General features: G+C 41.0%; 50 protein-coding genes, 1 rRNA gene, 1 other RNA gene and 1 pseudogene (1 of these 53 running past the window's edge). 47 read left to right on the top strand and 6 right to left on the bottom strand.

Annotation, left to right across the window (positions count from 1 at the left end; translation table 11 throughout):
- From infB to QM351_RS09485, 12 genes and pseudogenes are all read left to right on the top strand, one after another.
- Window positions 1–1,296, top strand: a pseudogene (gene infB / locus QM351_RS09540) (translation initiation factor IF-2); its annotated part reaches 906 nt to the left of the window's first position; the annotation flags it as partial.
- A 73-nt stretch (window positions 1,297–1,369) separates the two neighbouring features.
- Window positions 1,370–1,720: a 30S ribosome-binding factor RbfA gene (gene rbfA / locus QM351_RS09535; RefSeq protein ID WP_003003976.1), complete on the top strand. Its 351-nt coding sequence runs from the start codon at window positions 1,370–1,372 to the stop codon at window positions 1,718–1,720.
- Window positions 1,721–1,899: 179 nt separating this feature from the next.
- Window positions 1,900–3,531 (top strand): Na/Pi cotransporter family protein, encoded by a 1,632-nt coding sequence (locus QM351_RS09530; protein WP_414327257.1) that lies wholly within the window; start codon window positions 1,900–1,902, stop codon window positions 3,529–3,531.
- 152 nt (window positions 3,532–3,683) lie between these two features.
- Window positions 3,684–4,841, top strand: a complete 1,158-nt coding sequence (gene nagA / locus QM351_RS09525) for an N-acetylglucosamine-6-phosphate deacetylase (protein WP_414327256.1) — start codon at window positions 3,684–3,686, stop codon at window positions 4,839–4,841.
- Between the two features lie 172 nt (window positions 4,842–5,013).
- Complete coding sequence (locus QM351_RS09520) at window positions 5,014–5,232, top strand: hypothetical protein (protein ID WP_414327255.1); 219 nt, start codon at window positions 5,014–5,016, stop codon at window positions 5,230–5,232.
- On the top strand, window positions 5,229–6,071 hold the full coding sequence (locus tag QM351_RS09515; protein WP_414327254.1) for an aldo/keto reductase: 843 nt from the start codon (window positions 5,229–5,231) through the stop codon (window positions 6,069–6,071). The genes QM351_RS09520 and QM351_RS09515 overlap by 4 nt, the downstream gene beginning before the upstream one ends.
- Window positions 6,072–6,339: 268 nt before the next feature.
- Complete coding sequence (locus tag QM351_RS09510; protein WP_315376902.1) at window positions 6,340–10,770, top strand: S8 family serine peptidase; 4,431 nt, start codon at window positions 6,340–6,342, stop codon at window positions 10,768–10,770.
- A 328-nt stretch (window positions 10,771–11,098) separates the two neighbouring features.
- On the top strand, window positions 11,099–11,470 hold the full coding sequence (locus QM351_RS09505; RefSeq protein WP_023920269.1) for a GFA family protein: 372 nt from the start codon (window positions 11,099–11,101) through the stop codon (window positions 11,468–11,470).
- Between the two features lie 35 nt (window positions 11,471–11,505).
- Window positions 11,506–12,423, top strand: coding sequence for a glycine--tRNA ligase subunit alpha (gene glyQ / locus QM351_RS09500; protein ID WP_151190970.1), 918 nt, complete (start codon window positions 11,506–11,508; stop codon window positions 12,421–12,423).
- A 207-nt stretch (window positions 12,424–12,630) separates the two neighbouring features.
- On the top strand, window positions 12,631–14,667 hold the full coding sequence (glyS, locus tag QM351_RS09495) for a glycine--tRNA ligase subunit beta (protein WP_414327253.1): 2,037 nt from the start codon (window positions 12,631–12,633) through the stop codon (window positions 14,665–14,667).
- A 33-nt stretch (window positions 14,668–14,700) separates the two neighbouring features.
- Window positions 14,701–14,958 carry a DUF896 family protein gene (locus tag QM351_RS09490; RefSeq protein WP_003012632.1) on the top strand — a complete coding sequence of 86 codons (258 nt, stop codon included), beginning with the start codon at window positions 14,701–14,703 and terminating at the stop codon, window positions 14,956–14,958.
- Between the two features lie 164 nt (window positions 14,959–15,122).
- Entirely contained in the window at window positions 15,123–16,505 is a 1,383-nt protein-coding gene (locus tag QM351_RS09485) for an amino acid permease (protein ID WP_371496394.1), read from the top strand.
- 259 nt (window positions 16,506–16,764) lie between these two features.
- Here the strand turns inward: QM351_RS09485 and QM351_RS09480 are convergent, their stop codons facing one another.
- Window positions 16,765–16,944, bottom strand: coding sequence for a hypothetical protein (locus QM351_RS09480; RefSeq protein WP_042759811.1), 180 nt, complete (start codon window positions 16,942–16,944; stop codon window positions 16,765–16,767).
- A gap of 150 nt (window positions 16,945–17,094) precedes the next feature.
- On the opposite strand from QM351_RS09480, the gene rsmH reads away from it, so the two are divergent.
- The 13 genes from rsmH to pepC all read left to right on the top strand — a co-directional run bounded on the left by rsmH (window position 17,095) and on the right by pepC (window position 30,742).
- The gene (gene rsmH / locus QM351_RS09475) at window positions 17,095–18,045 is read left to right on the top strand and encodes a 16S rRNA (cytosine(1402)-N(4))-methyltransferase RsmH (protein ID WP_003010377.1); all 951 of its coding nucleotides are present in this window, start codon (window positions 17,095–17,097) and stop codon (window positions 18,043–18,045) included.
- Window positions 18,046–18,056: 11 nt separating this feature from the next.
- Window positions 18,057–18,392 (top strand): cell division protein FtsL, encoded by a 336-nt coding sequence (gene ftsL / locus QM351_RS09470; RefSeq protein ID WP_003010374.1) that lies wholly within the window; start codon window positions 18,057–18,059, stop codon window positions 18,390–18,392.
- Window positions 18,385–20,667: a penicillin-binding protein PBP2X gene (pbp2X, locus tag QM351_RS09465; protein WP_414327252.1), complete on the top strand. Its 2,283-nt coding sequence runs from the start codon at window positions 18,385–18,387 to the stop codon at window positions 20,665–20,667. Before ftsL ends, pbp2X begins: the two co-directional genes overlap by 8 nt.
- Window position 20,668: 1 nt before the next feature.
- Window positions 20,669–21,661 (top strand): phospho-N-acetylmuramoyl-pentapeptide-transferase, encoded by a 993-nt coding sequence (mraY, locus tag QM351_RS09460; RefSeq protein WP_414327251.1) that lies wholly within the window; start codon window positions 20,669–20,671, stop codon window positions 21,659–21,661.
- A 134-nt stretch (window positions 21,662–21,795) separates the two neighbouring features.
- The gene (locus QM351_RS09455) at window positions 21,796–23,139 is read left to right on the top strand and encodes a DEAD/DEAH box helicase (protein WP_414327250.1); all 1,344 of its coding nucleotides are present in this window, start codon (window positions 21,796–21,798) and stop codon (window positions 23,137–23,139) included.
- Window positions 23,140–23,335: 196 nt separating this feature from the next.
- Entirely contained in the window at window positions 23,336–24,136 is an 801-nt protein-coding gene (locus QM351_RS09450; RefSeq protein ID WP_414327249.1) for an amino acid ABC transporter permease, read from the top strand.
- A complete protein-coding gene (locus QM351_RS09445; protein WP_414327248.1) occupies window positions 24,136–24,879 on the top strand; it encodes an amino acid ABC transporter ATP-binding protein in 744 nt (247 codons plus the stop codon). Before QM351_RS09450 ends, QM351_RS09445 begins: the two co-directional genes overlap by 1 nt.
- Window positions 24,880–24,960: 81 nt before the next feature.
- Window positions 24,961–25,188, top strand: coding sequence for a DUF4059 family protein (locus tag QM351_RS09440; RefSeq protein WP_003003995.1), 228 nt, complete (start codon window positions 24,961–24,963; stop codon window positions 25,186–25,188).
- A 58-nt stretch (window positions 25,189–25,246) separates the two neighbouring features.
- Window positions 25,247–26,158 carry a thioredoxin-disulfide reductase gene (gene trxB, locus QM351_RS09435; RefSeq protein WP_049474369.1) on the top strand — a complete coding sequence of 304 codons (912 nt, stop codon included), beginning with the start codon at window positions 25,247–25,249 and terminating at the stop codon, window positions 26,156–26,158.
- 139 nt (window positions 26,159–26,297) lie between these two features.
- A complete protein-coding gene (locus tag QM351_RS09430; RefSeq protein WP_254728505.1) occupies window positions 26,298–27,758 on the top strand; it encodes a nicotinate phosphoribosyltransferase in 1,461 nt (486 codons plus the stop codon).
- Entirely contained in the window at window positions 27,755–28,579 is an 825-nt protein-coding gene (gene nadE / locus QM351_RS09425) for an ammonia-dependent NAD(+) synthetase (protein WP_223141311.1), read from the top strand. The genes QM351_RS09430 and nadE overlap by 4 nt, the downstream gene beginning before the upstream one ends.
- A gap of 209 nt (window positions 28,580–28,788) precedes the next feature.
- On the top strand, window positions 28,789–29,340 hold the full coding sequence (locus QM351_RS09420) for a GNAT family N-acetyltransferase (RefSeq protein WP_414327247.1): 552 nt from the start codon (window positions 28,789–28,791) through the stop codon (window positions 29,338–29,340).
- Between the two features lie 67 nt (window positions 29,341–29,407).
- Window positions 29,408–30,742, top strand: a complete 1,335-nt coding sequence (pepC, locus tag QM351_RS09415; RefSeq protein ID WP_414327246.1) for an aminopeptidase C — start codon at window positions 29,408–29,410, stop codon at window positions 30,740–30,742.
- A 172-nt stretch (window positions 30,743–30,914) separates the two neighbouring features.
- Here pepC and pbp1a read toward each other — a convergent pair whose 3' ends face one another.
- Both pbp1a and recU read right to left on the bottom strand, forming a co-directional pair.
- On the bottom strand, window positions 30,915–33,029 hold the full coding sequence (gene pbp1a, locus QM351_RS09410; RefSeq protein WP_070659666.1) for a penicillin-binding protein PBP1A: 2,115 nt from the start codon (window positions 33,027–33,029) through the stop codon (window positions 30,915–30,917).
- Window positions 33,030–33,623, bottom strand: a complete 594-nt coding sequence (gene recU / locus QM351_RS09405) for a Holliday junction resolvase RecU (protein ID WP_003010355.1) — start codon at window positions 33,621–33,623, stop codon at window positions 33,030–33,032. It abuts the gene before it with no gap.
- A gap of 64 nt (window positions 33,624–33,687) precedes the next feature.
- Between recU and QM351_RS09400 the strand changes: the two genes are divergently transcribed.
- The 5 genes from QM351_RS09400 to QM351_RS09380 all read left to right on the top strand — a co-directional run bounded on the left by QM351_RS09400 (window position 33,688) and on the right by QM351_RS09380 (window position 37,668).
- Window positions 33,688–34,215 (top strand): DUF1273 domain-containing protein, encoded by a 528-nt coding sequence (locus QM351_RS09400; protein ID WP_247920049.1) that lies wholly within the window; start codon window positions 33,688–33,690, stop codon window positions 34,213–34,215.
- Between the two features lie 69 nt (window positions 34,216–34,284).
- Window positions 34,285–34,626 (top strand): cell division regulator GpsB, encoded by a 342-nt coding sequence (gene gpsB, locus QM351_RS09395; protein ID WP_003010351.1) that lies wholly within the window; start codon window positions 34,285–34,287, stop codon window positions 34,624–34,626.
- Window positions 34,627–34,642: 16 nt separating this feature from the next.
- Window positions 34,643–35,008, top strand: an RNA gene (gene rnpB / locus QM351_RS09390) — RNase P RNA component class B.
- A 66-nt stretch (window positions 35,009–35,074) separates the two neighbouring features.
- On the top strand, window positions 35,075–36,232 hold the full coding sequence (locus QM351_RS09385; RefSeq protein WP_414327245.1) for a THUMP domain-containing class I SAM-dependent RNA methyltransferase: 1,158 nt from the start codon (window positions 35,075–35,077) through the stop codon (window positions 36,230–36,232).
- Between the two features lie 11 nt (window positions 36,233–36,243).
- On the top strand, window positions 36,244–37,668 hold the full coding sequence (locus QM351_RS09380; RefSeq protein WP_414327244.1) for a cell division site-positioning protein MapZ family protein: 1,425 nt from the start codon (window positions 36,244–36,246) through the stop codon (window positions 37,666–37,668).
- A 229-nt stretch (window positions 37,669–37,897) separates the two neighbouring features.
- Here the strand turns inward: QM351_RS09380 and QM351_RS09375 are convergent, their stop codons facing one another.
- Window positions 37,898–38,380, bottom strand: a complete 483-nt coding sequence (locus tag QM351_RS09375; RefSeq protein WP_024054576.1) for an S-ribosylhomocysteine lyase — start codon at window positions 38,378–38,380, stop codon at window positions 37,898–37,900.
- A gap of 234 nt (window positions 38,381–38,614) precedes the next feature.
- Here QM351_RS09375 and QM351_RS09370 point away from each other — a divergent pair, with 234 nt between their 5' ends.
- The 13 genes from QM351_RS09370 to QM351_RS09310 all read left to right on the top strand — a co-directional run bounded on the left by QM351_RS09370 (window position 38,615) and on the right by QM351_RS09310 (window position 52,917).
- Window positions 38,615–40,222 carry a ribonuclease Y gene (locus QM351_RS09370; protein WP_049492366.1) on the top strand — a complete coding sequence of 536 codons (1,608 nt, stop codon included), beginning with the start codon at window positions 38,615–38,617 and terminating at the stop codon, window positions 40,220–40,222.
- A 106-nt stretch (window positions 40,223–40,328) separates the two neighbouring features.
- Window positions 40,329–40,961 (top strand): guanylate kinase, encoded by a 633-nt coding sequence (gmk, locus tag QM351_RS09365; RefSeq protein ID WP_003003905.1) that lies wholly within the window; start codon window positions 40,329–40,331, stop codon window positions 40,959–40,961.
- A gap of 25 nt (window positions 40,962–40,986) precedes the next feature.
- Window positions 40,987–41,301 (top strand): DNA-directed RNA polymerase subunit omega, encoded by a 315-nt coding sequence (rpoZ, locus tag QM351_RS09360; protein WP_003010339.1) that lies wholly within the window; start codon window positions 40,987–40,989, stop codon window positions 41,299–41,301.
- 63 nt (window positions 41,302–41,364) lie between these two features.
- Complete coding sequence (locus tag QM351_RS09355; protein WP_414327243.1) at window positions 41,365–43,773, top strand: primosomal protein N'; 2,409 nt, start codon at window positions 41,365–41,367, stop codon at window positions 43,771–43,773.
- A gap of 9 nt (window positions 43,774–43,782) precedes the next feature.
- Window positions 43,783–44,718 carry a methionyl-tRNA formyltransferase gene (gene fmt / locus QM351_RS09350; protein WP_315376950.1) on the top strand — a complete coding sequence of 312 codons (936 nt, stop codon included), beginning with the start codon at window positions 43,783–43,785 and terminating at the stop codon, window positions 44,716–44,718.
- Window positions 44,708–46,021, top strand: a complete 1,314-nt coding sequence (rsmB, locus tag QM351_RS09345) for a 16S rRNA (cytosine(967)-C(5))-methyltransferase RsmB (RefSeq protein WP_315376952.1) — start codon at window positions 44,708–44,710, stop codon at window positions 46,019–46,021. The genes fmt and rsmB overlap by 11 nt, the downstream gene beginning before the upstream one ends.
- Before the next feature lie 21 nt (window positions 46,022–46,042).
- Window positions 46,043–46,783, top strand: a complete 741-nt coding sequence (locus QM351_RS09340) for a Stp1/IreP family PP2C-type Ser/Thr phosphatase (RefSeq protein WP_315376954.1) — start codon at window positions 46,043–46,045, stop codon at window positions 46,781–46,783.
- The gene (gene pknB / locus QM351_RS09335) at window positions 46,780–48,648 is read left to right on the top strand and encodes a Stk1 family PASTA domain-containing Ser/Thr kinase (protein ID WP_315376956.1); all 1,869 of its coding nucleotides are present in this window, start codon (window positions 46,780–46,782) and stop codon (window positions 48,646–48,648) included. The genes QM351_RS09340 and pknB overlap by 4 nt, the downstream gene beginning before the upstream one ends.
- A 119-nt stretch (window positions 48,649–48,767) precedes the next feature.
- A complete protein-coding gene (gene liaF, locus QM351_RS09330; RefSeq protein ID WP_003003865.1) occupies window positions 48,768–49,463 on the top strand; it encodes a cell wall-active antibiotics response protein LiaF in 696 nt (231 codons plus the stop codon).
- Window positions 49,460–50,476 carry a sensor histidine kinase gene (locus QM351_RS09325; protein WP_049516138.1) on the top strand — a complete coding sequence of 339 codons (1,017 nt, stop codon included), beginning with the start codon at window positions 49,460–49,462 and terminating at the stop codon, window positions 50,474–50,476. Before liaF ends, QM351_RS09325 begins: the two co-directional genes overlap by 4 nt.
- Window positions 50,473–51,105, top strand: a complete 633-nt coding sequence (locus QM351_RS09320) for a response regulator transcription factor (protein ID WP_049492345.1) — start codon at window positions 50,473–50,475, stop codon at window positions 51,103–51,105. Before QM351_RS09325 ends, QM351_RS09320 begins: the two co-directional genes overlap by 4 nt.
- Window positions 51,106–51,149: 44 nt before the next feature.
- Entirely contained in the window at window positions 51,150–52,550 is a 1,401-nt protein-coding gene (locus QM351_RS09315) for a bifunctional Cof-type HAD-IIB family hydrolase/peptidylprolyl isomerase (RefSeq protein ID WP_414327242.1), read from the top strand.
- Between the two features lies 1 nt (window position 52,551).
- The gene (locus QM351_RS09310) at window positions 52,552–52,917 is read left to right on the top strand and encodes a S1 RNA-binding domain-containing protein (protein ID WP_023920312.1); all 366 of its coding nucleotides are present in this window, start codon (window positions 52,552–52,554) and stop codon (window positions 52,915–52,917) included.
- Between the two features lie 50 nt (window positions 52,918–52,967).
- On the opposite strand, the gene cysK is transcribed toward QM351_RS09310, so the two are convergent.
- Window positions 52,968–53,891 carry a cysteine synthase A gene (gene cysK / locus QM351_RS09305; RefSeq protein ID WP_003004014.1) on the bottom strand — a complete coding sequence of 308 codons (924 nt, stop codon included), beginning with the start codon at window positions 53,889–53,891 and terminating at the stop codon, window positions 52,968–52,970.
- Between the two features lie 123 nt (window positions 53,892–54,014).
- Window positions 54,015–54,656, bottom strand: coding sequence for a YigZ family protein (locus tag QM351_RS09300; RefSeq protein ID WP_049496186.1), 642 nt, complete (start codon window positions 54,654–54,656; stop codon window positions 54,015–54,017).
- Window positions 54,657–54,711: 55 nt separating this feature from the next.
- On the opposite strand from QM351_RS09300, the gene QM351_RS09295 reads away from it, so the two are divergent.
- From QM351_RS09295 to QM351_RS09280, 4 genes are all read left to right on the top strand, one after another.
- Window positions 54,712–56,010, top strand: coding sequence for a DEAD/DEAH box helicase (locus tag QM351_RS09295; RefSeq protein ID WP_414327241.1), 1,299 nt, complete (start codon window positions 54,712–54,714; stop codon window positions 56,008–56,010).
- Complete coding sequence (locus QM351_RS09290; RefSeq protein ID WP_315376972.1) at window positions 56,007–56,672, top strand: ComF family protein; 666 nt, start codon at window positions 56,007–56,009, stop codon at window positions 56,670–56,672. Before QM351_RS09295 ends, QM351_RS09290 begins: the two co-directional genes overlap by 4 nt.
- Before the next feature lie 81 nt (window positions 56,673–56,753).
- Window positions 56,754–57,296, top strand: coding sequence for a ribosome hibernation-promoting factor, HPF/YfiA family (gene hpf, locus QM351_RS09285; protein ID WP_049496195.1), 543 nt, complete (start codon window positions 56,754–56,756; stop codon window positions 57,294–57,296).
- 299 nt (window positions 57,297–57,595) lie between these two features.
- Window positions 57,596–57,671, top strand: a 16S ribosomal RNA gene (locus tag QM351_RS09280); the annotation flags it as partial.

Below are 57,671 nucleotides of genomic sequence, written 5' to 3'. Positions count from 1 at the left end.
CGTGGTGCATCTGTTACCGATATTACCATCTTGGTCGTAGCGGCAGATGACGGGGTGATGCCTCAAACAATCGAAGCCATCAACCACTCAAAAGCTGCCAATGTTCCAATCATTGTGGCCATTAACAAGATTGATAAACCAGGCGCTAATCCAGAGCGTGTGATCGGTGAATTGGCAGAGCATGGGGTTATGTCAACTGCCTGGGGTGGCGATTCTGAGTTTGTAGAAATCTCAGCTAAGTTTAACCAAAACATCGATGAGTTGTTGGAAACAGTCCTTCTTGTGGCTGAAATCCAAGAACTCAAGGCAGATCCAACTGTTCGTGCGATCGGTACCGTTATCGAAGCCCGTTTGGATAAAGGAAAAGGTGCGGTGGCAACCCTCCTTGTTCAACAAGGTACCTTGAATGTCCAAGACCCAATCGTTGTCGGAAATACCTTTGGACGTGTCCGTGCCATGACCAATGACCTTGGCCGTCGTGTGAAAGTAGCTGGACCATCTACTCCAGTTTCTATCACTGGTTTGAACGAAGCGCCAATGGCGGGTGACCACTTTGCGGTTTATGAAGATGAAAAATCTGCGCGTGCAGCGGGTGAAGAACGTGCCAAACGTGCGCTGATGAAACAACGTCAAGCAACCAACCGTGTCAGCCTTGAAAACCTCTTTGATACCTTGAAGGCTGGGGAAGTGAAATCTGTTAATGTTATTATCAAGGCAGATGTACAAGGTTCGGTTGAAGCCCTTGCTGCTTCCCTTCAAAAGATTGAAGTGGAAGGTGTGAAAGTGACCATTGTTCACTCAGCAGTTGGTGCTATTAATGAATCAGATGTCACTCTTGCGGAAGCATCTAATGCCTTTATCGTTGGATTTAACGTCCGCCCTACGCCACAAGCTCGTCAACAAGCTGAAGCTGATGAGGTGGAAATCCGTCTTCACTCAATCATTTACAAGGTGATCGAGGAAATGGAAGATGCCATGAAGGGAATGTTGGATCCTGAGTTTGAAGAGAAAATTATCGGGGAAGCGGTTATTCGTGAAACCTTTAAAGTCTCTAAAGTGGGGACTATCGGTGGATTTATGGTCCTCAGTGGTAAGGTCACTCGTGATTCCAAGGTTCGTGTCATTCGTGACGGTGTCGTGATCTATGACGGTGCTCTTGCAAGCTTGAAACACTTCAAAGATGATGTCAAAGAAGTGACAAATGGTCGTGAAGGTGGATTGATGATTGAAGGCTACAATGATATCAAGACAGATGATACCATCGAAGCCTACATCATGGAAGAAATTAAAAAATAAGAGGCTGACTAGGAAAAAAGAGGAGTTTTCTCTGATTTCCTAGTTTTTAAACACAAAGCAGAAAGGAGTTCCTATGGCAAGTCATTTTCGGACAGATCGAGTAGGGATGGAAATCAAGCGTGAAGTCAATGAGATTTTACAAAAGAAAGTCCGTGACCCGCGTGTTCAAGGCGTTACTATTACGGATGTTCAAATGCTAGGTGATTTGTCTATGGCCAAAGTGTATTATTCAATTATGAGTGATTTGGCTTCAGACAATCAAAAGGCTCAGACAGGCCTTGAAAAAGCAACAGGAACCATCAAGCGTGAATTAGGTCGGAATTTGAAACTGTACAAGATTCCGGATCTTACTTTTGTCAAAGACGAGTCTATCGAATACGGTAACAAGATCGATGAGATGTTACGCAATTTGAACAAGGACTAGAGAGGTTGGAAATTTTCCACCCTCTTTTTTTGGCTCTTAAAACGAGGAAAATAAAACAGATAGAAAAAAACGGTTTCGAAAAATAATAGAAATTTACAGAAATCTCTTGTGTGATTGGAAATTATCCTTTACAATAGGAGAGGAGTTTTATTTTTGATCTCATATTTGGAGGAATGATCATGTCCATTAACTGGCAGGAAATATTGTTTAACTTTTTGGGAGGGTTGGGTCTCTTTCTCTATAGTATTAAAACCATGGGAGAAGGACTGCAACAAGCTGCAGGGGACCGTCTTCGCTATTATATTGATAAATATACAAGCAATCCTTTCCTTGGAGTCTTAGTAGGGATTGTTGTGACAGCCCTCATTCAGTCTAGTACTGGGGTAACGGTGATTACCGTTGGTCTGGTCAGTGCGGGGCTCTTGACCCTGCGCCAAGCCATTGGAATCATCATGGGAGCTAATATTGGGACTACGGTCACCTCATTCATTATTGGGTTTAAACTGGGTACTTATGCCCTTCCAATTATGTTTCTTGGAACGGTCTTACTTTTCTTTACCAAGAATCGAATGGCTAATAATATTGGTCGGATTCTCTTTGGGGTTGGAGGAATTTTCTACGCTTTAAACCTGATTAGTGCGGGAATGAGCCCTTTAAAAGAATTGCCAGAATTTAGTCAGTATATGATCACCCTAGGGAAAAATCCAATTCTTGGTGTTTTAGCGGGAGCCATCATCACCGTTTTGATTCAAGCTTCTTCAGCTACCATTGGGATCCTACAAGGTTTGTATTCAGGTGGTTTCTTAGATCTTCGTGGTTCGCTTCCTATCCTTTTTGGGGATAATATTGGAACAACCTTGACGGTTATTATTGCAGCTATGGGGGCCAATGTTTCTGCCAAGCGTGTTGCAGCAACCCACGTGCTCTTTAACTTGATCGGAACAATCCTTTGTTTGATCTTGCTGACACCTTTTACAGCCATGATTGAATACTTCCAAGGCCTCTTGCATTTGTCTCCGGAAATGACGATTGCTTTTTCTCACGGTGCCTTCAACGTGACCAACACCATTATTCAATTCCCATTCATTGGAGCTTTGGCTTACTTTGTGACCAAGCTGATTCCTGGTGAGGATGAGGTTGTCAAATATGAACCGCTCTACTTGGATGAAAACTTGATCACTCAAGCGCCTTCGATTGCTCTTGGGAATGCGAAAAAAGAGTTGCTTCATTTAGGTGGGTATGCAGATAAAGCCTTTAGCCTCTCTTATGATTATATTCTTCATCAAAATGAGAAAACAGCTGAAAAGGGCCATAAGACAGAAGAAGCCATCAATACCATTGATGATGATTTGACTCGCTACTTGATTCGTTTGTCAAGTGAAGCCTTGAGTCCGAGAGAAAGTGAAGTTCTCACCAATATCTTAGATTCTTCTCGGGATTTGGAGCGGATTGGAGATCATGCGGAAGCCTTAATTAATCTAACCGATTATTTAATTCGTAAGAAAGTCGTTTTTTCAGAATCAGCCTTGGCCGAATTGGAAGATATTTACAACCAAACCCATCAATTTGTAGAGGATGCTTTGAAATCTATCGAGAACAATGATGTGAGTCTTGCAAATCAACTAGTAGCACGTCACGAGGCAATTGAAAAATTGGAGAAAAGACTTCGGAAAACTCATATTCGTCGGTTGAACCAAGGTGAATGTACGCCACAAGCCGGAGTGAACTTTATTGATATCATTTCTCACTATACACGTGTTGCAGACCATGCCATGAATCTAGCTGAAAAAGTACAAATCGAGCAAATTTAATGAATGTCAAACAGAGTAAGTAGGAAGCTTGCTCTGTTTTTATACGATTCTATCTAAAAATAGGTCTAGACCATTTACAAATGGAAGTGAAAGCGTTATAATATGTATGAATATAAATGGAACACAGTTCCTACAATGGAAAGGACGATTTTATGTCTACATATATTAAAGCAGATCAATTTTATTACCCACATGGGGTTCGCCGTGGAGGTTATTTGGAGCTCGTCAATGGCAAGTTTGGAAAACATGTGGAAAGCTTACCAGAAGGAGCAGATGTACTGGATTATTCAGGTTACAGTATTGCTCCGGGCTTGGTGGATACCCATATTCACGGTTTTGGTGGAGTAGATGTTATGGATAATAATATCGAAGGCACTCTCCATACCATGAGTGAAGGTCTCTTGAGTACCGGGGTCACAAGCTTTTTGCCTACGACTTTGACTTCCTCTTACGAACAACTTTTGGCGGTAACTGAAAATATTGGTGCACGATACAAAGAAGCAACAGGCGCTAAGATTCGCGGTATTTATTTTGAAGGACCTTATTTTACAGAAAAATACAAGGGAGCTCAAAATCCAGCTTATATGAAAGATCCAAGTATGGAAGAATTCCGTGCTTGGCAAAAAGCGGCTAATGGTCTGTTGAATAAGATTGCCCTTGCTCCTGAGCGTGAAGGGGTAGAAGACTTTGTTCGAACCATTACAGGAGAAGGAGTGACAGTCGCCCTGGGACACTCCAATGCTACTTTTGAAGAAGCTAAAAAGGCGGTTGATGCAGGTGCGAGTGTCTGGGTGCATGCCTATAATGGTATGCGTGGTTTGACTCACCGTGAACTCGGTATGGTTGGAGCTATGTATGAGTTGCCTCATACTACAGCAGAGTTGATCTGTGATGGTCATCACGTTGATCCGCTAGCTTGTGATATCCTGATGAAACAAAAAGGAAAAGAAAATGTTGCCTTGATTACGGACTGTATGACAGCTGGGGGATTAGAAGATGGGGACTACATGCTTGGGGAGTTTCCAGTCGTGGTCGCTGAAGGGACTGCTCGCTTGAAATCAACTGGTAATCTGGCTGGCTCAATCTTGAAATTGAAAGATGGATTAAAAAATGTTGTAGAGTGGGGGATTGCCAACCCTTACGAAGCAGTGATGATGGCTAGTCTCAATCCGGCAAAATCAGTCCATATTGATGATGTTTGTGGTCAAATTCGAGAAGGTTATGATGCGGACTTCATTGTGCTTGATCAAAATTTGGATCTGGTGGCGACCTATCTCGATGGGGTCAAACGTTACCAAGCTATGAACTAGATTCAAGAATCGAAGATAGAACAAACCTCTCTAGGTCATACCTAGAGAGGTTTTTGTGATGTATTCATAGGGGGATCAGTATGTAGCATCTTTTTTTGTTTACCCATGGTAGTGCAATTTTGTGAATGCTGCCTTTTCATGCTATAATGGGAATTGAAATGTGAGGTAGTTTATGAAGGCAATTGATATACGTTTTTTATTGATGGGAATTTTTTTCTTGCTCTATGGGATTGTAAGAAAAAATATCTTTATTGTGATTGTTGGTGGGGCATTTTTACTCTATAGTTTTTATAGCAAGAAGATGGAGCCAACCAAGAAAAATATTTTTAAGCCAGAGCTCAAGCTTCGAGGGCCTAAGAAACCGAAATCGAAGAAAGGAAAGAGAAAATGAATCATTATCGTTTAAATAATGGGGTGGAGATTCCTGTATTGGGATTTGGAACTTGGAAAGCAGCGGATGGTGAAGAAGCCTATCAGGCTGTTTTAGCTGCTTTAAAAGCAGGTTACCGGCATATCGATACAGCTGCGATTTATCAAAATGAAGAGAGCGTTGGTCGGGCGATCAAGGATAGTGGTCTTAAACGCGAAGACTTGTTTATTACCACAAAACTTTGGAATACTCATCACACCTATGAAGATGCTCAAGCTGCTTTGGACGAGTCTCTTGAGAAACTGGGTTTGGACTATGTCGATCTTTATTTGATTCATTGGCCAAATCCAAAACCCCTTCGAGAAAATGATGCTTGGAAAGTGCGAAACGCTGAGGTTTGGCGAGCCATGGAAGATATGTTAGCTGCTGGTAAGGTTCGGGCTATTGGCATTAGCAATTTTCTTCCTCATCATTTGGAAGCGCTCCTTGAAACAGCTCGGGTCATCCCAGCTGTGAACCAAATTCGTCTAGCACCTGGGGTTTACCAAAGCGAAGCCATTGCTGTAAGTCGCAAGCATGGTATCTTACTAGAGGCTTGGGGACCTTTTGGCCAAGGGGAGTTGTTCCAAAATGAACAAGTAAAAGAAATGGCTGCCAAATATGGAAAGACCGTTGCTCAACTAGCCTTAGCTTGGAGTTTACAAGAAGGCTTCCTTCCATTGCCAAAATCGGTTACGCCTGAGCGGATTGCGAGTAATCTAAATTGCTTTGATTTTGAATTGGCGACAGATGATGTGGAACTCCTGCGCCATCTTCCGGTTGAAGCAGGTGCACCAGATCCGGACACCAAAGATTTTTAAAAGAGAATTTCTATTCATTAATGAAAACCGAGGACAGTTTCGTTCTCGGTTTTTAAAAACCTTTCAAATATGAAATAATTTTAAGAATCCAACAAAAACAGATGTTCTATAATATTTTCCCGGTCAACTTCAAAAATTTCCGAACGAAAATAAGTTAATAATTAGTAATATACGTAAATATTACAATTGTGTTACAATTCATTTTTGAATGAATTTTCAGATAATTTTGCGTTATAATAGTTACTATTAAAATAAAAGGGGAGTTTCTATGAATAGACAAGAGCGTTTTTCATTAAGGAAATACAAATTTGGTGTAGCCTCAGTTTTATTAGGGGCTGTTTTGGTATTTGGATCTGCACAAGCGAGTGCAGAAGAACAAACAGCGGGTCAAACGAGCGCTGGGACACAGCTTGTAGCAAACAGTCAACAGGCACCTGCTGAAGAAGAGCATTCACAAGCAACAGAAGCAAGTACAGCAGTTGCTAGTGAGAAAGTAGCAGTTGCAAATGAAGCAACAGTTGCTGAAAAGACAAGTCATACAACAGAAGCAGCTGTAGTTGAAAAAACAGAAGCTCCGAAAGAGGCAGCTGCTGTTCCAGAAACAAAACTGGAAGTAGCGGAAAAACCTGTAGAAAAATCTGTAGAAAAAGCGACAGAAGTGGCTACTGCGACAAGTTCGGAAACAACGAATCGCCATGAGGCAGCTGAAAAACCTCAAAGCATCGAAAGTGACGAGATTATTACTGTTCCACAAACCTGGAAGCAAGGCTACAAAGGGGAAGGGATGGTTGTCGCCGTCATTGATTCTGGCTTGGATGTGAACCACGAGGTTCTTCGGATTACCGATCCTTCTAAAGCTAAGTTTAAAAACCAAGAAGAAATCGAAGCTGCTAAGAAAGCAGCAGGAATTGATTATGGTAAATGGTACAACGACAAAGTTGTCTATGCTTATGACTATTTTGATGGTACTGACAATATTAAAGAGGCCGAAAGAGATTCTCACGGGATGCACGTTACAGGGATTGCGACAGGGAATCCTGATAAAGAAGCAGGAAACGGAGAAAAGATCTATGGTGTAGCACCAGAAGCTCAAGTTATGTTTATGCGTGTCTTCTCAGATCGTCAAAAAACAACGGGATCTGCTCTTTATGTAAAAGCAATTGATGATGCTGTAGCTCTTGGTGCAGATACTATCAACATGAGTCTTGGCTCTACGACTGGTTCTACGGTCAATGCGGATTCAGATATTGTGGATGCCATTAAACGAGCGCGCGCTAAAGGCGTATCTGTCTTAATCTCTGCAGGAAATAGCAATACTTTTGGGAATGGTTATTCAAGACCAGCTGCAGAAAATCCAGATTACGGCTTGGTCGGAAATCCTTCAACAGTAGAGGACTCCATCTCTGTTGCTTCTATCAACAATAAAATCATTACCACAGAAGTTTTTGAAGTCAAAGGCCTTGAAGGAAATGCAGAATTAGATAACGGGAAATTTGACTACAGTAAATCTGCAACAGATACAGACTTTGAAAAAGGCAAAGAATATGAGTATGTATCTGTTGGTCTTGGGAAAGAAGATGATTTCAAAGATCTAGATCTTACTGGTAAATTAGCGCTTATTCAACGTGGAGAAATTCCATTCACAGAAAAAATTGCTAATGCTCTCCATCATGGTGCAGTAGGGGCTTTGGTCTACAATAATGTGGAAGGATCAAACCTTGGGATGTCAATTGATGGGGATGCTAAGAAAATTCCATCAGTCTTCATTTCAAAACGCTATGGGGAAGCTCTTAAAGCTGGATCTTACAAAGTTGTCTTTAACAATACCATGGCCAACCGTCCATCTCCAGAAGCAGACCAATTGTCTGATTTTTCAAGCTGGGGTGTAACAACAGATGGTCAGTTGAAACCAGATGTCACTGCACCTGGTGGGAATATCTTCTCTTCTTTAAATGACAATACTTATGGGGATATGAGTGGTACTAGTATGGCCTCACCTCACGTAGCAGGTGTTGCAGCCTTGGTTAAAGAATACCTTGTGAAGAACCATCCAGAATTGACTCCAGAACAAGTTTCTGAAACAGTGAAAGCCTTGATCATGTCTACGGCTAAACCACACGTTAACAAAGAAACGGGTGCTTATACTTCTCCTCGTCAACAAGGAGCAGGGGTTGTTGACACAGCAGCTGCCGTTTCAACAGACTTGTATGTGACCGGTGAAAACAACTATCCAAGCGTTACTCTTGGTAACGTTGGAGATAGCTTTACCTTTGATGTGACGGTTCACAATATTTCAGATACCGATCGTACCTTGAAAATGTTGGTGAATACTGACACAGATGAAGTGAAAGATGGTAAATTTACTCTTCGCCCACGTAAATTGACTGAAACAGCTTGGCCAGAAGTGACTGTGAAAGCACATAGTTCTGAAACAGTTACGGTGAAAGTTGACACAAGTAAATTTACAGAAGAATTGAGCAAAGAAATGCCAAACGGCTATTTCCTTGAAGGATTTGTTCGCTTTGTTGATCCGGCTGATGATGGAGATGTGGTCAGCTTGCCATTTATGGGCTTCAAGGGAGAATTCCAAAACCTTCCCGCTGTTGAAAAGCCAGTCTATGATTTGGTTCGCGAAGGAAAAGATGGATTCTACTACCATATTCCAAAAGATTTGAATATCTCTTCTAGTGCGAATGTTTCTGCGCTCGTCACTCAGCAAAATGACTTCCTTCTCACTCAAGGAAAACGAGATGGTCGTCGGATTACAGTCCTTGGTATTGACGAAAATGCAGAAGGAACTCACACCCTTCAACTAGATGAAAACGGAAATGTTCGCATTGCCATTTCACCAAATGAAGATGGAAATAAAGATTTCGTCGAATACAAGACAGTTGCCCTTAGAAACATTGAAAACCTTCGTGCAAGTGTCTACGCAGCAAGTGATACGGAACATAAAAATCCATTGTGGGAAGGAACTCCATCTGACCATCGTAAGAACTTCTTCAACGGTGACCAAAAGAACCCACGCAGCTACACATTAGATAATACTGCTTGGAATGGTATTGATGCGAATGGAAATGCGGTAGCAGATGGTCTATATGATTATGTCATCCGTTACACCCCAATGGTTCCTGGAGCTGAGGAGCAATCAACGACCTTCAAGGTTCGGGTTGATACTCAAAAACCAGTGATCACATCTGGATATATCCGTTTCAAAGATGGGGCTCAACAGTTTGTAGCACGTAAAGCCAAAGATGTTGGCGATGGTGGTATCTTAACTGAAAAACTCGTCTATGTGACTCCATTTGATGATCAGGGGACAATGGTCCAAACCAGTGAAGATAAGAATAGTACACGTGCGCTTGAAAATTACCATGTGATCAAGGCCAATGCAGATGGTAGCTTCGATCTTCCTGAAAACATCGATAAGAAGAATATCTACTACTATGTAGAAGACTTTGCGGGGAATGTAGACTATGTTTCACTAGCTGATTTAGTTCGGGATCAAAATAGTGGTCGGGTTCAAATCGCAGTTCGTAACGCTAAAACGAACAAAGATTTGGATACTATGTATGTTTACCGAATCAAAGATAGCAATGGTCAATATGTGTCAGTTGACAAGACAAAAGATATTAACTTCTTGAACTTTGGTCATTACACTGCAGAAATCTTTACGTATGATCGTACAGAAGTGAAATTTGTCAGCAGCTTGACGCAAGAATTTGATTTGACAGAAGATAATAGTTTCCAAACGATCGCTTTTCTTGCCAATACTTTAGAATATGCACCAGTTAGCATCAGCTTTGATCAACCGGTTTCAAAAGCAGCTACGATCGTATTGAAAGGGGCAGATGGTGGAAACTTTGTATTGCCTGCTGAAAAATATGGAAAAAATGGCTTTGGGAAATCTGTCGCAACTGGTCAATATACCTTAGTTGCAACCCTTCCTACAGGCTATGAACTAGCTGAGGAAGCACCAGTGATCTCAGTTGTCGCAGGGCGCAATAACAATTATCGTATTGGAGTGATCTCAAAAGTGGATCTCTTGGCTGCTTTGAACAACCAAGCAGTTGTTACAAAGACAGCTCAATACTTCAATGCGAGTGCGGATAAGAAAGAAGCTTATGATCAAGCCTTGCAAGCTGCCCAAGCAGCCTTGACCAACAAGGTCAGTCAAGAGCAAGTCAACCAAGCTCTAGCTAGTCTTGAAGCTGCTAGCCAAGCCTTGGATGGGAAAGATTCAAACGTTGCGGCTTTGAAAGAAGCCATGCAAGCTTATGATGCTACGACTAAAACGGGTCGTTATGCCAATGCCAAAGAAAAAGTACGTCGAGACTACGATCGCGCTTTCCAAACAGTGGCCTTGCTTGCAGTTGATCAAACTGTGAAACAAGAACAAATCAATCAAGCACTTGCTGAGCTTAGCCGTGCGGAAGGAAAATTAAACGGGAAAGCAACTGATTTTTCAAGCCTTGAAAAATACATCAAGGAAGAATTGAAGTTCCAAGAAAAGAATGCTAAATTCATCTATGCTGGAAATGAAGAAAAAGAAGCTTACCTAGCAGCCTTCAAGGATGCACAAACCATCCTTTCAAATCCAGGAGCAAGCCAACAAGATGTAAAAGATGCTTTGACAGCCTTGAAAAATGCCAAGAAAAAACTTCATGGTAAAAAACCAAAAGCTGCAAGACGTCCATAAGAAAAATAAAATAGTTTGTTAGCCTAGAATCCATCTGAAACATTTGTTTCAGATGGATTTTTATTTACAAGTACCTAAAAATTTGCTATAATACTAGTCAAGAAAGAAGGGCTTATGGCGTTTTTCTAGCGAGCTTGGGATAGTGAAAGCCAAGTAGAGCAAAGTAGGCAAGTGGCGCTTTCTCTCAGCAAAGAGCTGAAGACAAACAGATAAAATGAAGTAATAAATTAGGGTGGAACCGCGTTTCTGACGCCCCTAGTCGCAAGGCTTGGGTGTTGAAATTCGGTTCTTTTTGAATTCGTCTAATGCCTAAGTAGAAAGGAGTACAATGCTTAAAGGATCTTGTTTATGTAAAGCAGTGACTTACACTCTAGATGAGGAATTATCGGAATTAGTTTTTTGTCATTGCTCATTTTGTCGGAAAGCAACTGCGTCTGCCTATACAGTTAATGCTAAAGTTAGCAGTAAAAACCTAGTATTGCATGGAAAAGAACAGTTGGTTACCTATAGTTCATCTCCAGGAAAACAACGCTACTACTGCCAGAACTGTCATAGTCAAATTTTCACTGTTCAAGAAAATATACCAGAAGTCTGTGCTTTGAAATTAGGTACAATAGATGAATGCGATCAGAATTTACAAACTATTCCCAAACGTCATATTTTTCAGGATCCAGCTTTTTCTTGGTTGCTTGATAAATAAACCTAAAAAGATAATATAAATTAAAGGAGTAAATAATGTCTAAAAAACTAACCTTCCAGGAAATCATCCTTACTTTGCAACAATACTGGAATGATCAGGGTTGTATGCTGATGCAGGCTTATGATAACGAAAAGGGTGCGGGAACTATGAGTCCTTACACTTTCCTTCGTGCCATTGGTCCTGAACCATGGAACGCAGCCTATGTAGAGCCATCTCGTCGTCCAGCTGATGGTCGTTATGGGGAAAACCCAAACCGTCTTTACCAACACCACCAATTCCAAGTGGTTATGAAACCTTCTCCATCAAACATCCAAGAACTTTACCTTGAGTCATTGGAAAAATTGGGCATCAATCCTTTGGAGCACGATATTCGTTTCGTTGAAGATAACTGGGAAAACCCATCAACTGGTTCAGCTGGTCTTGGTTGGGAAGTTTGGCTTGACGGTATGGAAATCACTCAGTTCACCTACTTCCAACAAGTTGGTGGATTGGCAACTGGTCCGGTAACTTCTGAGGTCACTTACGGTTTGGAACGTTTGGCTTCTTACATCCAAGAAGTAGATTCTGTTTACGATATTGAGTGGGCTCCAGGCGTTAAATACGGAGAGATCTTCCTTCAACCAGAATACGAACACTCAAAATACAGCTTTGAAGTTTCTGACCAAGATATGCTTCTTGAAAACTTCGAAAAATTTGAAAAAGAAGCAGGACGTGCCTTGGAATTGGGTCTGGTTCACCCAGCCTATGACTACGTTTTGAAATGTTCACATACCTTCAACTTGCTTGACGCTCGTGGAGCAGTATCCGTTACAGAACGTGCCGGTTATATTGCCCGCATCCGTAACTTGGCCCGTGTCGTAGCCAAAACCTTCGTCGCAGAACGTAAGAAACTCGGTTACCCACTTCTTGACGAAGCCACACGCGCTCAACTCCTAGCAGAAGAGGAAGAATAAAGAGAGTATATTAAATAGGATTTGGTTATAGAGGAATCCTACAGAACCAGTTGCCGCAGTGATAGAGGTATCGTTAGAGAAACTAACGATACCAGGCAAAATTGGAGACCTTAGGCTCCGATTTTAGTAATGAAACGACGCAGTCGGTTGCTTGCGTGCCAATCACATAAGGCAAACTGGAAAAAAGATATTTTTCGGAGAAAAAACATGACAAAAAACTTACTAGTAGAACTTGGACTTGAAGAGTTACCAGCCTACGTTGTCACACCAAGTGAAAAACAACTCGGTGAGAAAATGGCAGCCTTCTTGGATGACAATCGTCTTTCATACGAAAGCATTCAAACCTTCTCAACACCACGCCGTTTGGCCGTCCGTGTCATTGGCTTGGCTGATCAACAATCGGATTTGACTGAAGATTTTAAAGGACCTTCTAAGAAAATCGCCTTGGATGCTGATGGAAACTTCTCAAAAGCAGCGCAAGGCTTTGTCCGTGGAAAAGGCTTGACTGTAGATGACATCGAATTCCGTGAAGTTAAGGGTGAAGAATACGTTTACGTGACGAAACATGAAGCTGGAAAACCTGCTAAAGAAGTATTGGCTGGCGTTCCAGAAGTACTTGCTTCATTGACTTTCCCTGTCAGCATGCACTGGGCTAACAACACCTTTGAATACATTCGCCCAGTTCACACCTTGATCGTTCTTTTGGGCGACGAAGCGCTTGACCTTGATTTCTTGGATATCCATTCAGGTCGTGTGAGTCGTGGACATCGTTTCCTTGGACATGAAGTGGAAATTACCAATGCGGATTCTTATGAGGAAGACCTTCGTACTGTTTACGTCATTACAGACAGCAAAGAACGTGAAAACATGATTCGTGAGCAAATCAAGGCTATCGAAGCAGAACAAGGTGTTCGAGTACAAATCGAAGAAGGACTTTTGAATGAAGTCTTGAACTTGGTGGAATACCCTACAGCCTTTATGGGAAGCTTTGACACTAAATATTTGGACGTTCCAGAAGAAGTCTTGGTGACCTCAATGGAAACCCACCAACGTTACTTTGTTGTACGTGACCTTGATGGTAAGTTGAAACCAAACTTCATCTCAGTCCGTAACGGTAACGCCGAGCACTTGGAAAATGTTGTTCGAGGAAATGAAAAAGTCTTGGTGGCACGTCTCGAAGATGGTGAATTCTTCTGGCGTGAAGACCAAAAACTTAAGATTGAAGACCTCGTTGCTAAATTGGCACACGTGACCTTCCATGAAAAAATCGGTTCTCTCTCAGAACACATGGCCCGTGCTGGTGTCATTGCAGCTTCCTTGGCTGAGCAAGCTGGTTTGACTGCTGAAGAAACGGCAGCTGTCGCTCGTGCAGCTGAAATCTACAAATTTGACCTCTTGACTGGTATGGTCGGAGAGTTCGATGAATTGCAAGGAATCATGGGTGAAAAATACGCCCTCCTTGCTGGTGAGGATGCTGCGGTTGCGACAGCTATCCGTGAGCACTACCTTCCTGATTCAGCAGACGGAGCTCTTCCAGAGACTAAGGTTGGTGCCATCCTTGCGCTTGCAGATAAATTGGATATCCTCCTTTCCTTCTTCTCAGTTGGCTTGATTCCATCAGGTTCTAATGACCCTTATGCGCTTCGTCGTGCAACACAAGGAATTGTTCGTATCTTGGATGCCTTTGGTTGGCACATCCCTATGGATGAGTTGATCGACAGCCTTTACGGACTTTCATTTGCTAGTCTTTCTTATGACAATCAAGCAGAAGTGCTCAACTTCATCAAGGCGCGTGTGGACAAGATGATGGGACGTACACCAAAAGATATCAAAGAAGCTGTACTTGCTGGTTCAAATTTCGTGGTTGCGGATATGCTGGAAGCAGCAGATGCTCTCTCAGAAGCTGCTAAGACGGATGGTTACAAGGCAGCTGTTGAGTCACTCTCTCGTGCCTTCAACTTGGCTGAAAAAGCAGATGCTTCAGTAGCAGTCGATGCTAGTCTCTTTGAAAATGATCAAGAAAAGGCCCTTGCTAAGGCGATTGAAGAATTAGAATTGACAGGTTCAGCTAGTGATAAATTGGCACAGCTCTTTGCTCTTAGCCCAGTCATCGATGCCTTCTTTGACAATACCATGGTTATGGCTGAAGATGAGGCTGTAAAAAACAACCGTTTGGCCCTTCTTGCAGGTCTTGTGTCTAAAGCCAATGCTGTTGCAGCCTTTAACCAATTGAACACAAAATAAGTACCTGATGGCAGGTAGAAAGTAGGTCTTATTATGACACCTGAAAAAATTGCTCGGATCAATGAGCTTGCTAAAAAGAAAAAAACAGAAGGTTTGACGCCAGAAGAAGCAGTGGAACAAGCAAAACTTCGTGAAGAATACATTGAGGGTTATCGTCGCTCCGTTCGTCACCACATCGAAGGAATCAAAATTGTGGATGAAGAAGGAAATGATGTGACACCTGAGAAACTACGCCAAGTGCAACGGGAAAAAGGTTTGCATGGCCGTAGTCTCGATGACCCCAATTCATAATTAAAAGAGTGCTGGAAGAAACTCCAGCACTCTTTTGTACCTTCAAAATTCAGAACATTCTGGACTAGATTGACCAATTTTTTAAAACGTGGTATAGTAGATTGAGTGAAAATTGGAAGTATACTTTTCTGAAAAAGTACAGAAAAAAGAATTGGAGTAATCATATGTCAAAAAAACATCATCCTAGTCAAGAAACTGAAAATGGGATGGTTCGTGGTCTGCAAAATCGCCATGTTCAGTTGATTGCTATTGCAGGAACCATCGGAACAGGGCTCTTTCTTGGAGCTGGTCGTTCCCTTTCTTTGACAGGTCCGTCTATTATTTTAGTCTATATGCTGACTGGAGCTTTCATGTACTTCATGATGAGGGCGATTGGCGAGATGCTGTATATGGATCCAGATCAACACACCTTTATCAACTTTATTACCAAGTACTTAGGAAAGGGTTGGGGCTATTTTTCAGGATGGTCCTATTGGGTTTCCTTGGTATTTCTTGGGATGGCAGAAATTACAGCCGTTTCCAACTATGTCCAACTTTGGTTTCCAAATTGGCCAGCCTGGCAGATTCAAATCATCTTTTTAGCGCTTTTAAGTTGTGTGAATTTGATTGCTGTGAAGGTCTTTGGAGAGGTTGAATTCTGGTTTGGAATGATCAAGATTGTCACGATTTTAGCCCTGATCGCAACAGGGATCTTTATGGTGACGACGAATTTTGAAACACCAGCTGGACACGCTAGCTTAACCAATATTACCAGTGGTTTTCAAATGTTTCCAAATGGTTGGGTCAAGTTCGTCATGGCCTTCCAAATGGTCTTCTTTGCTTATCAAGCGATCGAGTTTGTTGGAATTACTACTTCTGAAACAGCTAATCCCCGCCAAGTATTGCCAAAAGCCATTAAAGAAATTCCAATCCGAATTGTAATCTTTTATGTAGGGGCTTTGTTGGCGATTATGGCTATTTTCCCTTGGCAACAGCTTCCCGTCAATAAATCACCATTTGTAACGGTCTTTCAGATGGTTGGAATCAAGTGGGCAGCAGGATTGATTAATTTTGTTGTACTGACAGCAGCTGCATCCTCCTTGAATTCCACCCTCTATTCAACAGGGCGTCACTTGTACCAGATTGCAAAAGAGACGCCAAACAGTAAAGTGATGAATCGTTTGAAGTTGAATAGCTTATCTCGTATGGGAATTCCAAGTCGCGCGATTATTTTTTCTGCGATTGTGGTTGCTGTTTCTGCCTTTATCAATGTCTTGCCAGGTGTCTCAGATGCCTTTGCCTTGATTACGGCATCTTCTTCTGGTGTTTACATTGCTATTTATATTTTGACCATGTTAGCCCATCTTAAGTACCGTAAATCAAAAGAATTTATGCCAGATGGTTTTGTCATGCCGGCCTATAAAGTGTTGAATCCATTGACCATTGTTTTCTTCCTCTTTGTATTCGTTTGTCTCTTCTTGCAAGAATCAACATACATTGGAGCGGTTGGAGCAACCATCTGGATCATTCTTTTTGGGATCTACAGCAATTGGAAACATAATAAATAAACAGCAAGAGGCTGGGACAAAAGTCCTAGCCTCTTAATTATTTTTGAATTGTCGAGCAAGACGCAGTGGTTGAGTGGGCTCTACTACGCTGATTTCATCAGCTTTTACAGCCCTACTCAACTGTGCGGAGGTGGGACGACGAAATCGAATTCTAACGAATTACCGATTTCTGTCCCACTCTCTTTACTATTTCAGAGCTCGTTTACTTCTTTTAAGGAATTACTTGGAGGAAACAAAAGAAAAACAGAGATGGAAGAAATTATTTTTCTTCCATCTCTGTTTTTTGTCCTTGAATGGCTTTTTTGAACCACCAAAGTGATCCGACTAGGATCAGGGCAGCAAGCCAAAAAATCCAAGCCTCAATAGTGGTTAGAAAAAAGTAGAGAGCGATAGCATCGACCAATAAAAGTGGGATGAGAATCTGTTTTCTTATTTTCATAAGAATATTGTATCATAAATCCTAGAGGAAACAAGTGAAATCAAGCCTTCCTAGGTATTTTGTAGGATTCGAAAAGGTCAGATAGGATTAGTTAGTGAATTTTCTTTCAGGAGTGCATCTTGGTCCCATTTGTGGTAAAATAGTAAAGATATGAGTAAAGAATTTCATCATGTAACGGTTTTGCTTCATGAAACGATCGATATGCTGGATGTTAAGCCAGATGGGATCTATGTAGACGCCACATTGGGTGGGGCAGGCCACAGCGAATATTTGTTAACAAAATTAAATGAATCAGGCCATCTCTATGCCTTTGACCAAGATCAGCATGCGATTGAGAATGCTAAGATTCGTTTGGCACCTTTCATTGAGAAAGGCATGGTGACCTTCATTAAGGATAACTTTCGTCATTTGAAGGAACGTCTAAACGAATTGGGTGTGACTGAAATTGATGGAATCTGTTATGACCTAGGTGTCTCTAGTCCTCAGTTAGATGAACGGGAACGTGGATTTTCTTACAAGAAAGATGCGCCGTTGGACATGCGGATGAATCAAGAAGCTTCCTTAACAGCCTATGAGGTCGTCAATAGCTACGATTACCATGATCTCGTACGCATCTTTTTCAAATATGGAGAGGACAAATTTTCCAAGCAAATTGCGCGGAAAATTGAGCAAGCACGAGCAATTAAACCGATTGAAACGACGACTGAATTAGCAGAGATTATTAAATCTGCTAAACCAGCTAAGGAGCTCAAGAAAAAGGGTCATCCTGCTAAACAGATCTTCCAAGCCATTCGTATCGAAGTCAATGACGAACTGGGAGCGGCGGATGAATCGATTCAGCAAGCCATGGATTTGTTGGCCCTCGATGGTCGTATTTCTGTGATTACCTTTCATTCGTTAGAGGATCGATTGACCAAACAATTGTTTAAAGAAGCTTCGACGGTTGAGGTTCCAAAGGGGCTTCCCTTTATTCCAGATGATTTGAAACCAAAGATGGAGTTAGTCAACCGGAAACCTATTTTGCCAAGTGAAGAAGAGCTTGAGGAAAATAATCGATCTCATTCAGCAAAATTACGGGTTGCTCGAAAAATACACAAGTAAGAGGAATTGATATGGCAGCAAGAGATGAGAGAACAAGAACACAGGTATTGCAAGACCACTTTCGCCGCTTCTCTAGAGTAGAAAAGGCTTTTTATGGGTCGATTGTCTTAACAGCTGTGATTTTAGCCATTAGTATCGTCTTTATGCAGACACGAATTTTACAAGTACAGAGTGAGTTGACTGATTTGAATACGGAACTAGAAGCCAAAAAGACGGAATTGGCAGATGTTCGTCAAGAGGTCAATGAATTAACACGTTATGACCGCTTATCACAGTTGGCTAGCTCCCAAGGAATGAAGCTGCAAAAAGAAAATCGAAAAACAGTGAGTGCAAGTAGTGATGAATAAATTTAAAAAATTTTTAATCGGGTATTCGATAAAGAAACGTCGCTTGCCGGATCAGAATCGAAAACAAGTTGGAAAAAATCTCAGTGTACTGGCGATTTTCCTCTTTTTTCTCTTTCTGATTAATTTTGCAATGATTATTGGGACTGACAAAAAATTCGGTGTGACCTTATCGGATCAAGCAAAAAAAGTCCATGAGCAGACGGTTATTGTTCCTGCAAAACGTGGAACGATCTATGACCGAAATGGAGCAGTAATTGCTGAAGATGCTACGACCTATAACGTTTATGCCGTTATTGATAAAAAGTACAAATCAGCAACCGGAAAAATCCTCTATGTAGAAGAGAGCCAATTTAAAAAAGTAGCAGAAATCTTTAAGCAGTACTTAGGGATGGATGAGGATTACGTCATTCAACAGTTGTCGCAAAAGAAATTGAAACAAGTTTCTTTTGGATCGAACGGAAACGGCATTACTTATAGTAATATGACGGCTATCCGTGAGGCTATGGAAGCGGCGAAGATTAAAGGGGTTTCCTTTACAACTAGTCCAAATCGGAGCTATAAAAATGGAGTTTTTGCCTCTCAATTTATAGGTCAGGCCTCTCTTCAAGAAGATAAAGAGGGAAATAAAACCTTGAAGGGGCAATCAGGGATGGAGAAATCCCTCGATCGTATTCTCGCTGGTCAAAATGGGGTTATCACCTATGACAAAGACCGAAACGGCAATATCGTTCCTGGTTCAGATAAGGTTTCTGTCAAAACAGAAGATGGAAAAGATGTCTATACGACCATTTCAGCAGAATTACAGACCTACCTTGAGACACGTATGGATGTTTTCCAAGAAAAAGTAAAAGGAAAGTATGTTAGTGCGACTCTTGTGAGTGCAAAAACTGGAGAGATCCTAGCGACAACGCAACGTCCATCCTATAATGCGGATACCAAACAAGGGTTGGATCTGAAAAACTTGAAAACCTGGAATACCATCCTTTATCAAGATCAATATGAACCGGGTTCAACCATGAAGGTCATGTTATTAGCTTCGGCGATTGATCATGGAACCTTCCCAGCCTATAATGAAGTATACTACAGTAACGAACTACAAGTAAAAGATGCGACCATCCGTGACTGGGATGTCAATATGGGACTGTCTGAAGGTCGCTATATGAATATCGCACAAGGCTTTGCTTACTCAAGTAACGTGGGGATGACCCGCTTGGAGCAAAAGATGGGAAATGCTGTCTGGATGGACTACCTAACCCGCTTTAAATTCGGTCTTCCGACCCGTTTTGGAATGGGAAATGAAGCTTACGGGGGTCTTCCAGGGGATAACTATGTCAGTCAAGCCATGTCTTCTTTTGGTCAAGGGATTTCCGTCAGTCAAACTCAAATGTTACGGGCCTTTAGTGCCATCGCTAATGATGGACAAATGTTGGAGCCGAAGTTTATTAGTGCTATTTACGATAAAAAATCAGACACAGCCCGCAAATCAAAAAAAGAAGTTGTTGGAAAACCAGTTTCAGGATCAGCTGCACAACAGACACGGAACTATATGATCACCGTCGGAACAGATCCAGAGTATGGAACCTTGTACAGTGATGGACCCATCATTCAGGTACCCGGTCAAAACGTTGCGGTGAAATCAGGGACTGCCCAAATGGCGACAGATCAAGGATACTTGCAAGGAGAAAATGATTATATCTACTCGGTTGTAGCCATGACACCTGCAGAAGATCCTGAATTCATCATGTATGTGACGGTCCAACAACCAGAAGTGAAATTCTCATTCACCAGCTGGGAAGAGCTGGTCAATCCTATTTTGGAAGATGCAGTTGCTTTAAAAGACGAATTGCATCTAACATCAGAGGCACCAACTTTGGATGATGTGACCAAAGAAACGACCTACAAAATCCCTTCAGTAGAAACTCTCTCTAAGGAGTTGAATCTGAAACAAAATCTGAGCCCAGGTGCTTATTCAGAGGAATTGCGTCGCAATTTGGTGCAACCAATTGTCCTAGGAACCGGGAAAAATATCCGCAAGATGTCTGTGGATGTAGGCTCTAAAGTCAAAGCCAATCAGCAAGTATTGTTATTGACAGAAGACTTTGATGCGGTTCCAGATATGTACGGTTGGACAAAGAAAAATGCGGACATCTTTGGAGAATGGACTGGAATTGAGATTACCTATAAAGGTAGTGGAAAGAAAGTAACCAAACAAAGTGTCAAAATGAACACCTCACTTAATAAAACTAAAAAGATTACGTTAACATTAGGAGACTAAGATGTATATTGCTACGATCCTTGTATCGTTTCTATTAACAGTGGCTGCTATTCCAGCCTTTATTCGATTTTACCATCGTGCTCATATTTCTGGGCAACAAATGCATGAAGATGTGAAACAACACAAAGCGAAAGCTGGCACTCCGACAATGGGTGGAGTTGTATTTCTCATTACAGCCGTTCTAGTTAGTTTTGTCGTTACCGTATTGACTGGAAATTTCACGCGCTCTGTTCAACTGATTCTATTTATCTTGATTCTTTATGGAATTGTTGGATTTTTGGATGACTTTTTAAAAGTTTTTCGTAAGATTAATGAAGGTCTTAACCCAAAACAAAAATTGGCCCTTCAACTTGTTGGTGGAATCATCTTCTATATTTTTTCTGAACGCCACGGTGCAGGAAGCCTTTTGAATGTTTTCGGATATGAACTTTACTTGGGCCATTTCTACATTCTCTTTGCTTTATTTTGGTTGGTTGGTTTTTCAAATGCTGTCAATTTGACAGATGGGATTGATGGATTAGCCAGCATCTCCGTTGCCATTAGCCTGAGTGCCTATTCCTTTATTGCCTATATGCAAGGGAAATGGGACATTCTCTTTGTCACCTTGAGTATGATTGGGGCCTTGCTAGGATTCTTTGTCTTCAACCACAAGCCGGCTAAAATCTTTATGGGAGATGTCGGTAGTCTAGCTCTTGGAGGGATGCTTGCAGCCTTGTCAATGGCTTTGCATGTCGAGTGGACGCTGCTCTTGATTGGTCTGGTCTATGTCATTGAAACAGGTTCAGTGATGCTACAAGTGACCTATTTCAAATGGACCAAGAAACGCTACGGGGAAGGGCGACGGATTTTCAGAATGACTCCTTTCCACCATCATTTAGAACTGGGTGGACTTTCTGGAAATGGCCAAAACTGGTCAGAATGGAAAGTGGATGCCTTTATGTGGTCCATTGCCTTGGTAACAAGTGTCATCACTCTTGTTCTTCTCTACTTATAAAAAAGACGGTGGGCTTGCCCATCGTTTTTTGCTGACTCAGAGAGACTTTGTTGGTTAGGAAAAATGACTCATAAGAGAGGCACGAAGTCAGCTTTTCTGATATAATAATAGAGATCATGAAAGGAACTGAGAAAATGAAATTTACAGAGTTTAATTTTAAGCCTTATATTCAAGAGGCACTGAAAGAAATCAATTTTAGAGAAGCAACCGAAGTACAGGAAAAACTAATTCCGATTGTCTTAGCTGGGAATGATTTGGTTGGGGAATCTAAGACAGGATCTGGAAAAACCCATACTTTCCTCTTGCCGATTTTTCAAACGTTAAATGAAGACAACGATCAGGTTGAAGCGGTCATCACGGCTCCTAGTCGGGAGTTGGCGACGCAAATTTACCAAGCTGCTCGTCAAATCGCTAGTCATTCTGAAAAAGAGATTCGAATTGTGAATTATGTTGGAGGAACGGATAAAAGCCGTCAGATTGAAAAACTGCAGGTCAAACAACCACATATCGTGATTGGAACTCCAGGCCGGATCTATGATCTGGTTGCATCGGGTGATCTGGCTATTCATAAGGCTCATACTTTTGTGGTAGATGAGGCAGATATGACGCTGGATATGGGATTTTTGTCTACCGTAGATAAGATTGCTTCAAGACTTCCGCAACAACTACAATTTTTAGTTTTTTCAGCCACCATTCCACAAAAATTACAGCCTTTCTTGAAAAAATATCTCTCAAACCCAGTCATGGAGCAAATTAAGACCAAGACGGTGATTTCAGATACCATCGATAATTGGCTGGTTTCTACCAAGGGGCGGGATAAAAATGAGCAAATTTACCAATTGACCAAGACCTTGCAACCTTATTTGGCCATGATTTTCGTCAATACAAAAACGAGAGCAGATGATCTCCATGCCTATTTAGTGGCTCAGGGATTAAAAGTGGCGAAGATTCACGGAGATATCCCACCACGTGAACGGAAACGGATCATGAATCAGGTTAAAAATCTTGATTTTGAGTATATTGTGGCCACCGATTTGGCGGCTCGTGGAATTGATATCGAAGGGGTGAGTCATGTCATCAACGATGCTATTCCACAAGATCTTTCCTTCTTCGTTCACCGTGTTGGCCGGACAGGACGCAATGGTCTACCAGGTGTCGCTATTACTCTTTATCAACCAAGTGATGATTCAGATATCCGTGAACTAGAAAAAATTGGCATTCGTTTCGTACCGAAAGTGTTGAAAAATGGGGTTATTGAAGATACTTATGATCGGGACAGACGGGCCAATCGTGAGAAAAAGCAAGAGAAACTCGACATCGAAATGATTGGTCTGGTGAAGAAGAAAAAGAAAAAAATCAAACCAGGCTACAAGAAAAAAATCAAATGGGCAGTTGATGAAAAGCGGAGAAAAGCTAAGCGAGCTGAAAACCGTGCGCGTGGTCGGGCGGAACGTAAGGCCAAACGCCAAACTTTCTAACTCCTTCTTTCAAATGTTCAGAAGAAAACATAGATTTTCTTTATGAACTCCATAAAGAAAAACTATTAGGAACTTGTCTAAAATTATGATAGACTAAATTTGAGTAGTCTATCATTTTTCTATTTCTGTAGCAATTTTTGGAATTCCGATAGTGAATGTGATAGAATGTTTATGTTCGAGAAAGGAAGTAACAAAAATGTTTACAACTAATCTTTTAGCTGCCAACTGGTATGCTGACTTTTTAAAACACGTTCCAGATAGCAAGCTGTTTAGTTTGAGAGCCGTATTGGATGCATTTCCGGCTGTCATAGGGAAATTGCCTGTGACGATTTTATTAGCCCTAGGAGGCGCATTTTTTGGGATTATTTTTGCCATGATTTTTGCTCTGGTCAAAATTAATCGTGTACGAATTCTTTACCCGATTCAAGCTGTTTTTGTCAGTTTTTTACGGGGGACTCCTTTGTTGGTTCAGTTGATGTTGACCTATTATGGGATTCCTCTTATTTTAAAAGCGATCAATCAGTCTTATGGAACAGCTTTTAATATTAATGCTATTCCAGCTGAGTTATTTGCAATTGTGGCTCTTGCCTTTAATGAGGCAGCTTATGCGAGTGAGACCATCCGGGCAGCCATTTTATCAGTGGATCCTGGTGAAATTGAGGCAGCGCGTAGTCTTGGGATGACCAACCGCCAAGTTTATCGCCGGGTTATTATTCCCAATGCAGCAGTCGTTGCAACCCCGACCTTAATCAACTCTCTCATTGGCTTAACCAAGGGGACCTCGCTCGCCTTTAGTGCCAGTGTGGTTGAAATTTTTGCTCAAGCACGGATTATTGGGGGGAGCGATTTGAAGTACTTTGAACGCTTTATCACGGTATCGATTGTTTACTGGATTGTGAACATTCTCATTGAAATACTAGGCCGTCACATTGAACGTCGACTGGATATTGAGACTCCCGTAGCAATTGATTTACCAGATCAGGAGGTCCGGATCTAATGATTTATATTTCAGAATTATCAAAGACATTTTCAGGTCAAAAGGTTTTAAATAATCTAAGTTTGGAAATTCAAAAAGGGGAAGTCGTGGCCCTAATCGGGTCTTCGGGAGCTGGTAAATCAACCTTCTTACGCAGTTTAAACTATTTGGAAGCACCAGATAGTGGTAGAATTAAGATTGATGATTTCGAAGTTGATTTTGAGCACATTACCCAAGATCAAATCTTAACCTTAAGAAGAAAATTGGCCATGGTGTTCCAACAGTTTAATTTGTTTGGTAGAAAAACAGCCCTTGAAAATGTGAAAGAAGGGCTCATTGTTGTGAAGGGCCTATCCGATCAAGAAGCAACGAAAATTGCTCGAGAAGAACTGGCCAAAGTCGGCTTATCAGATCGTGCAAATCACTATCCTCGTCACCTTTCAGGTGGACAAAAACAACGGGTAGCTTTGGCGCGTGCCTTGGCCATGAAACCAGAAGTTCTTTTGCTGGATGAACCGACTTCAGCCTTGGATCCAGAATTGGTTGGAGAAGTTGAAAAATCCATTGCCAATGCGGCAAAATCAGGACAAACCATGGTACTGGTCAGCCATGATATGTCTTTTGTAGCGCAAGTAGCAGATAAGGTATTATTTTTGGATAAAGGACGGATTATTGAATCTGGAACACCAGAGGAAATCATGCAACATCCAAAAGAAGAACGGACAAAAGAATTCTTTGCTAGTTACAAACGGACCTATGTTTGATATAATAGAGGAGAGGTAAGACTCAGCTGGCGATGCTAGCTGGGTTTGTTTTCTGAAAATGTAAAAATATTTGGAGTCGTGATGTTAAATAAATTATTGTCCTTATATTTACAAAGTTTAGTGACGACAACGATTTTAGTTGGGATCGCTTCTTGTATTTGGATTGGCTACCGTGCCCTTAAGAAGAAAGATAAAACAGCCAAGCAACGACAAGCCCATTTGTATGATATCCTCTTAATTGATATCATGACGATTCCTATTTTAACCTTTGCGGTCATAGGGATTTTGTTTATCTTTCAAGCACGATAATTGCAAAAAGACCATGTTAGAATTATAATGGTTACAACAAAACGGAAAGAGGTTGAGTATGTTTGATACAGTGATTATTGGAGCAGGTCCTGCAGGGATGACTGCTGCCCTTTATGCAGCACGAAGCAATTTAAAGGTCGCATTGATTGAGAGAGGAATTCCAGGCGGTCAAATGAACAATACGTCTGACATTGAAAACTATCCTGGCTATGCGAATATTAGTGGCCCAGACTTGGCTGAAAAAATGTTTGAGCCTTTAGAGAATCTTGGTGTGGAACATTTGTTTGGACAGGTAGAGCGCATCGAAGACCACGGAGCAACCAAAAAGATTGTCACAGATGATGGGGAATTTGAAGCTAAAACCGTGGTGATTGCAACAGGGTCTAACCACCGTTCATTGAATGTCCCTGGTGAAGAGGAGCTAAATAGTAGAGGGGTTTCCTACTGTGCTGTTTGTGATGGAGCTTTCTTTAGAGATGAGGATCTCTTGGTCGTTGGTGGTGGTGATTCTGCGGTAGAAGAAGCTGTCTTTTTGACTCAGTTTGCAAAAACAGTGACCATTGCCCATCGTCGTGATCAATTGCGTGCTCAAAAAGTTCTTCAAGATCGTGCCTTTGCCAATGATAAAATTCACTTTGCTTGGAATACGGTTGTTGAAGAAATTAAGGGTGAACAAAAAGTAACGTCTGTCCTTTTAAAAGATGTGAAGACAGGAGAGGTTAGAGAGCAAGCCTTCGGTGGTGTCTTTATCTATGTCGGTTTAGATCCTGTCAGTGATTTTGCGACAGAACTTGGTATTTTAGATGAAAATGGCTGGGTGGTCACGGATGATCATATGAGAACCACAGTCCCAGGTATTTTTGCGGTTGGCGATGTTCGTCAAAAAGATTTGCGTCAAGTGACGACAGCAGTCGGAGACGGTGCGATTGCTGGCCAAGAAGTTTATAAATATATCACAGAAAACTTTTAATCCAAAAAAATCTGAGCTTCCTGTCTCAGATTTTTTTCATGCTTTCCTTTCAGTATTCAATAGAGCTGAAATGTGCTATAATGGTACTAATTTTATGGTAGGAATTCATAGAACAAATCTATAAAAAAGAGGTATACATATGTATCCAGATGACAGTTTAACCTTGCATACTGATTTATACCAAATCAACATGATGCAAGTCTATTTTGATCAAGGTATCCACAATAAACATGCCGTATTTGAAGTGTATTTTCGTCAACAGCCTTTTAAAAACGGCTACGCAGTATTTGCTGGCTTAGAGAGAATTGTAAAATACTTGGAAAACTTGAGTTTTTCTGAGAGCGATATTGCCTATTTAGAGTCACTTGGTTATCATGGGGCCTTCTTGGAATATCTCCGTGATCTCAAGTTGGAATTGACGGTACGATCGGCTCAAGAAGGAGACTTAGTCTTTGCCAATGAACCAATCGTTCAGGTAGAGGGCCCTCTGGCTCAGTGTCAATTGGTGGAAACAGCCATTTTGAATATCGTCAACTTTCAAACCTTGATAGCCACAAAAGCTGCTCGTATTCGTTCAGTCATTGAAGATGAGCCTTTGATGGAATTTGGAACACGTCGTGCGCAAGAAATGGATGCTGCCATTTGGGGAACTCGTGCGGCAGTCATCGGAGGGGCCAATGGAACTAGTAATGTTCGGGCAGGAAAACTCTTTGGAATCCCAGTTTTAGGAACTCATGCCCATTCTCTTGTACAGGTATATGGAAATGACTATCAAGCCTTTAAGGCGTATGCGGAAACCCATAAAGATTGTGTCTTCCTCGTCGATACCTATGATACGCTTCGTATTGGGGTACCAGCAGCTATTCAGGTAGCGCGTGAAATGGGAGATAAGATCAATTTCCTAGGCGTCCGGATTGACTCAGGAGATATTGCCTATATTTCTAAAAAGGTTCGCCAGCAATTAGATGAGGCTGGGTTTACAAATGCTAAAATCTACGCTTCTAATGACTTGGATGAAAATACCATCCTCAACTTAAAAATGCAAAAAGCAAAAATTGATGTTTGGGGTGTAGGAACCAAGTTAATTACAGCTTACGATCAACCAGCACTTGGGGCGGTATACAAAATTGTCTCTGTTGAAAACGATGCAGGAGAGATGATCAATACCATCAAGCTTTCCAATAATGCGGAGAAAGTTTCTACTCCTGGTAAAAAGCAAGTCTGGCGGATTACGAGCCGTGAAAAAGGTAAATCAGAAGGGGACTACATCACTTATGATGGAGTAGATGTTTCACAACTGACTGAACTTAAAATGTTCCATCCGACTTATACCTACATTAATAAAACGGTCCGAAACTTTGAGGCCATTCCTCTTTTAGTGGATATTTTTAAAGAGGGTCAATTGGTTTATCAACTGCCAACATTGTCAGAAATTCAAGAATATGCTCGTAAAAATTACGATCAATTATGGGATGAATATAAGCGCGTCCTCAATCCACAGCATTACCCAGTTGACTTGGCCAAAGATATTTGGCAGGATAAGATGGATCTGATCGAGGAAATGCGTAACAAGGCTAATGGAGAAGGAGAAGCAAAATGAGTTTGCAAGAAGAGATTATCCAACAATTGGGTGTCAAGCCTAGCATTGATCCTCAGGAAGAGATTCGCCGCTCGGTTGATTTCTTAAAAAGATATCTAAAAAAACATCCCTTCTTGAAAACATTTGTATTAGGGATCTCAGGAGGACAAGATTCGACTCTTGCTGGGCGATTAGCTCAATTAGCCATGGAAGAAATGCGCGCAGAGACTGGAGATACCGCTTACCAATTTATTGCCGTTCGTCTTCCTTATGGGGTACAGGCAGATGAAGCAGATGCTCAAAAAGCCTTGGCCTTCATCCAGCCAGATGTCAGCCTAGTCGTTAACATCAAGGAATCGGTTGATGCAATGGAACGTGCTGTCGAAGCAACAGGAACGGATATCTCCGACTTCAACAAGGGCAATATCAAGGCACGTAGCCGCATGATTGCTCAGTATGCTTTAGCAGGTGCGCGGAGTGGAGCCGTTATTGGGACGGACCATGCAGCGGAAAACATTACAGGTTTCTTCACAAAATTTGGAGATGGTGGTGCAGATATTTTACCCCTTTTCCGTTTGAACAAGCGCCAAGGAAAACAATTGCTTAAAACCTTGGGAGCTGATCCTGCTCTCTATGAGAAAATCCCAACTGCAGATTTGGAAGAAGAAAAACCAGGTGTTGCTGATGAAGTAGCGCTGGGTGTCACCTATAATGAAATCGATGATTATCTAGAAGGCAAACAAGTGAGCCCAGAAGCTCAAGCAACTATTGAAAAATGGTGGTACAAAGGCCAACACAAACGCCACTTGCCAATCACAGTATTTGATCATTTCTGGGAGTAAAAAGGTCCAGTAGACCTTTTTAGCCCAGGTCTTAACATAGGAGAACGAGGTAGGAAACGGTAACTCGTGGAGTTCGATTTCGTAGTCTGACTATATAATATTGTGAAAAGCATTAAAAAGAAGGGCGGTTTCATCCGTCCTTTTCTTCTAGATTAAAGTAAAAAACTTGCAGAATTCAAGTTGCATGAAAAAATGAAGGGAGACAACATATGAATCATCTTGGTAGTCTTGTCATGAAGACAGAACAGTTATACTTGAGGCCTTTCGTTTTGGAAGATGCACCAGCGATGTATGAAAATTGGGCTTCTGATCCTGAAAATCTGAAATATGTTACCTGGGATGCCCATACATCTTCTGAGAGGACCAAAGAATCAATCAAAAGATGGGTCGAACAGTATCAAAAACCAGATACTTATAAATGGGCGATCTGTTTCAAAACGTCACCGGATCAGGTAATTGGAGATATTAGTGTGGTTTCTCAAGACCAGGAAAGTCAATCTTGCGAGCTGGGTTATATCCTTGGCAAGAAATTCTGGGGGAAGGGATTCATGACAGAAGCGCTCACAGCTGTGTTAGATTTCTTATTGAACGAAGTCGGATTTAAAGAAATCAAAGCCACTTATGTTAGTTTAAATCCTGCTTCAGGGAAAGTCATGGAAAAGGCCGGAATGCAGTATGTAGAAACCATCCCTAAAGCCATTCAACGCAAAGGATACTGCGGGGATAAAATTATTTATTCCATACAGAACCCCTCTCTATAGGGTGATTTTTACTTGAAGATTCTGCTCAAAGGATTATAATAGTAGATAACGAAAAAAGGAGATTGCTATGTCAGAATTAACTAAAGAATTTACAGACCAGCTCTATGCCAATTATGAAGCAAACGTGAAATATGCGGCTCTTGAAAATGCTGTTACCCATAATGGGATTCATGCATCGCTTGAAACGCGCAAGAGTGCAGTAGAACATACACCAGTCTTTTCACTTGATTTGACCAAGGACAAGGTTACAAACCAAAAAGCATCTGGGCGTTGTTGGATGTTTGCGGCTTTAAATACCTTCCGTCACAAGATGATCTCAAGCTTCCAATTGGAAGATTTTGAGTTGTCTCAAGCACATACTTTCTTTTGGGATAAGTATGAAAAAGCAAACTGGTTTTTGGAGCAAGTGATCGCTACAGCAGACCAAGAATTAACCAGCCGTAAGGTGGCTTTTCTCCTACAAACCCCTCAACAAGATGGCGGTCAATGGGATATGGTGGTATCCCTCTTTGAGAAATACGGAGTGGTTCCAAAATCAGTTTATCCAGAATCGATTTCTTCAAGCAATAGCCGGGAATTGAACACCTACCTCAATAAATTTTTGCGTCAAGATGCGCAAATCTTGCGTGACTTGATTCACTCAGGCGCAGATAGTGAGGCGGTTGCGACTAAGAAACAAGCGCTGTTGCAAGGAATTTTTAACTTCTTGGCTATGTCTTTAGGATTGCCTCCACGTGAATTTGACTTTTCATACCGCGATAAGGACAACCAATTCCATAGCGAAAGTGGCTTAACTCCGCAAAGTTTCTACAAAAAATATGTAGACCTTCAATTAGACGATTACGTTTCTATTATCAATGCCCCAACTGCAGATAAGCCATATGGAAAATCTTACACAGTTGAGATGCTGGGGAATGTTGTTGGTAGCCGTCCAGTCCGCTATCTAAACGTTCCAATGGATCGATTGAAAGAACTAGCCATTGCTCAAATGAAAGCAGGAGAAACTGTCTGGTTCGGTTCAGATGTAGGCCAAGTCAGCAACCGTAAAGCGGGAATCTTGGCAACCGATGTCTACGATTTTGAAGCAGGCATGGATATTCATTTGACACAAGACAAGGCGGGTCGCCTGGACTATGCAGAAAGCCTCATGACACACGCTATGGTCTTGACAGGAGTTGATTTAGACGAAGCAGGTCAGTCTCGTAAATGGAAGGTTGAAAATTCATGGGGAGACAAGGTCGGTACAGATGGTTACTTTGTGGCCTCTGATGCATGGATGGATGAATATACCTACCAAATCGTGGTTCGAAAAGAATTCTTAACCTCAGACGAATTAGCAGCCTATGAAGCAGAACCAATTGTCCTAGCACCGTGGGATCCAATGGGGGCTTTAGCAAAATAATGATATAAAAAAGAGCCGGAAGGCTCTTTTCTATATGCTCAAAAATAGCTGGGAAATTAATCTAAATAAACCAGCTTTATTCGTTCTGGCATCTAAAACAAGAAACAGAAGGTTCTGATGTTTCAATCATTTTTTTAAAAAAGCCGGGCAAAAGCCCGACTTCTCTGTTATATTATTCGTTATGATTGTTAGATTCTTGTGAAGAAGGCTCAGATGGTTTAGATTGATTTTCTTCGTTCGAAGAGCTAGACGATGGTTCTTCATACGAATACTGATCAGTGGAATAACTTGGCTCATAGTAGTAGTTATTGTAGTTGTTCTTACCATTGTTTAAGTAGAGATAAGAACCACTTCGATACAGTCCACTTGGTTGCGTCCAATCCGTATGACCAGAGTTATTATTATTAGCAAGATAGAGCATCATTTGACGGTAGACATCCGTTGCGACCTGTATTCCATTATCCAATACTGGTGTAAAGCGATTGGAATAACCTGTCCATACTGCCATGGCATATTCAGGAGTGTAGCCTACAAACAATTCATCCGGTGTTACAATATTTGAATAAGCATTTTTTGTCAATTTACCGATTTCGTTATCAGCATAGTTTGATGTACCTGTCTTACCAGCTTGGTAGATTCCCGAAATGGCAGCATTTGTACCGGTACCAGACAAGAGAACTGTCTTCATCATATCTGTCATCATGTAGGCAGTTGTTGCTTTCATTGCACGAGTTCCTTCGGACTCAAATTCCTTGGTTGTGCCATCACTAAAGACAACCCGACTAACATAGGATGGTTTGTAATAGGTACCGCCATTGGCAAAAGCAGCATAGGCAGCTGCCATTTTCTCACTGCTGGCTCCGTATTTGTTGCTAGAATCGCTAGTGTTACTCGAGATAGCGTTGGCGTAAACCATTTCTGGGTAATCGATCCCTAATCCATTGAGGAATTTCTTAGCTTGTTTAAGACCAACTTTTTCCAGGGCCTTCACCGCAGGCACGTTACGAGATTGTTGAATTGCGTAGGTAATGGACATGCTACCATAGTATGAACGGTCCCAGTTGTAGACAGGCGTTGATGAATGAGGGAAGTTGTATGGCGCATCTGTTGTAGTAGCTGCTGTAGAGGTATATTCCTCATGTTCAAGAGCTGGTGCGTAATCTGTGATTGGTTTCATTGTTGAACCCCAGTCACGGTTCGTTTCAACCGCTTGGTTTGTACCAAAGGAAACATTGCTGGATTGGTGACGAGAACCCAGCTGAGCAATGACTTTACCAGTATTGACATCAATAACGGTAGAAGCTACTTGCATTTCATCATCCGGGTAATTGACATATTCATCTGTATTGTAGATATCCCATAGTTTCTTTTGAGCTTCTGTATCCACGTTTGTATAGACAACCATTCCGGTTGTCAACAAATTGTAGCCCGTTTCTTCTTCGACTTGCTCGATCACTTCTTTTAGGTAATTATCCATATAGGCTGGGTAACTGCTTGAAGAACTGAGACTTTGCAGACCATCTGTAACAGGTGTATTGACCGCTGCTTCGTATTGTTTGTTAGAAATGGTCTTCATATCGAGCATTTCTTTTAATACTAAGTTTCGGCGCTGTTGCGCTGCTTCAGGATGGGAGTATGGATCGTATTGGTTTGGTGCTTGGGGCATCCCCGCAAGGAGTGCCAATTGAGGGAGCGAAAGATCTTTTAGATCTTTTCCGTAATAACTTTTCGCAGCTGTCTGCATTCCGTAGTTCCCATTCGCCATAAATACTTTATTGACGTAATAGGTCAAGATTTCTTGTTTGGTTGCTTTCTTTTCTAGTTGGGTTGCTAACCAAGCTTCTTGGATCTTACGAGAGAGGGTACGGTCAGAGGCTGAAGTGGAGAAATAGGTTAACTTGATCAATTGTTGCGTCAAGGTTGACCCACCTTGACTTCCTCCTCGTAAGTTGTGAAGGAAGGAACCGCCGATCCGAATGATGTCGACCCCACGGTGATTGAAGAAACGGTGGTCTTCAATCGCAACGATAGCATTGACCAAATCAGTAGGGATTTCATTGGCTGTGACATTGATTCGTTTCTCAGCTCCCAAATCCGCGATCAAGTTATTTTGGTTGTCATAGATCTTACTAGATGTTGTTGCAACCAAATCTTTTTCAGACAAGGTCGGTGCTTTCATAGCATAGTAACTAAATATCAGTCCACCGAGGACAAATAAAAGTAAGAAAAATGAAATGGCTGCGATGGCAACATATTTCAACCATTGAATGACTGTTTGTTTATTCATTTAAATACCGCCTAGAAGTTTCTGTTCGATAATATCAAGATAAGGAACGCTTGGAAGACGATTCTTATCTACTAGAAAGCCGTGCTCCTGAATATAGGAGAGGGGCATGGATTTACTACCATGATCGATGTTGTAATAGTGAATTAATGCAGGAGCAGGAAGTAAGTAGGTTTCACTCAACTTTGCAAAATGCAAGAGAACGAAACAGATACCGCCTTGCTGGACAACTGCCTCCATATGATCGATTTGATGTTGATGAAAATTTTTCATCGGCATGGATTGCTTTTGCTGTGTTTCCTTAGCTTCAAAATCGATATAGCGTCCCTTGTATACTCCAGAATAGTCCGTCGTTGAGGCTTGCCTGAAATAGGCTTCAACAATCTTTGCCCGACTGCGACGTGGATAATCCACTTTCACGATTTGAATTGGTGTTGGTTTTTTATGGATGACTGCTAGACCTCGAGAAAGATAGTATTGATTGCTTTCATTGATCATTTTTTCAAATGTCATCCCACGATTCGCAAAGTCGACTGGATGTTTCCTTTGTGTAGAGACCAAGGTTTTTTTGGCTACTTTATGTGGATAGTTGACCATAGTTCTCCTTATTGGTACAATTACATCACTCTATTATATCATAAATTAGAATAATGAGGAAAAAATGAATACCATACTTGTTGCAGGTTATAAGAGTTTTGATGTGGGCGTCTTTTCCAATAAAGACCCTCGACTGGCCATTATCAAAAAAGCCATTGAAAGAGATCTTCGTCGTCTATTTGAAGAAGGAGTGAAATGGCTGGTCTTTTCTGGTAATTTGGGATTTGAGGCTTGGGTACTAGAGGTCGCCTTTGCATTAAAAAAAGATTACGATTTTCAAATGGCGACGATCTTCCTATTTGAGAATGTTGGCGAAAATTGGAATGAAAGCAATCAGGAATTATTAGCACGCTTCAAACAGGTGGATTTCGTGAAATATGCCTATCCCCACTATAGCAATCCGGGTCAACTAAAAGAATACAATCAGTTTTTGATAGATAACGCGGATGGAGCTTATGTTTTTTATGATCCAGAAAATGAAACCAATTTAAAATATCTTTACAAAATGATGGTAGAAAAAGAACCATTTTATGTCAAACAATTAAGTTTTGATGACTTAAATGAACTTGCTGAAAATTTTTACGAAAACTAAGTGTTATACCTTGATTTTTCTTACCATTTTTTTATATAATTGAGATGATGAACTAGATTGGAGAGAGTAATGGCGAGTATTATTTTTACTGCGAAAGATATTTTTGATCAAGATTTCAAACGAGAAGTTCGTGGTTATAATAAAGATGAAGTAAATGAATTTTTGGATGATGTCATAAAAGACTATGAAACCTATGCTGCTTTGGTGAAGGAATTGCGTGAAGAAAACGCTCGTCTTCGTGAAGAACTTGCCCAAAAAGCACAGGAAACACCACAAACATCTCCGATTGCTAGCACCGCTACGCAAGAATTCCCGCAAGTGACAACAGCGACTAACTTTGATATACTCAAACGTCTCAATCGTTTGGAAAAAGAAGTTTTTGGGAAACAGATCGTAGATCGCGATTATTAATCCCATAGTTTGTGCAATTTTTGGATAATCGCGTGAGAGAATCCTCTCATGAGGAAAGTCCATGCTAGCACAGGCTGTGATGCCTGTAGTGTTTGTGCTAGGTGAATCCATAAGCCTAGGGACTTGGTATTCAAGTTACGGCGAGTGAAGGAGCTAAGTCTAAGGATAAGCTCTAGTAACTCTGAAAGTGCCACAGTGACGTAGTTTTTAGGGAAACCTAAAAAGTGGAACGCGGTAAACCCCTCAAGCTAGCAACCCAAACTTTGGTCGGGGCATGGAATGCGTGGAAACGAACATAGCATTCTGACTGGAAACAGTAGACAGATGATTATCGAAGGAAATGGTACCTAGTCATTTCTGGAACAAAACATGGCTTATAGAAAATTGCATATAGGTTGATGAGGTGGAGAGAGATCTCAACCTCCTTTTTTAAAGTGATAGGAATAAGATGAAAAAACAATTTGAATTGATTGCAACGGTCGCTGCTGGCATAGAGGCTGTTGTTGGTCGAGAACTACGTGATCTCGGCTACGATTGCCAGGTTGAAAATGGACGGATTCGATTTCAAGGAGACCGTCGAGCAATCATAGAGACCAATCTCTGGTTGCGCGCGGCTGATCGAGTAAAAATTGTGGTTGGGACTTTTCCAGCCAAAACCTTCGAAGAACTCTTTCAAGGTGTCTTTGCTTTGGATTGGGAAAATTATTTGCCTTTAGGAGCACGTTTTCCCATTTCTAAGGCTAAATGTGTCAAATCAAAACTTCATAATGAACCTAGCGTTCAGGCCATTTCGAAAAAAGCAGTGGTTAAAAAGTTACAAAAACATTATGCCCGCCCAGAAGGTGTTCCTCTCATGGAAAATGGGGCAGAGTTCAAGATCGAAGTATCGATCCTTAAAGATCAAGCCACTGTCTTGATTGACACCACTGGTAGTAGCCTCTTCAAACGTGGTTATCGGACTGAAAAAGGGGGAGCCCCTATTAAGGAAAATATGGCAGCGGCAATTCTTCTGCTGTCAAACTGGTATCCAGATAAGCCCTTGATTGACCCGACATGTGGTTCTGGAACGTTTTGTATTGAGGCAGCGATGATTGCGAGAAATATGGCACCTGGTTTACGTCGGACCTTTTCTTTTGAAGAATGGAACTGGATGGATGATCGCTTGATTCATGAAGTCCGTCAAGAAGCAAGCAGAAAAATCAATCGCGAGATCGAATTGGATATTATGGGAACTGATATCGATGCACGGATGGTTGAGATTGCCAAAGAAAATGCCCAGAAAGCGGGCGTTAGCAGAGACATTACTTTTAAACAAATGCGAGTTCAAGATCTTCACTCAGATAAGATCAACGGGGTGATTATCTCCAACCCTCCATATGGAGAACGCTTATCCGATGATGAGGGTGTGACGAAATTGTATACTGAAATGGGGCACGTATTTGCACCTCTCAAAACCTGGAGTAAATTCATCCTAACCAGTGATGAAGGTTTTGAATCTAAATTCGGTAGTAAAGCAGATAAAAAACGAAAACTTTATAACGGAACCCTAAAAGTTGATTTCTACCAATATTTTGGGGAACGAGTAAAACGGCAGATTAAGGCATAGAAAGGATTTTTATGACAGAGAAGGATAAAAAGCCATTAGAGCAAGAAACAGAATCAATTTTAGAGTTTGAAGATGCTAAAGAGATGACGATTGGGCAGGCCAATCGAAAGGCAGAAGAAATCGAAGCAGGTGTAACGGAAGGTGATAATGTCTTAGACAAATACATCAAACAACACCGAGCAGAAATTGAAGCGGAAAAATACGATACAAAGATCTTAGCTAAGGAAGAGTTGGCTAAAGCTGAAGAGTTGGCAGCTTCAGAAACAGTTGCCGAAGTAGCTGAAGCAGTGGAGGCACCGGAAGTAACGGAAACAGTCTTGGAACAAAGTCCTGAAATGGATGCTATCTCAACAGAATTACCTGCTAAGATTAAATTTGGACCTACACCAACTGAACCAATTGTAGAAGCAGAGGAGCTTCCTGAGGAAACACCAAGCAATGCGGGCAAACGAATCAAAGCAGTTCTATACTCTGCCTTAGGTCTTGCGATTGTCGGTTCGGCCATTTTTGTGACCTATAACTGGATGCACAGTCGTGGAAAATCTGGTGGTACAACAGTTGTATCTTCTTCATCTAGCAAATCATCTTCTACTTCTAAATCAAGTAGCAGTGAACCACAAGCTCAAAAATTAGAAGAGTTTACCAAAGCCTACGATGCCTTTTTTGTAGATGAATCAAAAAGTACTCTTAAAAATGATAAATTCGGAGACTTGGAAAATCTGAAGAAACTGCTGGACAAATTAGAAGGAAGCAGTGATTATAATGCGGCTAAAACAAAATATGAAGACCTTGTGAAGCAAGTTTCTGCTATTCAAAAAGTGAATTCTCAATTTAGTTCCCCAGTCATCAAAGATGGAGTTCTGGATGGAACTGCCAAAGCGAAAAGTGATGCAACCTTTGCAGAAACAAAGACAGGCAATGAAAAATTAGATAGCTTATTGAATGAGGCGGTTGCGCAAGGACGTTCACAACAAGTTGCGACACCGGCACCAGTGACTGGAACAGGTGGTACAGATACTTCTAATGCAACTCCAGCCCCAGCTCAAGCAGCAACGCCTACGGCCCCAGCTGTCAATGCTGCTACAGGTAGTGCAGGAACGGCAAACCCAGGCTATTCAGGGTACGGTCTTCCAAGCGATGGTGTCCCACTTCAACGGAACTTGAGCCGTGTGCCATATAACCAAGCAGCTATCAATGATGTCAATAACCCAGCTTGGGTATTTGGTGATGGGATCCTTGAAAAAGTATTGAATATTGCTCGTAAACGTGGACATATCACTGGCAATCAATACATTTTAGAGCGTGTCAATATCATTAACGGTAATGGCTATTACAACCTCTTCAAACCAGATGGAACCTATCTCTTTAGTATCAATGCCAAAACGGGTTATTTCGTAGGAAACGGAAAAGGTCATTCAGATGCTCTGGATTATTAATGCTTGATCAGACATCTCCTTTTTGGGAAAAATGACAATAAAAAAGAGAGTGGGACAGAAATCGGTAATTCGTTAGAATTCGATTTCGTCGTCCCACCTCCGCACAGTTGAGTAGGGCTGTAAAAGCTGATGAAATCAGCGTAGTAGAGCCCACTCAACCACTGCGTCTTGCTCGACAATCCAAAAATAATTGAGAGGCTAGGACTTTTGTCCCAGCCTCTTTTTCGTATTAAACAAGATGACGTTCAAAGGGATCGTCAGAAATTCCTTGATCTAGAATCAGGCGACACCATTCTTTGGCTGAGAAGAGGCTGTGGTCCTTGTAATTTCCACAAGACTCAATGGTTGTGCCTGGGACATCCTCCCAAGTGCTGACTGATGCAATTTCTTCTAAAGATTCTTTAATCACTTTAGCAATTTCCGTACTCGAATGCTGTCCCCACATGATCATATGAAAACCGGTGCGACATCCAAATGGGGAACAATCAATCATACCATCGATGCGTTTGCGAATAAGCATTGCAAGAAGGTGCTCGATCGTGTGGAGACCTGCCGTTGGAATCGCATTTTCATTGGGTTGCACTAAACGAATATCGAAGTTAGAGATGATGTCTCCTTTGGGTCCAGTTTCTTCCCCAATCAAGCGTACATAGGGAGCCTTCACAGCTGTGTGGTCCAATTCAAAACTTTCAACAATTACTTCTTTTGTCATACTCAAATCCTTCTTTGTTTTTCTTGATTATAGCATAAAAAAGCAGATTCAACAAAGTGGAAATAAATGAATGTCTCACAGAGGTTCCATGAAAGAAAAGTCGATAAAAGAACAAGCGTTAAGCAAAAATATAAAAGGTTTTTCCTGTTTTTTTAGATTGTTAATTTTAGTAATTTATGGTAAAATGTAAAAGAATTTTTAATTCAACTAATTAAATAGATTTGGGGTAAAAGCATGAATTTTGTTATTACAGGTGTTTTTGCCGCGGTCATTGGTTTAGTCATTGGATATGTGGGAACTGCTCTTAAAATGAAAGCTTCAAAAGAAGCTGCGGAACTCACCCTTTTGAACGCTGAACAAGAAGCAACGAATTTACGTGGACAGGCAGAACGTGAAGCCGATTTGATTTTAAAAGAGGCGAAGCATGAGTCAAGTTCACTTAAAAAAGAAGCACTTTTGGAGGCAAAGGAAGAAGCCAGAAAATATCGTGAAGAGGTCGATGCTGAGTTTAAGTCAGAACGACAAGAATTGAAGCAATTAGAAAGCCGTTTGGCAGAACGTGCTAGCAATCTTGATCGCAAAGACGACATTTTAACAAGCAAAGAACAGTCTCTTGAACACAAAGAGCAAAGTCTTACAGATAGAACTAAACACATTGATGCGCGTGAACAACAGCTGGAAGAGCTTGAACACAAGAAAGTAGAAGAACTGGAACGTGTCGCTGCTCTAAGTCAAGGAGAAGCGCGTGACATTATTTTGAGTCAGACGGAAGAGCAACTTTCAAAAGAAATTGCCTCACGGATTCGTGATGCTGAATTGGAAGTGAAAGAACGTTCTGATAAAATCGCAAAAGACATTCTCGTGCAAGCTATGCAGCGAATGGCGGGTGATTTTGTTGCTGAGCAAACAAACTCAACGGTTCATTTGCCGGACGATAGTATGAAGGGTCGGATTATCGGTCGTGAAGGGCGCAATATTCGTACCTTTGAGAGCTTGACAGGTGTCGATGTGATTATTGATGATACGCCTGAAGTGGTGACCTTGTCAGGGTTTGATCCGATTCGTCGTGAAATCGCCCGTATGACAATGGAGAGCCTTCTCAAAGATGGTCGGATCCATCCAGCTCGTATCGAAGAGCTGGTTGAGAAGAACCGTCAGGAAATTGACAACCGGATTCGTGAATACGGTGAAGCGGCTGCCTATGAAATTGGTGCGCCAAACCTCCATCCAGATTTGATGAAAATCATGGGACGGTTGCAATTCCGTACTTCTTATGGTCAAAACGTTTTGCGTCACTCCATTGAAGTTGCCAAACTTTCTGGTATTATTGCTAGCGAGTTGGGTGAAAATGCTACCTTGGCACGACGTGCAGGATTCTTACATGATATCGGTAAAGCGATTGACCGTGAAGTGGAAGGAAGTCACGTCGAGATTGGAACTGAATTGGCACGGAAGTACAAGGAACACCCAGTGGTGGTCAATACCATTGCCAGTCACCATGGTGACGTGGAACCAGAAAGTGTCATCGCAGTCATTGTCGCTGCAGCGGATGCCTTGAGTGCAGCTCGACCTGGAGCACGAAGTGAGTCACTTGAAAGCTACATCAAACGCTTGCAAGATCTTGAAGAAATTGCAAATAGTTTTGAAGGAGTTAAGACAAGTTTCGCCCTTCAAGCGGGTCGTGAAATCCGTATTATGGTTAGCCCTGAGGCAATCAAGGATGATAAAGTGACGATCTTAGCTCATGATATTCGTGAGAAGATCGAGTCCAATCTTGAATATCCTGGAAACATTAAGGTTACCGTTATTCGAGAATTGCGTGCAGTCGATTACGCAAAATAAACAAAAAGCTTGAGATCTAGCATCTCAAGCTTTTTGAATGAAAAAATCAGTTGAAAATTAGGCCGATTTTTGTTACACTAGATAGAAAGACATTGAAGGAGAAATCATGGCGGATCGTGGCTTATTAATCGTATTTTCTGGCCCTTCGGGGGTTGGAAAAGGAACGGTCAGACGAGAAATTTTTGAAAACTCGGACAATCAGTTTCAGTATTCTGTATCGATGACGACGCGTGCACAACGTCCAGGTGAAGTGGATGGTGTCGACTATTTTTTCCGTACACGTGAAGAATTTGAAGATTTGATCCGTCAAGGGCAAATGTTGGAGTACGCTGAGTACGTTGGAAATTACTATGGGACTCCTTTAACCTATGTGAACGAAACCTTGGACAAGGGAATCGATGTATTTCTTGAAATTGAAGTTCAGGGTGCCCTTCAAGTAAAGAAGAAAGTTCCAGATGCAGTTTTTATTTTCTTAACTCCGCCTGATTTGGATGAATTGCAAGATCGATTAGTGGGTCGCGGGACTGATAGTGCAGAAGTTATTGCGCAACGGATTGAAAAAGCAAAAGAAGAAATCGCCATGATGCGTGAATATGACTACGCCATTGTGAACGACGAGGTTCCTCTTGCTGCTGAGCGTGTCAAACGTGTGATCGAAGCAGAGCATTTCCGTGTAGACCGTGTCATTGGCCATTATCTGGATATGTTACCAAAAACACAAACTATTGTGAAGAGATAAATAATTAGAAATTAGGTATAGGAATATGATGTTAAAACCTTCTATTGATACATTGCTTGACAAAGTACCATCAAAATATTCATTGGTCATTCTTGAGGCAAAACGGGCCCACGAATTGGAAAGTGGTGCAGTACCCACTCAAGAATTCCAATCAGTTAAATCAACATTACAAGCGCTTGAAGAAATTGAGTCCGGAAACGTAGTTGTTCACCCGGATCCAGAAGCAAAACGTGAAGCGCTTCGTCGTCGGATTGAAGCAGAGCGGATTCGCAAAGAAGAAGAAGAGCGCAAAATTAAGGAACAAATTGCCAAAGAAAAAGAAGATGGTGAAAAAATTTAAGGTTGGGGCTTCTCAATCTTATTTTTTGCTATTTAAAGGGTTCCGTGATAAAGTAAAGCTCATATGATAGAGGCTGGAGGTGAAAAAGTGATAGCAAAAGTCATCGTAGATGTCCCATTGATGCAGACAGATAAACCCTATTCTTATCAGATCCCATCAGAATTTGAGGATATGGTGGAGGCAGGTATGCGAGTTCATGTCCCCTTTGGTAAAGGGAATCGCCTCATTCAAGGGATTGTGGTAGATGTTTTAGAAGAGGCAGACACAAGCGAGGAATTAAAAGCGATTGTGGAGGTCTTGGATTACACTCCGGTCTTAAATCAAGAGCAGTTTTGGTTGGCGGATCAATTACGAAAAAGTGTTTTTTCTTATAAGATCACGATTTTAAAAACCATGCTTCCTTCTCTCCTCAATTCGAGTTATGATAAGATTTTGTATCCTCAACCTTCTTTAGATCCCACTCTCAAAATAAAACTTTTTGGTGCAAAAAATGAAGTTTCTTTTTCTTCTCTAGATGCAGCCGATCAAGCCCAAGTGATGCGGTTGGTCAGAAAAGGAGATTTGGTACTTGAATACAAGGCCAAGGATAAGAAACAAATTAAAACAGAAAAATGGTATCGCGTTAACCAGGAAGGATTAAAAGAACTTCAACTATCAGCGAGAGCTAAAAAAAGGCTAGCATTGAAAGAGCGCCTGTTACTAGAGCAAGGGGAGCAACTCTTAGCAGGATTGTATCAGGATTTTTCACGAGAAGTAGTGGCTTATTTTATTGATCAGGGTGTTTTAGAAATAACAGAACGAGAAGTGAATCGGGCGGCTGCATATTATGAAGGCAAAGAACAGACCCAGGCTCTGCTTTTAAATTCAGAGCAAGCAAAAGCTGTAGAAAGAGTAGTTTTTCAAATTGGGAAAACATCAAAGCCTTTCTTATTAGAAGGAGTGACTGGAAGCGGGAAGACGGAAGTTTATCTGCAGATTATTCAGGAAGTTCTAAATAAGGGAAAAACAGCTATTATGTTAGTTCCTGAGATTTCTCTGACACCACAGATGACAGACCGTTTTATCTCCCGTTTTGGTCAGGAAGTGGCCATTCTGCACTCAGGCTTATCAAATGGTGAAAAGTACGATCAATGGCGGAAGGTAGAACGTGGAGAGGCCAAGGTAGTGGTTGGAGCGCGCTCAGCAATCTTTGCACCTTTGAAGAATATAGGTGCCATCATCATTGATGAGGAACATGAGGCTTCTTACAAACAAGATAGTAACCCGCGCTACCATGCCCGGGAAGTCGCAGTCTTAAGGGCTCAGTACAATCAAGCAGTCTTGCTTCTTGGATCTGCCACCCCAAGTCTAGAATCACGGGCTCGTGCAACAAAAGGGGTTTATGAACTAATTCGTCTAACCCAGCGGGCCAATCCGGCAGCCAAAATTCCAGAAGCTAAAGTCGTTGATTTCCGTGATTATATTGGCCAAAATGAAGCTGGAAACTTCACTCCTGTCTTAGTGGAAGCTATTTCTGATCGCTTGCAGAAAAAAGAGCAGGTTGTCTTGATGTTGAACCGACGTGGCTATTCCAGCTTTGTCATGTGTCGCGAGTGTGGGACAGTGGATACGTGTCCAAATTGTGACATCTCTTTGACCCTCCATATGGACACAAAAACGATGAATTGCCATTACTGTGGTTATAGTAAGGCAATTCCTCGACACTGTCCAAATTGCCAAAGTAGTTCCATTCGTTATTACGGAACAGGAACGCAAAAAGCCTATGATGAATTACAAGAGATCTTTCCTGAGGCTAAAATTTTGCGCATGGATGTGGATACCACCCGAAAAAAAGGGAGCCACGCAGCGATACTAAATGCTTTCGGGAATGGAGAAGCAGATATATTATTAGGAACGCAAATGATTGCGAAAGGTCTAGATTTTCCCAATGTGACCTTGGTGGGTGTTTTGAATGCGGATACTTCTTTAAATTTGCCAGATTATCGATCCTCAGAGAGAACCTTTCAACTCTTGACTCAGGTGGCAGGAAGGGCAGGACGAGCAGAGAAAGAAGGAGAGGTTATCATTCAGAGCTACAACCCCAATCATTATGCGATTAGATTTGCCAAAGACCAAGATTATGAAGGTTTTTTTGCCTATGAAATGCAGATTCGCCGGCAGCTGGGCTATACGCCTTATTACTTCACAGTTGGGTTGAACCTATCGCATAAGAGTGAGGAAATTGTGATGGAGAAGTCACATCAGGTCATGGAAATTCTCCATTCTGGCTTATCCGATCAGGTTCAAATTTTAGGACCAACTCCTAAACCAATTGCGCGTACACATAATTTGTATCATTATCAAATCATTGTGAAATATCGTTTTGAAGAAGGAATTACACAGGTATTGAATCAAATTTTGGAATTTACGCAAGAAAAAGGCAACCAAGATTTACGAGTTAGTATTGATAATGAACCTCAAAGTTTTATGTAAGGAAGAAAAATGACAAAATTAATTTTTATGGGAACGCCTGATTTTTCAGCGACCGTTTTAAAGGGATTGTTAGCAGATTCTCGTTATGAAATTCTGGCAGTAGTGACCCAACCAGACCGCAAAGTAGGTCGTAAAAAAGAAATTCGAATGACTCCAGTGAAGCAAGTAGCTTTGGAGCACCAATTACCAGTTCTGCAACCTGATAAATTATCAGGTAGTCCAGAAATGGAAACTCTCCTATCCTTGAATGCGGATGGAATTGTGACCGCTGCTTTTGGCCAATTTTTACCGACAAAATTACTAGAAAACTTTCAGTTCGCTGTGAATGTCCACGCTTCTTTGTTACCTAAATATAGAGGTGGTGCGCCGATTCATTATGCTTTGATCAATGGCGATGAAGAAGCTGGGGTTACAATTATGGAAATGGTCAAGGAAATGGATGCTGGAGACATGATTGCAGCTCGTTCTCTACCAATTTTAGATGAGGACAATGTGGGAACCTTGTTTGAAAAATTGGCTGTCCTTGGACGGGATCTACTCCTAGATACTTTGCCAGATTACCTAGCAGGGGAGATCCAGCCAAGGCCACAAGATCCTAGTTTGGTCACATTTTCACCAAATATTTTGCCGGAAGAAGAAGTTTTGGAGTGGACCAAAACCAACCGCCAAGTCTTTAACCAGATCCGAGGGATGAATCCTTGGCCTGTCGCTCATACCTTGTTAAATGATCAACGCTTTAAAGTTTATGAAGCAGAGCTATGCGAAGGCAATGGAAATCCAGGAGAAGTGATTGGTTTGAGCAAAAAAGAGTTGGTAGTAGCTGCAGGTGAAGGCGCGCTATCTCTCAAAGTTGTTCAGCCTGCAGGAAAACCAAAAATGTCCATTACAGACTTTTTGAATGGTGCGGGCCGTCAATTGAAAGTAGGAGATCGCTTTGGAAGGTAAACAAATGAATGCGCGTGAACAGATCCTTGGAGTTTTAGAAGAGGTTTTTGAACATGGAGCCTATTCTAATATTGCCTTAAATCAAGCACTAGAAAATTCTAAACTTTCAGATAAAGATAGAAGTTTTGTTACGGAAGTTGTATATGGTACCGTAGCGCGGAAGATAACACTCGAGTGGTATCTCGCCCACGTGATTGAGGACCGGACGAAATTAGATCCTTGGCTCTATTATCTTTTGATGATGAGTTTGTATCAGTTGGTCTACTTGGATCGCATTCCTGACCATGCCATCGTCAATGAAGCTGTCCGGATAGCAAAAGGTCGAAAAGAAGGCAGTGAGAAGTTTGTCAATGCTATTCTTAGGAAGCTCCTTCGCGAGGGGCTACCAGCTATTGATACGATTAAGCGAAAGAACAAACGGTATTCAGTGGAATATTCTCTACCTGTATGGTTGGTCAAAGCATTGATCGAAGAATATGGTGAAGAACGTTCTTGCGCTATTTTTAAGAGTCTCTATCAGCGTAATAAATCAAGTATTCGTGTGATTGATCTTGACGAAAAAGAAGAGTTGGCTCAGACACTAGAAGCAAAATCTTCTCTACTTGCCCCGTCTGCCCTCGTGAAAGATCAGGGACATTTTGCAGCGCACACTTTGTTTAAAGAAGGACGCATTGCCATTCAAGACGAGTCCAGTCAATTGGTGGCGCCAGCTTTGGATTTGCAAGGGGATGAGTGGGTTTTAGATGCCTGTGCAGCGCCAGGTGGAAAGACGACTCACATCGCTTCTTATCTCACGACTGGGAAGGTCACAGCCCTGGATCTCTATGACCATAAACTCAAATTGATTCAAGAAAATGCTAATCGGCTCCATGTTGCGGACAAAATTTTGACAAAGAAGTTAGATGCGACAAAAGTCTATGAAACATTTGGACCAGATGCTTTCGATAAAATTTTGGTGGATGCACCTTGTTCGGGGATTGGTCTGATACGGAGAAAGCCTGATATCAAGTACAATAAAGAGGGTGCAGATTTTATATCTTTACAAGCTATTCAATTGGCGATTCTGGATAGTGTTTGTCAAAGTGTGCGTAAAGGTGGTATAATAGTGTACAGTACGTGTACAATTATGGGGAAAGAAAATTTTGAAGTGGTGGACCAATTTTTGAAACACCATCCAAATTTCAAACAAGTCCCATTGGATCACGAAAGAAAAGATATTCTCAAGAATGATTGTATCCTTATTACACCCGAATTATACGGAAGCGACGGCTTCTTTATCAGTCGTTTTAAGAGAATGTCATAATATCAGGAGGAAACTGACAGTATGGATATTACGATCTTAACCGATGTAGGTCAAAGACGGACAAATAACCAAGACTATGCAAATCAATATAAAAACAAGGCAGGAAAATCTATGGTATTTCTTGCTGATGGTATGGGGGGGCACCGTGCCGGAAATATTGCTAGTGAAATGGCAGTCACAGACCTAGGTGCAGCCTGGGTTTCTTCTGAGATCGAGACGGTTAATCAAGTACGTGAATGGTTTGCAGAACATTTAGAAGCTGTGAACCGTCGGATTCATTTAGCTGGGCAAGATGATGAGCACAAAGGAATGGGAACGACACTGGAAGCTTTGGCTTTTGTAGAAGGACAAGTGATTTATGCCCATGTTGGGGATTCGCGTATTGGTCTCATTCGCCACGGTGAATACCAGCAGTTGACCAGTGATCATTCTCTTGTAAATGCTCTTTTACGAGCAGGTCAAATTACAGAAGAAGAAGCAGCCCATCATCCTCAGCGGAACATCATCACTCAGTCCATTGGTCAAAAAGATGAGTTGGCGCCTGATTATGGTTTGGTGACTGTTGAAGCAGATGATTACATTTTGATCAATAGTGATGGTTTAACGAATATGATTGGCCCAGATGAAATCAGAGACATTGTCTTGAGTGATGTTACGCTTGAAGAGAAGGCTCAAGCATTGATTCGTTTTGCCAATAATGCTGGAGGCTTGGATAATATCACTGTTGTACTGCTCCACTTTACTGAGGAGGACGCAGCATGATTCAAATCGGCAAAATTTTTGCCGGGCGATATAAAATCATCCAACAAATTGGGCGCGGCGGGATGGCAGATGTTTATCTTGCGCGTGATTTGATTTTAGATGGGGAAGAAGTTGCAGTCAAGGTACTGCGTACGAATTACCAGACAGATCCCATTGCAGTTGCTCGTTTTCAGCGTGAAGCAAAAGCGATGGCAGAACTGGACCATCCAAATATCGTTCGGATTACAGACATTGGCGAAGAAGAAGGGCAACAATACCTTGCAATGGAATATGTTGCAGGTTTAGACTTAAAACGCTATATCAAAGAAAATGCACCTTTATCAAATGAAGAAGCTGTTCGTTTAATGGGGCAAATTCTTCTCGCTATGCGTCTTGCCCATACTCGTGGCATTATCCATAGAGATTTAAAACCACAGAATGTCCTCTTGACACCAGATGGAACAGCGAAAGTTTCAGACTTTGGGATTGCAGTGGCCTTTGCAGAGACTAGCTTGACCCAGACCAACTCGATGTTAGGATCAGTCCATTATTTGTCCCCTGAGCAGGCGCGTGGATCAAAAGCAACGGTTCAAAGTGATATCTACGCGATGGGGATCATTTTCTATGAGATGTTAACCGGGCACATTCCTTATGATGGGGACAGTGCAGTCACAATTGCTTTGCAGCATTTTCAAAAGCCTCTCCCATCTATTCGTGAGGAAAATAAGAATGTTCCACAAGCTCTAGAAAATGTGGTGATCAAAGCGACAGCTAAAAAACTGACGGATCGCTATAAGTCAGTGGCAGAGATGTATGTGGATCTTTCAAGTTGTTTGTCCTATGAGAGAAGAAATGAGAAAAAACTGGTTTTTGAAGACCAAGCGAAAGCTGATACAAAGACTCTTCCAAAAGTGAGTCCAACTCCAAAGACGGCTCCTGTTCCAATCTCTGAGGTACGCAATGAAATCAGTTCGGTAGATCCTAATCGACCATTATCTAACCAACAGACAATGGCCCCAAGCAAAAAGCCAAGAAGACGCTTACGGGCGCGCTACAAGGTCTTGTTTGTTGCCATTGCCCTAGTTCTTGCAGCCTTTACCTTCTTGTTGTATATGAGCCCGGCCAATAAAACCGTTCCGGATGTTTCTGGAAAAACTGTTGCAGAAGCTCGGGCTATCATTGAAGATCAGGATCTTCAAGTTGGAGACGAAAAAGAAGAATACAGTGATTCTGTACTTGAGGGCTATGTGATCCGTACCAATCCAAATGCTGGAGCTCAGAAAAAGGAAAACGGCAAGATTGATTTGGTTGTCTCGAAAGGACCAAGTACCTTTGAAATGCGAGACTATACTGGTATGTCTAGAGAAGATGCAGAAAATGATCTGAAAACCAACTATAAGCTTTCTAGCAAGTTTATTTCGATTGAAGAAGTCGAGACTAATGAAGTGAAACCAGGAATCGTTATTGAGCAATCTCCTACCGCTGGTCAAAAATATGATTTGACTTCTAATACAAAGGTTGTTCTGAAAGTATCTAAGGAAAGTAATTCCATCGAGTTACAAAATTATGTAGGTTCTGATTATGAGTTTGCTGTCTCTAATCTCGTTCAGATATACGGGGTGAAGGAAGCAAATATTGAACGGAAGACCACATCGCATCTTCCTGCTGGAGTAGAAGTCTTACCAGGTCAAATTGTCAGTCAAACTCCAGAAGTTTCGAGTACGGTGGACATTAACCGAACACGAATTGTCTTGACGGTATATGAGCCTAAAGTGACAGCTTCTTCGAGTACAAAAGCCTCATCCAGTTCAGAAACATCTAGTTCATCCTCTGCTGAACGATCGGATACAGAAAGTTCCAGCAGTAGTGCAACTGGTGGAGATTAATAATTCAGTTTAAGACTCAGATGGATTTCTGGGTCTTTTTGATTGTATGCGATTATCCAACCACAGACGGAAGTCAAATGAGGAAAAATTTGATAAAATAGGAAAAGATGAGGTAGACTATGTGGAAAATACAAATTTTTATTTTCGTTGAAGCCGTTTTGTTAACATTAGCAGCGATCACCATTTTATCAATCGATTTTTCCAGATTTGTTGTCTTGATGGTTCTCTTTTTGCTTCTTCTGTATTACTATTTTGGCAAACAAAAAGCGAATTTTCTTTTGATCGCACTGAGTGTGCTATTGTTTTTTATCGTGATGCTGAATCCTTTTGTGATTGCAGCCATTTTATTTGCGGTGGTTTATGGTTTATTGATTGCTTACCCTTATATGTATAAGGAAAATGAAGCCGTTGTGTTTGATGTTGAAGAGGATACGAAAATTCGTCAGGAAAAAACTCGATGGATTGGTGATTTACAACATTTTTCAAAGCAAAGTCGAGGGTATCGAGATCTGAATGTAATCCGAGTTTTTGGAAATGACACCCTCCATTTAGAGGAGGTAGCCATTTGCAATTGGGACAATGTAGTGATCATTCGGAAAGGTTTTGGAAATACAAAAATTATCTTACCGATTGATTTGGAGTTGCATTTACAAATTAACACCCTGTATGGAGATCTGAAGTTTTTGGATCTTCCTGTCCGTAAAATGAGGAATGAAACCATAGACATTGAAACGGCACACTATCGGAGATCGCACCGTTCTATAAAAATTGTGTTAGTTGGTATTGTTGGGGATGTTGAGGTGATTCGCGCATGAAGAAATTAGACTATCTCCTATTGTATTTCTATTCCCTAATGGTGGTTGCGGTCATTTGTCATACCATTTTCCATTTTGTTGGTTTTCAGTGGGGCAAACTTCTCTCAGATCTTTCCTTGCTTCAGTCATTCCTATTTTTGGTTTTTAGTCTGACGCTTGCATTGACGGCTTTGGTTGTCTTAATTATCAAAATCACGCAATTTGTAACAGTTCATGCAGTACAACAAAAGGTAGAATCTATCCTGACTGCTTCACAGCGAAAAGAAATTGCCCCCAAAGAATTGAATCAACAGTTAGATTTATTGGACAGCAAATTACTTCGACTAGAAGAAAATTTACAAAAGAGTGAAAATCGTGTGATGCGAAATGAAGAAGAAATTGTGGAAATCGAGCGTAAGAGAATTGCGCGTGATCTACATGATACGGTTAGTCAAGAATTGTTTGCAGCCAATATGATTTTATCTGGAGTGGCAGCACGGGCTCTTGAGTTAGAGAAAAGTCAGATCCAGCAGCAACTAAATGGTGTGTCAGATATTCTAGGTACAGCCCAAAATGATTTACGCGTCTTGCTCCTACATCTTCGTCCTACAGAATTGGAAGGAAAAAGTTTGGTAGAAGGGATGGAGATGATTTTTAGAGAATTGAAGGAAAAGAGTAACCTAGCAGTTGTCTTCCATCATAATGACGTGAGCATTCCAAAAGAAATGGAAGAACATCTATTTCGGATCGTCCAAGAAATTGTCAGCAATACCTTGAAACACGCTAGAGCTCAACAAATGGATGTCTTTTTGCAACAGGAAGGAAAACAACTTCATTTACGGATGGTAGATGATGGAATCGGATTTGAGCAGGAAAAATTGGAACGATTGAGTTATGGGTTGAAAAATATTCAAGAACGTGTAGAAGACATGGCGGGAACCATTAAAATAAGAACGAGTCCTCAAAAGGGAGTGGCTGTAGATATTCGCGTTCCCCTCCTTGTAAAAGATAAAAATGAAAAGGAAACTGTATGAAAGTATTATTAGTAGATGATCATGAAATGGTCCGATTGGGATTGAAAAGCTTTTTGTCCATGCAAACCGATATTGAGCAGGTCTTAGAGGCGAAAAATGGGCATGAAGGGGTGGAGTTGGCGCTGAAAGAAAGACCAGACGTCATCATCATGGATATTGTGATGCCAGAGCTAAATGGAATCGATGCGACTCTAGCCATCCTAAAAGAGTGGCCGGAAGCTAAAATTGTCATTTTGACGTCTTATTTAGATAACGAAAAGATTTACCCTGTCTTAGATGCCGGTGCAAAAGGGTATATTTTAAAGACCTCGTCAGCAACTGAGATCTTACAGGCTGTCAGAAAGGTTGCAAAGGGAGAATTTGCAATTGAGACAGAAGTTAGTCAAAAAGTTGAGTCACGAAAGAACCATGCTGAATTGCATGATGATTTGACAGCTAGAGAACGAGATATTCTGGCTTTATTGACGAAAGGATATGAAAATCAACGAATAGCAGATGAACTCTTCATTTCTTTAAAAACAGTGAAGACCCATGTCTCCAACATCTTATCGAAATTAGAAGTCAGTGATCGGACGCAAGCAGTCGTCTATGCCTTTCGACACCATCTGGTGAATCAAGAAGATTTTTAAAAGGAAACATGCTATAATAGAGCGTGATCATAAGGGGGAGACAAGTGGACGCAAAATTACGTTATAAAGCCAAAAAAGTTAAAATCGTCTTTTTTGATATTGATGATACATTACGTGCAAAAGAAACAGGATTGATCCCAGAATCTATCAAAGACGTCTTCCATCAGTTGAAAGAAAAAGGAATCCGAACAGGGATTGCAACCGGCAGAGGGATTTTTGGGGTTGTTCCTGAAATCATGGACTTAAAGCCTGATTTTCTAGTAACCTTAAACGGTGCCTATATAGAAGATACAAAAGGAACTGTGATCTACCAATCACCAATCAATGAAGCAATCGTTTCTTCTTTTGTAGATTGGGCCAAAGAATCCGAGATTGATTATGGGTTAGTGGCTAGTCATCAAGCTGCCCTGTCTAATCGGACACCCTTGATCAGTGATGCTATTGACATCATTTATCCCAACTTACCCGTAGATCCAGATCTGCATTTGAAAGAACCTATTTTCCAAATGTGGACCTTTGATGAACAGGATAGTGAGCTAGAGTTGCCCCCTTCTTTGCAAGAGGACTTGCGCCTAGTTTCGTGGCATCCCCATTCGTCAGATGTTGTTCGTTTTGAAGCTTCAAAAGCTTCAGGAGTTTCTCATCTTGTAAATCATTTGGGCTTGAAGCCAGAGAATGTTTTAGTATTTGGGGATGGATTAAATGATCTAGAACTGTTTGATTATGCTGGAATTAGTATCGCAATGGGAAAATCTGCCCCAGAGTTACAAGAAAAAGCTGATTATATCACTAAGAATTTAGAAGAAGATGGCATATTCTATGCCTTAGAGGAGTTAAATATGGTTGAAAAAGAATTGACGTTACCACAGTTAGAACTTGCTACGGCTGACGGTCCTGTCGCTGTGATCAAAACCAATCACGGTAAGATGAACATTCAATTGTTCCCGGATCAAGCGCCAAAAACAGTTGCAAACTTTGTAGCTCTTGCTAAGTCTGGTTATTATGATGGTGTCATTTTCCATCGGATTATTAAAGATTTTATGATCCAAGGGGGAGATCCTACTGGTACAGGTATGGGTGGTGAATCCATCTATGGTGAGAGCTTCGAAGACGAATTTTCAAAAGAACTGTACAATATTCGTGGAGCCCTTTCGATGGCAAATGCTGGACCAAACACAAATGGTAGCCAATTCTTTATTGTACAAAATCAACATCTCCCATATTCGAAAAAGGAATTGGTCCGCGGTGGCTGGCCTGAAGAAATTGCTGAAATCTATACGACAGAAGGGGGAACTCCTCACCTAGATCAACGCCATACCGTATTTGGACAATTGATGGATGAAGCTTCTTTTGCTGTGTTGGATGAGATCGCGGCTGTTGAGACAGGGATGATGGATAAGCCAGTAGAAGATGTCGTGATTGAAACCATCGAGATTGAGGACTAATATGAAAATTGGAGATAAGTTAGAAGGGACCATTACAGGCATTCAACCTTATGGTGCCTTTGTCGAACTAGAGTCGGGTGTCACGGGCTTGATTCATATCTCAGAGATTAGAAGTGGTTATGTAAGTAATATTCATGATATTCTTTCAATTGGAGAAAAAGTCTTTGTCCAAGTCATCGATGTTGATGAATATTCTAAGAAAGCTAGCCTCTCTCTGAGAACACTAGAAGAAACACCACAACGAAGTATTCGACACCATCGTTTTTCAAATGATCGCCACAAGAGTGGTTTTGCGCCCTTAGCTCAACAGATGCCGACCTGGGTTAAAGAAGGAAAGGTATTCTTTAGCAAACAAGAAAAGAAATAAAAACTTCGATAGGTTGATGAAACCTATCGAAGTTTTTTTGATATAGAGAATTATTCAAATTCGTAAAGGGTAGTAGAAAGATAACGTTCTCCATTATCTGGTGCAAGAGCAAGAACTTTTTTACCGCTACCCAATTCTTTTGCGACTTCAATAGCAGCATAGATAGCAGCTGCGCTTGAGATACCGACTAAGAATCCTTCAGCTCCACCGATAGCGCGTGCAAGTTCGAAAGCTTCTTCTGAAGATACGCGACGAACACCATCATATGCATTAGTGTCTAAAGTATTTGGGATAAAACCAGCTGAAATCCCTTGGATTTTATGTGGTCCAGGTTTTTCGCCAGAAAGGACTGCGGATTCATTGGCCTCAACGGCATAGACTTTGACAGCAGGATTATTCTTTTTCAAAGTATGAGAAATACCAGAAACAGTACCACCAGTACCAACACCTGCGACAAAAGCATCTAAACCATCTTTTCCAAAGGCATCAACGATTTCTTGTCCTGTTGTTCTCTCGTGTACCTCTGGGTTAGCAGGGTTTTCAAATTGAAGAGGAAGGAAGCCATTTCTTTCTGCAGCGATTGCTTCAGCTTTAGCGATAGCACCTTTCATTCCTTCACTTCCAGGAGTCAAAACGAGTTCAGCTCCATAGGCTTGGATGATTTTACGACGTTCCACACTCATGGTTTCAGGCATGACGATCACAACTTTATAGCCTTTAGCGGCACCAACCCATGACAAACCAATCCCAGTATTTCCACTAGTTGCTTCGACAATGGTATCACCTGGTTTGATCAAGCCATCTGCTTCAGCTTTTTCAATCATGCTCAAAGCGATCCGGTCTTTAACCGATGATCCAGGGTTGAAGGCTTCGAGTTTTACATAGACATCTGCAGCTCCTTCAGGAACAAGACGGTTCAATTTGACAATCGGAGTGTTCCCAATCAATTCTGTAATATTTTCATAAATAGCCATAATATACCTCAGTTCTAGGTTTTCTTGATACTAACCAGTATAGTCCCTTGTGGGGAGAATGTAAAATATAGAAATTTTATGGGTGTGATAAAAAAAAACTATCGTTGCCGATAGCTTCTTTGATTATTTTTCTACAGAAAGTAGGGGTACTTCAATCTCGCGAATTCCTTGATCTTCTATAAGGATTTTCCCATTATAAAATTCGACTAAAGCAGCTGTGATAGAACTGGTGTCTTCTTTGTCTACAAAAATAGTTGTCGCCACCCGATCTGTAAACATCGGATCTTGTTCTACCAATTTGTTGTCTTTTAAGAAATTAGCAAATTCTTGGTATTGGGAATAAGAAAGTGTGATCCCAAGAACAACTTGCTCCTTGATTTCTACAAGTCCAATCTCTCGAACTGCTTGAGCCACACTTCCAGCGTATGCACGAATCAGACCGCCAGCACCCAATTTAATGCCTCCAAAATAGCGGGTCACCACAACACAACTATTAGTGATGTGATGATTCTCTAAAACTCCCAACATCGGTACACCCGCTGTACCACTAGGTTCACCATCGTCACTAGTCCGTTTAATATCGCTATGTTCTCCAATGATGAAAGCAGAACAGTTATGTGTGGCCTTGTAGTGTTCCTTTTTGATCGCGTTGATAAAATCTCTAGCTTCCTCTTCAGAAGAGACGCGTTTAACATGACAAATGAATTTCGATTTTTTGATTTCTTCTTGAACAGTGCCGTTCTCTTTAAATGTAATATATTCCATATTCTTATTTTACAAAAAAAGAATGATTTTCTCCAATTTTTACGAATTGATAAGTATGAAGATAGAAGATGCTTATGGAAGACTCTTAACAGAGAGTCAGATGACAGACGATTTAAAAAAAATGGCCCAAGAACTCCCAACTATAGAAAAACAAAATGGAAGGTACCAATGTTTTCGATGTGGCAGTATGATTGATCAAAAACTTTGGAAGTTGAGTGAAGAGGTCCTGTATTGTAGAGCTTGTATCCAATTGGGAAGGATCCGGAGTGATCAAAAACTTTATGCTATTGCACAGCAAGACTTTGAGGGACAAGAGGTGTTAAACTGGAAAGGAACCTTGACTTCCTATCAACAAGAGGTATCTGAAGGGCTTATCCAAGCAGTTAAAGAAGGAAAAAATGCCTTGGTACATGCTGTGACAGGAGCTGGGAAAACGGAAATGATGTACCAGGTTGTAGCAACAGCGATCAAGAGTGGACAAGCAGTTTGTATTGCTACCCCAAGAATCGATGTCTGTATCGAACTGTACGGAAGGATGAAGGAAGATTTTTCCTGTTCTATATCGTTGCTTCATGGGGAATCGGACCCCTATTTTAGAACACCTTTGGTAATCGCAACCACTCACCAATTGTTAAAGTTTTATCAGGCCTTTGATCTCCTTATTATAGATGAGGTCGAAGCTTTTCCCTTTGTAGATAATCCTATGTTATATAAAGCAGCTCAGAATGCGATAAAAAAAGAAGGGAACACCCTTTATTTAACAGCAACCTCTACAGATGAGTTAGATAAAAAGGTTAAGAAAAAAGAAATCATCCGTTATAGTCTTCCAAGACGTTTCCATGGGAACCCACTAGTGGTTCCAGAAATAAAATGGGTATCGAAAATGAGAGAAAAAATAGAAAAAGGAAGAATCCCCTACGAACTATTGAAACTAATCAAGAAGCAAAGACAGACTCACTACCCATTGTTATTCTTCGTATCGGAAATAGAGTTAGGGCAACAATTTAAAGAGAATATAAAAAACTACTTTCCCAAAGAAAAAGTAGGTTTTGTATCCTCTCAGACACAGGATCGCTTGAGAATTGTAGAAGAATTTAGAAATAAAGAAAAAACAATACTAGTCTCGACTACCATACTTGAAAGAGGAGTTACCTTTCCGCTTGTAGATGTTTTTGTTTTAGAAAGCAACCATCGCTTGTTTACGAAAAGTGCCCTTGTACAAATCTCAGGAAGAGTTGGACGTAGCAAAGAAAGACCAACAGGCCAATTGCTCTTTCTATCAGATGGAATAACAAAAGAAATGAAAAAAGCAATAAAGGAAATAAAACAAATGAATCAGGAGGCTGGGTTTTGAAAGAATGTCTGCTTTGTAATAAAGAGTTAAAAACTAGTGAACATTTCACAGATCTTATTTTTATAAATCAACAAGAAAAATGGATTTGTAAAGAATGCAAAGAAAACTTCGAACAAATTGGCGAAATTCATTGTCCTAGGTGCTTTAAAGATAAGGAGGAGAAAGTATGTAAAGATTGTGAGTTCTGGGAAGACAAAGGAAATACTGTTCAACATGAAGCTTTATATAGATATAATGGAGCAATGAAAGACTATTTCAAACGATATAAATTTGAAGGAGATCGTTTGTTAGGAATGGTATTTGCAAGTGACATCAAAAAAGCGTTGAAAAAGTATAGAAACTATACAATAATACCAACTCCAATTAGCCATGAAAAAAAGCAGGAGAGAGGATTCAATCAAGTCTCGACTATACTAGATTTTGCAGAAATAAAGTACAGCACTCTATTTCAAAAAGAAGACAGCTTGGCACAATCAAAAAAAACAAGAGAAGAAAGATTAAAAACCACTCAACATTTTCAATTAAAAGAAGAAGTTCCAATAAGGCAAAAGTATCTTATCTTCGATGATATATACACAACTGGCAAAACAATCGAATTAATGAAGCGCCTGTTAATTGAAAAAGGTGTGAAAGAAATAAAGACATTTTCAATTGCGAGATAAAAAAAGATTTGCAAAAAGTTTATGAAAGCGTTATAATATACATATAAATAAAAACATAATGTTTAGAAAGTAGGTACTAATATGATTAAATATAGTATCCGTGGTGAAAACCTAGAAGTAACAGAAGCCATTCGCGACTATGTCGTTTCTAAACTCGAAAAGATTGAAAAATATTTTCAGGCAGATCAAGAGCTAGACGCTCGTGTAAACTTAAAAGTTTACCGTGAAAAGACCGCAAAAGTAGAAGTAACCATTCCACTTGGATCTATTACACTTCGTGCAGAAGATGTGTCTCAGGATATGTACGGTTCAATTGATCTGGTTGTAGATAAAATTGAACGTCAAATTCGTAAGAATAAAACAAAAATCGAAAAGAAAAATCGTATTAAATCTGGTGCAGGTAAGTTATTTACCGATGCAGTTGTAGAAGAAGCAACAACTACAGAAAAAGTTGTTCGCTCAAAAACAATTGATCTAGAACCAATGGATTTAGATGAAGCTATTCTTCAAATGGATCTATTAGCACACGACTTCTTCATTTATCGTGATGTGGAAGACAACACAACTAATGTTATCTACCGTAGAGAAGATGGAGATATTGGTCTATTGGAAGTAAAAGAATAGAGATTAAAAACATCAATTAAATTATAGAAGGATCAGGAGCAATTTTGCTCCTGATTTTTTAGATAACCCAAAGAAGTAAGAATATTTTTTAAGAAAATAAAATTTTTTGAAAAAAGGTGTTGACAGTAAGTCCAGGTCATGATATACTAATATAGTTGTCGCGAGAGAGCGACAAAGACCTTTGAAAACTGAACAAGACGAACCAATGTGCAGGGCACTATAACGGAAGTTATAGTAACTGAACAATAAAAAAACAATAAATCTGTCAGTGACAGAATGAGTTTAAGACAAACAATTATTTTAATGAGAGTTTGATCCTGGCTCAGGATGAACGCTGGCGGCGTGCCTAATACATGCAAGTAGAACGCTGAAGCT

This window comes from Streptococcus parasanguinis (assembly GCF_047465465.1).
Taxonomy (GTDB): Bacteria; Bacillota; Bacilli; order Lactobacillales; family Streptococcaceae; genus Streptococcus; species Streptococcus parasanguinis_AI.
The sequence above is the reverse complement of the archived record's forward strand: the minus strand, read 5'-3'. Positions and strand labels throughout refer to the sequence as shown.

What these genes read in the sequence shown, in the direction of transcription:
- rbfA (WP_003003976.1), top strand. Translation starts at nt 1,370, where the DNA reads ATGGCAAGTCATTTTCGGACAGATCGAGTAGGGATGGAAATCAAGCGT.
- QM351_RS09530 (WP_414327257.1), top strand. Translation starts at nt 1,900, where the DNA reads ATGTCCATTAACTGGCAGGAAATATTGTTTAACTTTTTGGGAGGGTTG.
- nagA (WP_414327256.1), top strand. Translation starts at nt 3,684, where the DNA reads ATGTCTACATATATTAAAGCAGATCAATTTTATTACCCACATGGGGTT.
- QM351_RS09520 (WP_414327255.1), top strand. Translation starts at nt 5,014, where the DNA reads ATGAAGGCAATTGATATACGTTTTTTATTGATGGGAATTTTTTTCTTG.
- QM351_RS09515 (WP_414327254.1), top strand. Translation starts at nt 5,229, where the DNA reads ATGAATCATTATCGTTTAAATAATGGGGTGGAGATTCCTGTATTGGGA.
- QM351_RS09510 (WP_315376902.1), top strand. Translation starts at nt 6,340, where the DNA reads ATGAATAGACAAGAGCGTTTTTCATTAAGGAAATACAAATTTGGTGTA.
- QM351_RS09505 (WP_023920269.1), top strand. Translation starts at nt 11,099, where the DNA reads ATGCTTAAAGGATCTTGTTTATGTAAAGCAGTGACTTACACTCTAGAT.
- glyQ (WP_151190970.1), top strand. Translation starts at nt 11,506, where the DNA reads ATGTCTAAAAAACTAACCTTCCAGGAAATCATCCTTACTTTGCAACAA.
- glyS (WP_414327253.1), top strand. Translation starts at nt 12,631, where the DNA reads ATGACAAAAAACTTACTAGTAGAACTTGGACTTGAAGAGTTACCAGCC.
- QM351_RS09490 (WP_003012632.1), top strand. Translation starts at nt 14,701, where the DNA reads ATGACACCTGAAAAAATTGCTCGGATCAATGAGCTTGCTAAAAAGAAA.
- QM351_RS09485 (WP_371496394.1), top strand. Translation starts at nt 15,123, where the DNA reads ATGTCAAAAAAACATCATCCTAGTCAAGAAACTGAAAATGGGATGGTT.
- QM351_RS09480 (WP_042759811.1), bottom strand. Translation starts at nt 16,944, where the DNA reads ATGAAAATAAGAAAACAGATTCTCATCCCACTTTTATTGGTCGATGCT.
- rsmH (WP_003010377.1), top strand. Translation starts at nt 17,095, where the DNA reads ATGAGTAAAGAATTTCATCATGTAACGGTTTTGCTTCATGAAACGATC.
- ftsL (WP_003010374.1), top strand. Translation starts at nt 18,057, where the DNA reads ATGGCAGCAAGAGATGAGAGAACAAGAACACAGGTATTGCAAGACCAC.
- pbp2X (WP_414327252.1), top strand. Translation starts at nt 18,385, where the DNA reads ATGAATAAATTTAAAAAATTTTTAATCGGGTATTCGATAAAGAAACGT.
- mraY (WP_414327251.1), top strand. Translation starts at nt 20,669, where the DNA reads ATGTATATTGCTACGATCCTTGTATCGTTTCTATTAACAGTGGCTGCT.
- QM351_RS09455 (WP_414327250.1), top strand. Translation starts at nt 21,796, where the DNA reads ATGAAATTTACAGAGTTTAATTTTAAGCCTTATATTCAAGAGGCACTG.
- QM351_RS09450 (WP_414327249.1), top strand. Translation starts at nt 23,336, where the DNA reads ATGTTTACAACTAATCTTTTAGCTGCCAACTGGTATGCTGACTTTTTA.
- QM351_RS09445 (WP_414327248.1), top strand. Translation starts at nt 24,136, where the DNA reads ATGATTTATATTTCAGAATTATCAAAGACATTTTCAGGTCAAAAGGTT.
- QM351_RS09440 (WP_003003995.1), top strand. Translation starts at nt 24,961, where the DNA reads ATGTTAAATAAATTATTGTCCTTATATTTACAAAGTTTAGTGACGACA.
- trxB (WP_049474369.1), top strand. Translation starts at nt 25,247, where the DNA reads ATGTTTGATACAGTGATTATTGGAGCAGGTCCTGCAGGGATGACTGCT.
- QM351_RS09430 (WP_254728505.1), top strand. Translation starts at nt 26,298, where the DNA reads ATGTATCCAGATGACAGTTTAACCTTGCATACTGATTTATACCAAATC.
- nadE (WP_223141311.1), top strand. Translation starts at nt 27,755, where the DNA reads ATGAGTTTGCAAGAAGAGATTATCCAACAATTGGGTGTCAAGCCTAGC.
- QM351_RS09420 (WP_414327247.1), top strand. Translation starts at nt 28,789, where the DNA reads ATGAATCATCTTGGTAGTCTTGTCATGAAGACAGAACAGTTATACTTG.
- pepC (WP_414327246.1), top strand. Translation starts at nt 29,408, where the DNA reads ATGTCAGAATTAACTAAAGAATTTACAGACCAGCTCTATGCCAATTAT.
- pbp1a (WP_070659666.1), bottom strand. Translation starts at nt 33,029, where the DNA reads ATGAATAAACAAACAGTCATTCAATGGTTGAAATATGTTGCCATCGCA.
- recU (WP_003010355.1), bottom strand. Translation starts at nt 33,623, where the DNA reads ATGGTCAACTATCCACATAAAGTAGCCAAAAAAACCTTGGTCTCTACA.
- QM351_RS09400 (WP_247920049.1), top strand. Translation starts at nt 33,688, where the DNA reads ATGAATACCATACTTGTTGCAGGTTATAAGAGTTTTGATGTGGGCGTC.
- gpsB (WP_003010351.1), top strand. Translation starts at nt 34,285, where the DNA reads ATGGCGAGTATTATTTTTACTGCGAAAGATATTTTTGATCAAGATTTC.
- QM351_RS09385 (WP_414327245.1), top strand. Translation starts at nt 35,075, where the DNA reads ATGAAAAAACAATTTGAATTGATTGCAACGGTCGCTGCTGGCATAGAG.
- QM351_RS09380 (WP_414327244.1), top strand. Translation starts at nt 36,244, where the DNA reads ATGACAGAGAAGGATAAAAAGCCATTAGAGCAAGAAACAGAATCAATT.
- QM351_RS09375 (WP_024054576.1), bottom strand. Translation starts at nt 38,380, where the DNA reads ATGACAAAAGAAGTAATTGTTGAAAGTTTTGAATTGGACCACACAGCT.
- QM351_RS09370 (WP_049492366.1), top strand. Translation starts at nt 38,615, where the DNA reads ATGAATTTTGTTATTACAGGTGTTTTTGCCGCGGTCATTGGTTTAGTC.
- gmk (WP_003003905.1), top strand. Translation starts at nt 40,329, where the DNA reads ATGGCGGATCGTGGCTTATTAATCGTATTTTCTGGCCCTTCGGGGGTT.
- rpoZ (WP_003010339.1), top strand. Translation starts at nt 40,987, where the DNA reads ATGATGTTAAAACCTTCTATTGATACATTGCTTGACAAAGTACCATCA.
- QM351_RS09355 (WP_414327243.1), top strand. Translation starts at nt 41,365, where the DNA reads ATGATAGAGGCTGGAGGTGAAAAAGTGATAGCAAAAGTCATCGTAGAT.
- fmt (WP_315376950.1), top strand. Translation starts at nt 43,783, where the DNA reads ATGACAAAATTAATTTTTATGGGAACGCCTGATTTTTCAGCGACCGTT.
- QM351_RS09340 (WP_315376954.1), top strand. Translation starts at nt 46,043, where the DNA reads ATGGATATTACGATCTTAACCGATGTAGGTCAAAGACGGACAAATAAC.
- pknB (WP_315376956.1), top strand. Translation starts at nt 46,780, where the DNA reads ATGATTCAAATCGGCAAAATTTTTGCCGGGCGATATAAAATCATCCAA.
- liaF (WP_003003865.1), top strand. Translation starts at nt 48,768, where the DNA reads ATGTGGAAAATACAAATTTTTATTTTCGTTGAAGCCGTTTTGTTAACA.
- QM351_RS09325 (WP_049516138.1), top strand. Translation starts at nt 49,460, where the DNA reads ATGAAGAAATTAGACTATCTCCTATTGTATTTCTATTCCCTAATGGTG.
- QM351_RS09320 (WP_049492345.1), top strand. Translation starts at nt 50,473, where the DNA reads ATGAAAGTATTATTAGTAGATGATCATGAAATGGTCCGATTGGGATTG.
- QM351_RS09310 (WP_023920312.1), top strand. Translation starts at nt 52,552, where the DNA reads ATGAAAATTGGAGATAAGTTAGAAGGGACCATTACAGGCATTCAACCT.
- cysK (WP_003004014.1), bottom strand. Translation starts at nt 53,891, where the DNA reads ATGGCTATTTATGAAAATATTACAGAATTGATTGGGAACACTCCGATT.
- QM351_RS09300 (WP_049496186.1), bottom strand. Translation starts at nt 54,656, where the DNA reads ATGGAATATATTACATTTAAAGAGAACGGCACTGTTCAAGAAGAAATC.
- QM351_RS09295 (WP_414327241.1), top strand. Translation starts at nt 54,712, where the DNA reads ATGAAGATAGAAGATGCTTATGGAAGACTCTTAACAGAGAGTCAGATG.
- hpf (WP_049496195.1), top strand. Translation starts at nt 56,754, where the DNA reads ATGATTAAATATAGTATCCGTGGTGAAAACCTAGAAGTAACAGAAGCC.